Annotated in this window: 54 protein-coding genes (2 of these 54 cut by a window edge); 35 read left to right on the forward strand and 19 right to left on the reverse strand. The window is 59.4% G+C overall.

All coding sequences use genetic code 11. The features are described from left to right. The 3 genes from AC1Q8Q_RS03260 to AC1Q8Q_RS03270 form a co-directional block, all read left to right on the forward strand. A protein-coding gene (locus AC1Q8Q_RS03260; RefSeq protein WP_033044478.1) for an ABC-F family ATPase crosses the window boundary here: on the forward strand, nucleotides 1-1,208 show its 3' portion. The gene continues 379 nt to the left of window position 1, outside the view; only the last 1,208 of its 1,587 coding nucleotides appear in the window; its start codon lies off the left edge, out of view; the stop codon is at nucleotides 1,206-1,208. 253 nt (nucleotides 1,209-1,461) lie between these two features. Then, nucleotides 1,462-2,658, forward strand: coding sequence for an MFS transporter (locus tag AC1Q8Q_RS03265; RefSeq protein ID WP_168758212.1), 1,197 nt, complete (start codon nucleotides 1,462-1,464; stop codon nucleotides 2,656-2,658). Between the two features lie 154 nt (nucleotides 2,659-2,812). Continuing rightward, a complete protein-coding gene (locus AC1Q8Q_RS03270) occupies nucleotides 2,813-3,235 on the forward strand; it encodes a tail fiber domain-containing protein (RefSeq protein ID WP_168758213.1) in 423 nt (140 codons plus the stop codon). A 27-nt stretch (nucleotides 3,236-3,262) separates the two neighbouring features. Here AC1Q8Q_RS03270 and AC1Q8Q_RS03275 read toward each other — a convergent pair whose 3' ends face one another. Then, entirely contained in the window at nucleotides 3,263-4,300 is a 1,038-nt protein-coding gene (locus AC1Q8Q_RS03275; RefSeq protein WP_492614824.1) for an alpha/beta hydrolase family protein, read from the reverse strand. 183 nt (nucleotides 4,301-4,483) lie between these two features. Continuing rightward, nucleotides 4,484-5,095 (reverse strand): FMN-dependent NADH-azoreductase, encoded by a 612-nt coding sequence (locus AC1Q8Q_RS03280; RefSeq protein ID WP_020797141.1) that lies wholly within the window; start codon nucleotides 5,093-5,095, stop codon nucleotides 4,484-4,486. Nucleotides 5,096-5,227: 132 nt separating this feature from the next. Here AC1Q8Q_RS03280 and AC1Q8Q_RS03285 point away from each other — a divergent pair, with 132 nt between their 5' ends. Both AC1Q8Q_RS03285 and AC1Q8Q_RS03290 read left to right on the forward strand, forming a co-directional pair. Beyond that, nucleotides 5,228-6,136, forward strand: coding sequence for a LysR substrate-binding domain-containing protein (locus AC1Q8Q_RS03285; protein ID WP_033043493.1), 909 nt, complete (start codon nucleotides 5,228-5,230; stop codon nucleotides 6,134-6,136). After that, on the forward strand, nucleotides 6,133-6,492 hold the full coding sequence (locus tag AC1Q8Q_RS03290) for an MmcQ/YjbR family DNA-binding protein (protein WP_033043492.1): 360 nt from the start codon (nucleotides 6,133-6,135) through the stop codon (nucleotides 6,490-6,492). The genes AC1Q8Q_RS03285 and AC1Q8Q_RS03290 overlap by 4 nt, the downstream gene beginning before the upstream one ends. An 11-nt stretch (nucleotides 6,493-6,503) precedes the next feature. Here the strand turns inward: AC1Q8Q_RS03290 and AC1Q8Q_RS03295 are convergent, their stop codons facing one another. Next, nucleotides 6,504-6,914: a DUF1294 domain-containing protein gene (locus tag AC1Q8Q_RS03295; protein ID WP_020797144.1), complete on the reverse strand. Its 411-nt coding sequence runs from the start codon at nucleotides 6,912-6,914 to the stop codon at nucleotides 6,504-6,506. Beyond that, nucleotides 6,911-7,741 (reverse strand): undecaprenyl-diphosphate phosphatase, encoded by an 831-nt coding sequence (locus AC1Q8Q_RS03300; protein ID WP_492614825.1) that lies wholly within the window; start codon nucleotides 7,739-7,741, stop codon nucleotides 6,911-6,913. The genes AC1Q8Q_RS03295 and AC1Q8Q_RS03300 overlap by 4 nt, the downstream gene beginning before the upstream one ends. A 285-nt stretch (nucleotides 7,742-8,026) precedes the next feature. Here AC1Q8Q_RS03300 and pnuC point away from each other — a divergent pair, with 285 nt between their 5' ends. From pnuC to fapF, 8 genes are all read left to right on the forward strand, one after another. After that, nucleotides 8,027-8,590, forward strand: coding sequence for a nicotinamide riboside transporter PnuC (gene pnuC, locus AC1Q8Q_RS03305; protein ID WP_020797146.1), 564 nt, complete (start codon nucleotides 8,027-8,029; stop codon nucleotides 8,588-8,590). Then, entirely contained in the window at nucleotides 8,587-9,111 is a 525-nt protein-coding gene (locus AC1Q8Q_RS03310; protein WP_168759183.1) for an AAA family ATPase, read from the forward strand. Before pnuC ends, AC1Q8Q_RS03310 begins: the two co-directional genes overlap by 4 nt. Before the next feature lie 333 nt (nucleotides 9,112-9,444). Next, nucleotides 9,445-9,882 (forward strand): functional amyloid chaperone FapA, encoded by a 438-nt coding sequence (gene fapA / locus AC1Q8Q_RS03315; RefSeq protein WP_492614851.1) that lies wholly within the window; start codon nucleotides 9,445-9,447, stop codon nucleotides 9,880-9,882. Between the two features lies 1 nt (nucleotide 9,883). Then, entirely contained in the window at nucleotides 9,884-10,462 is a 579-nt protein-coding gene (fapB, locus tag AC1Q8Q_RS03320) for a fibril amyloid subunit FapB (protein WP_168758216.1), read from the forward strand. A gap of 51 nt (nucleotides 10,463-10,513) precedes the next feature. Continuing rightward, nucleotides 10,514-12,031, forward strand: coding sequence for an amyloid-like fimbrin subunit FapC (fapC, locus tag AC1Q8Q_RS03325; RefSeq protein WP_168758217.1), 1,518 nt, complete (start codon nucleotides 10,514-10,516; stop codon nucleotides 12,029-12,031). Nucleotides 12,032-12,092: 61 nt separating this feature from the next. Next, nucleotides 12,093-12,773 (forward strand): fibril amyloid maturation endopeptidase FapD, encoded by a 681-nt coding sequence (gene fapD / locus AC1Q8Q_RS03330; RefSeq protein WP_020797151.1) that lies wholly within the window; start codon nucleotides 12,093-12,095, stop codon nucleotides 12,771-12,773. Between the two features lie 33 nt (nucleotides 12,774-12,806). Further along, a complete protein-coding gene (fapE, locus tag AC1Q8Q_RS03335) occupies nucleotides 12,807-13,553 on the forward strand; it encodes a fibril amyloid subunit FapE (protein WP_020797152.1) in 747 nt (248 codons plus the stop codon). A gap of 46 nt (nucleotides 13,554-13,599) precedes the next feature. Continuing rightward, nucleotides 13,600-14,880, forward strand: a complete 1,281-nt coding sequence (gene fapF, locus AC1Q8Q_RS03340) for a fibril amyloid transporter FapF (RefSeq protein ID WP_033038538.1) — start codon at nucleotides 13,600-13,602, stop codon at nucleotides 14,878-14,880. Between the two features lie 160 nt (nucleotides 14,881-15,040). On the opposite strand, the gene AC1Q8Q_RS03345 is transcribed toward fapF, so the two are convergent. After that, nucleotides 15,041-16,366: a sigma-54 dependent transcriptional regulator gene (locus tag AC1Q8Q_RS03345; RefSeq protein WP_168758218.1), complete on the reverse strand. Its 1,326-nt coding sequence runs from the start codon at nucleotides 16,364-16,366 to the stop codon at nucleotides 15,041-15,043. 343 nt (nucleotides 16,367-16,709) lie between these two features. Between AC1Q8Q_RS03345 and AC1Q8Q_RS03350 the strand changes: the two genes are divergently transcribed. From AC1Q8Q_RS03350 to nhaB, 3 genes are all read left to right on the forward strand, one after another. Beyond that, nucleotides 16,710-16,976, forward strand: coding sequence for a hypothetical protein (locus AC1Q8Q_RS03350; protein WP_033041741.1), 267 nt, complete (start codon nucleotides 16,710-16,712; stop codon nucleotides 16,974-16,976). 283 nt (nucleotides 16,977-17,259) lie between these two features. After that, on the forward strand, nucleotides 17,260-18,549 hold the full coding sequence (locus AC1Q8Q_RS03355; RefSeq protein WP_492614826.1) for an NHL repeat-containing protein: 1,290 nt from the start codon (nucleotides 17,260-17,262) through the stop codon (nucleotides 18,547-18,549). Nucleotides 18,550-18,627: 78 nt separating this feature from the next. Beyond that, a complete protein-coding gene (nhaB, locus tag AC1Q8Q_RS03360) occupies nucleotides 18,628-20,130 on the forward strand; it encodes a sodium/proton antiporter NhaB (protein WP_489328181.1) in 1,503 nt (500 codons plus the stop codon). A 246-nt stretch (nucleotides 20,131-20,376) separates the two neighbouring features. Here nhaB and AC1Q8Q_RS03365 read toward each other — a convergent pair whose 3' ends face one another. The 3 genes from AC1Q8Q_RS03365 to gnd are packed head-to-tail and all read right to left on the reverse strand — an operon-like array spanning nucleotide 20,377 to nucleotide 23,698. Continuing rightward, complete coding sequence (locus AC1Q8Q_RS03365; protein WP_489328180.1) at nucleotides 20,377-21,201, reverse strand: HAD family hydrolase; 825 nt, start codon at nucleotides 21,199-21,201, stop codon at nucleotides 20,377-20,379. Next, complete coding sequence (gene zwf, locus AC1Q8Q_RS03370; protein WP_489328179.1) at nucleotides 21,198-22,721, reverse strand: glucose-6-phosphate dehydrogenase; 1,524 nt, start codon at nucleotides 22,719-22,721, stop codon at nucleotides 21,198-21,200. The genes AC1Q8Q_RS03365 and zwf overlap by 4 nt, the downstream gene beginning before the upstream one ends. Then, entirely contained in the window at nucleotides 22,718-23,698 is a 981-nt protein-coding gene (gnd, locus tag AC1Q8Q_RS03375) for a phosphogluconate dehydrogenase (NAD(+)-dependent, decarboxylating) (protein WP_492614827.1), read from the reverse strand. The genes zwf and gnd overlap by 4 nt, the downstream gene beginning before the upstream one ends. Before the next feature lie 273 nt (nucleotides 23,699-23,971). On the opposite strand from gnd, the gene AC1Q8Q_RS03380 reads away from it, so the two are divergent. From AC1Q8Q_RS03380 to AC1Q8Q_RS03395, 4 genes are all read left to right on the forward strand, one after another. Continuing rightward, on the forward strand, nucleotides 23,972-24,148 hold the full coding sequence (locus tag AC1Q8Q_RS03380) for a DUF6026 family protein (protein WP_020797161.1): 177 nt from the start codon (nucleotides 23,972-23,974) through the stop codon (nucleotides 24,146-24,148). A gap of 197 nt (nucleotides 24,149-24,345) precedes the next feature. Continuing rightward, a complete protein-coding gene (locus AC1Q8Q_RS03385; RefSeq protein WP_492614828.1) occupies nucleotides 24,346-26,091 on the forward strand; it encodes a phosphoethanolamine transferase CptA in 1,746 nt (581 codons plus the stop codon). Nucleotides 26,092-26,327: 236 nt separating this feature from the next. Next, nucleotides 26,328-28,568: a TonB-dependent siderophore receptor gene (locus AC1Q8Q_RS03390; RefSeq protein ID WP_492614829.1), complete on the forward strand. Its 2,241-nt coding sequence runs from the start codon at nucleotides 26,328-26,330 to the stop codon at nucleotides 28,566-28,568. Between the two features lie 109 nt (nucleotides 28,569-28,677). Next, a complete protein-coding gene (locus AC1Q8Q_RS03395) occupies nucleotides 28,678-28,893 on the forward strand; it encodes a hypothetical protein (RefSeq protein ID WP_020797165.1) in 216 nt (71 codons plus the stop codon). A gap of 132 nt (nucleotides 28,894-29,025) precedes the next feature. Here the strand turns inward: AC1Q8Q_RS03395 and AC1Q8Q_RS03400 are convergent, their stop codons facing one another. The 3 genes from AC1Q8Q_RS03400 to zapE all read right to left on the reverse strand — a co-directional run bounded on the left by AC1Q8Q_RS03400 (nucleotide 29,026) and on the right by zapE (nucleotide 31,374). Next, nucleotides 29,026-29,517 carry a GNAT family N-acetyltransferase gene (locus tag AC1Q8Q_RS03400; RefSeq protein ID WP_020797166.1) on the reverse strand — a complete coding sequence of 164 codons (492 nt, stop codon included), beginning with the start codon at nucleotides 29,515-29,517 and terminating at the stop codon, nucleotides 29,026-29,028. Nucleotides 29,518-29,655: 138 nt separating this feature from the next. Beyond that, nucleotides 29,656-30,237, reverse strand: coding sequence for a DinB family protein (locus AC1Q8Q_RS03405; RefSeq protein ID WP_020797167.1), 582 nt, complete (start codon nucleotides 30,235-30,237; stop codon nucleotides 29,656-29,658). Nucleotides 30,238-30,255: 18 nt separating this feature from the next. Further along, the gene (gene zapE / locus AC1Q8Q_RS03410) at nucleotides 30,256-31,374 is read right to left on the reverse strand and encodes a cell division protein ZapE (RefSeq protein ID WP_492614852.1); all 1,119 of its coding nucleotides are present in this window, start codon (nucleotides 31,372-31,374) and stop codon (nucleotides 30,256-30,258) included. A 168-nt stretch (nucleotides 31,375-31,542) separates the two neighbouring features. Between zapE and AC1Q8Q_RS03415 the strand changes: the two genes are divergently transcribed. Next, the gene (locus tag AC1Q8Q_RS03415) at nucleotides 31,543-32,595 is read left to right on the forward strand and encodes an aldo/keto reductase (RefSeq protein WP_168758225.1); all 1,053 of its coding nucleotides are present in this window, start codon (nucleotides 31,543-31,545) and stop codon (nucleotides 32,593-32,595) included. Nucleotides 32,596-32,619: 24 nt separating this feature from the next. Here AC1Q8Q_RS03415 and speB read toward each other — a convergent pair whose 3' ends face one another. Beyond that, nucleotides 32,620-33,579, reverse strand: coding sequence for an agmatinase (speB, locus tag AC1Q8Q_RS03420; protein ID WP_083349175.1), 960 nt, complete (start codon nucleotides 33,577-33,579; stop codon nucleotides 32,620-32,622). Nucleotides 33,580-33,592: 13 nt separating this feature from the next. After that, a complete protein-coding gene (locus AC1Q8Q_RS03425) occupies nucleotides 33,593-34,684 on the reverse strand; it encodes a polyamine ABC transporter substrate-binding protein (protein WP_432668196.1) in 1,092 nt (363 codons plus the stop codon). A gap of 101 nt (nucleotides 34,685-34,785) precedes the next feature. Between AC1Q8Q_RS03425 and AC1Q8Q_RS03430 the strand changes: the two genes are divergently transcribed. Further along, a complete protein-coding gene (locus tag AC1Q8Q_RS03430; RefSeq protein ID WP_432668197.1) occupies nucleotides 34,786-35,679 on the forward strand; it encodes a LysR family transcriptional regulator in 894 nt (297 codons plus the stop codon). 189 nt (nucleotides 35,680-35,868) lie between these two features. Then, complete coding sequence (locus AC1Q8Q_RS03435) at nucleotides 35,869-37,296, forward strand: nucleobase:cation symporter-2 family protein (protein ID WP_083349177.1); 1,428 nt, start codon at nucleotides 35,869-35,871, stop codon at nucleotides 37,294-37,296. On the opposite strand, the gene AC1Q8Q_RS03440 is transcribed toward AC1Q8Q_RS03435, so the two are convergent. Next, nucleotides 37,286-38,209, reverse strand: a complete 924-nt coding sequence (locus AC1Q8Q_RS03440) for a carbon-nitrogen hydrolase family protein (protein ID WP_432668198.1) — start codon at nucleotides 38,207-38,209, stop codon at nucleotides 37,286-37,288. The two genes, AC1Q8Q_RS03435 and AC1Q8Q_RS03440, sit on opposite strands and share 11 nt — an antisense overlap. An 84-nt stretch (nucleotides 38,210-38,293) precedes the next feature. Between AC1Q8Q_RS03440 and AC1Q8Q_RS03445 the strand changes: the two genes are divergently transcribed. After that, nucleotides 38,294-39,202, forward strand: a complete 909-nt coding sequence (locus AC1Q8Q_RS03445) for a LysR family transcriptional regulator (RefSeq protein WP_432668199.1) — start codon at nucleotides 38,294-38,296, stop codon at nucleotides 39,200-39,202. A gap of 120 nt (nucleotides 39,203-39,322) precedes the next feature. Here the strand turns inward: AC1Q8Q_RS03445 and AC1Q8Q_RS03450 are convergent, their stop codons facing one another. Then, a complete protein-coding gene (locus tag AC1Q8Q_RS03450; RefSeq protein WP_008061409.1) occupies nucleotides 39,323-39,574 on the reverse strand; it encodes a hypothetical protein in 252 nt (83 codons plus the stop codon). 164 nt (nucleotides 39,575-39,738) lie between these two features. Here AC1Q8Q_RS03450 and AC1Q8Q_RS03455 point away from each other — a divergent pair, with 164 nt between their 5' ends. Next, nucleotides 39,739-40,056: an ElaB/YgaM/YqjD family protein gene (locus tag AC1Q8Q_RS03455; protein ID WP_020797178.1), complete on the forward strand. Its 318-nt coding sequence runs from the start codon at nucleotides 39,739-39,741 to the stop codon at nucleotides 40,054-40,056. An 83-nt stretch (nucleotides 40,057-40,139) separates the two neighbouring features. Here AC1Q8Q_RS03455 and AC1Q8Q_RS03460 read toward each other — a convergent pair whose 3' ends face one another. Continuing rightward, nucleotides 40,140-41,180, reverse strand: coding sequence for an Ldh family oxidoreductase (locus tag AC1Q8Q_RS03460; RefSeq protein WP_020797179.1), 1,041 nt, complete (start codon nucleotides 41,178-41,180; stop codon nucleotides 40,140-40,142). 182 nt (nucleotides 41,181-41,362) lie between these two features. Here AC1Q8Q_RS03460 and AC1Q8Q_RS03465 point away from each other — a divergent pair, with 182 nt between their 5' ends. Both AC1Q8Q_RS03465 and AC1Q8Q_RS03470 read left to right on the forward strand, forming a co-directional pair. Continuing rightward, nucleotides 41,363-46,213: a dermonecrotic toxin domain-containing protein gene (locus AC1Q8Q_RS03465; protein WP_432668200.1), complete on the forward strand. Its 4,851-nt coding sequence runs from the start codon at nucleotides 41,363-41,365 to the stop codon at nucleotides 46,211-46,213. 96 nt (nucleotides 46,214-46,309) lie between these two features. Beyond that, nucleotides 46,310-47,311 (forward strand): FecR family protein, encoded by a 1,002-nt coding sequence (locus AC1Q8Q_RS03470; RefSeq protein ID WP_020797181.1) that lies wholly within the window; start codon nucleotides 46,310-46,312, stop codon nucleotides 47,309-47,311. A 54-nt stretch (nucleotides 47,312-47,365) separates the two neighbouring features. Here AC1Q8Q_RS03470 and pvdQ read toward each other — a convergent pair whose 3' ends face one another. Next, the gene (gene pvdQ, locus AC1Q8Q_RS03475; protein WP_432668201.1) at nucleotides 47,366-49,702 is read right to left on the reverse strand and encodes a bifunctional acylase PvdQ; all 2,337 of its coding nucleotides are present in this window, start codon (nucleotides 49,700-49,702) and stop codon (nucleotides 47,366-47,368) included. Between the two features lie 255 nt (nucleotides 49,703-49,957). Here pvdQ and AC1Q8Q_RS03480 point away from each other — a divergent pair, with 255 nt between their 5' ends. After that, complete coding sequence (locus tag AC1Q8Q_RS03480; RefSeq protein WP_020797183.1) at nucleotides 49,958-50,329, forward strand: hypothetical protein; 372 nt, start codon at nucleotides 49,958-49,960, stop codon at nucleotides 50,327-50,329. A gap of 23 nt (nucleotides 50,330-50,352) precedes the next feature. Here AC1Q8Q_RS03480 and AC1Q8Q_RS03485 read toward each other — a convergent pair whose 3' ends face one another. After that, nucleotides 50,353-50,541, reverse strand: a complete 189-nt coding sequence (locus tag AC1Q8Q_RS03485; protein ID WP_020797184.1) for a hypothetical protein — start codon at nucleotides 50,539-50,541, stop codon at nucleotides 50,353-50,355. 380 nt (nucleotides 50,542-50,921) lie between these two features. On the opposite strand from AC1Q8Q_RS03485, the gene AC1Q8Q_RS03490 reads away from it, so the two are divergent. From AC1Q8Q_RS03490 to AC1Q8Q_RS03520, 7 genes are all read left to right on the forward strand, one after another. After that, complete coding sequence (locus AC1Q8Q_RS03490) at nucleotides 50,922-51,368, forward strand: DUF411 domain-containing protein (RefSeq protein WP_020797185.1); 447 nt, start codon at nucleotides 50,922-50,924, stop codon at nucleotides 51,366-51,368. Then, complete coding sequence (locus tag AC1Q8Q_RS03495) at nucleotides 51,368-51,802, forward strand: YqaA family protein (RefSeq protein WP_033040427.1); 435 nt, start codon at nucleotides 51,368-51,370, stop codon at nucleotides 51,800-51,802. Before AC1Q8Q_RS03490 ends, AC1Q8Q_RS03495 begins: the two co-directional genes overlap by 1 nt. Nucleotides 51,803-51,885: 83 nt before the next feature. Continuing rightward, complete coding sequence (locus AC1Q8Q_RS03500) at nucleotides 51,886-52,908, forward strand: alpha/beta fold hydrolase (RefSeq protein WP_083349186.1); 1,023 nt, start codon at nucleotides 51,886-51,888, stop codon at nucleotides 52,906-52,908. A 13-nt stretch (nucleotides 52,909-52,921) separates the two neighbouring features. Beyond that, nucleotides 52,922-53,875 (forward strand): D-2-hydroxyacid dehydrogenase family protein, encoded by a 954-nt coding sequence (locus AC1Q8Q_RS03505; RefSeq protein ID WP_033040422.1) that lies wholly within the window; start codon nucleotides 52,922-52,924, stop codon nucleotides 53,873-53,875. 138 nt (nucleotides 53,876-54,013) lie between these two features. Continuing rightward, a complete protein-coding gene (locus tag AC1Q8Q_RS03510) occupies nucleotides 54,014-54,547 on the forward strand; it encodes a tetratricopeptide repeat protein (protein WP_020797189.1) in 534 nt (177 codons plus the stop codon). Between the two features lie 66 nt (nucleotides 54,548-54,613). Beyond that, entirely contained in the window at nucleotides 54,614-55,099 is a 486-nt protein-coding gene (locus AC1Q8Q_RS03515; protein ID WP_020797190.1) for a sigma-70 family RNA polymerase sigma factor, read from the forward strand. After that, on the forward strand, nucleotides 55,096-55,857 hold the full coding sequence (locus AC1Q8Q_RS03520; protein ID WP_020797191.1) for an anti-sigma factor family protein: 762 nt from the start codon (nucleotides 55,096-55,098) through the stop codon (nucleotides 55,855-55,857). The genes AC1Q8Q_RS03515 and AC1Q8Q_RS03520 overlap by 4 nt, the downstream gene beginning before the upstream one ends. A 104-nt stretch (nucleotides 55,858-55,961) precedes the next feature. Here AC1Q8Q_RS03520 and AC1Q8Q_RS03525 read toward each other — a convergent pair whose 3' ends face one another. Next, nucleotides 55,962-56,369, reverse strand: the 3' end of a protein-coding gene (locus AC1Q8Q_RS03525; RefSeq protein ID WP_083349188.1) for an ATP-binding protein. Its footprint extends 891 nt past the window's final position; only the last 408 of its 1,299 coding nucleotides appear in the window; its start codon lies beyond the right edge, outside the window — the gene reads right to left on this strand; the stop codon is at nucleotides 55,962-55,964.

The following is a 56,369-nucleotide window of genomic DNA, read 5'->3' on the forward strand; positions in this document are numbered from 1 at the left end:
ACGGCTACACCGCCGAATCCCGTGCTGGTGAACTGCTGCTGGGCCTGGGAATTCCGCTGGAACAGCATTTCGGCCCGATGTCCGAAGTGGCTCCAGGGTGGAAACTTCGGGTGTTGCTGGCCCAGGCCCTGTTCTCCGATCCGGAAGTGCTGTTGCTCGATGAACCGACCAACCACCTGGACATCAACACCATTCGCTGGCTGGAATCCATCCTCACGGTGCGAAACAGCACCATGATCATCATTTCCCACGACCGTCACTTCCTCAACAGCGTCTGCACCCACATGGCCGACCTGGACTACGGTGAGCTGCGCCTGTTCCCGGGTAACTACGACGAGTACATGACCGCGGCGACCCAGTCCCGCGAGCAGTTGCTGTCGGACAACGCCAAGAAAAAAGCCCAGATTGCCGAACTGCAAACCTTCGTCAGCCGCTTCTCGGCGAACGCCTCGAAAGCCAAGCAGGCCACTTCCCGTGCCAAGCAGATCGACAAGATCCAACTGGCCGAGGTCAAGCCCTCGAGCCGCGTGAGCCCGTTCATCCGGTTCGAGCAGACCAAGAAGCTGCACCGCCAGGCCGTGACCATCGAGCAGATGTCCAAGGGCTTCGATGGCAAGACCCTGTTCAAGAACTTCAGCTTCACCGTCGAAGCTGGCGAGCGCGTGGCGATCATCGGCCCGAACGGCATCGGCAAGACCACCCTGCTGCGTACCTTGATGGGCGAACTGACCCCGGATGCCGGCTCCGTGAAATGGACCGAAAGCGCAGAGCTGGGCTACTACGCCCAGGACCACGCCCACGACTTCGAAGACGATGTCAGCCTGTTCGACTGGATGGGCCAGTGGACCCAGGGCGAGCAGATCATTCGTGGCACCCTGGGCCGGATGCTGTTCTCCAACGACGAGATCCTCAAGTCGGTCAAGGTCATCTCCGGTGGTGAGCAAGGTCGCATGCTGTTTGGCAAGCTGATCCTGCAAAAGCCGAACGTGCTGGTGATGGACGAACCAACCAACCACTTGGACATGGAATCCATCGAGGCGCTGAACCTGGCACTGGAAAACTACCCGGGCACGCTGATCTTCGTCAGCCACGACCGTGAGTTCGTGTCCTCCCTGGCAACCCGCATCATCGAGTTGAGCCCTAACGGCGTGACCGACTTCAGCGGCACCTATGACGATTACCTGCGTAGCCAGGGCGTGGTGTTCTAAGAGCAGCCTGTAGGAGCGAGCATGCTCGCGATGGACGCTGGATCGTTGGATCGTTCCCACGCTCTGCGTGGGAATGCAGCCCGGGACGCTCCGCGTCCCAATCCAGAGCCGAACGCGGAGCGTCCGTTGAGACATTCCCACGTAGCGCGTGGGAACCATCCAATTTCAAGCCAAATTACTTAGCCTGCTTTCTTTAGTTCCACACCCAAGCCATCATGCAGTTCTCCTGCCGCCGCCCGCGAACGAGCCCTTCATGACTGCGCAAGAACAGCCACCGCAAAGCTCCATGGCGATCACCCTGCAGATCGTTTCCATCGTTTTCTATACCTTTGTCGCCTTCCTCTGCATTGGCCTGCCCATTGCGGTGTTGCCAGGATACGTCCATGAACAGCTCGGGTTCAGTGCCGTCGTCGCAGGGCTGACCATTGGCTCGCAATACCTGGCTACCCTGCTCAGCCGGCCCATGGCCGGGCGCATGTCGGACAATGTCGGTACCAAGCGCGCGATCGTTTATGGCCTGTTGGGAATTGTCCTGAGTGGCGGGCTGACTTTGTTGTCGGTGTTGCTGCAAAGCGCTCCTTTAATCAGCTTGCTGGTCCTGATCGCCGGACGCCTTTTGCTGGGCATCGCCCAAGGGCTGATCGGGGTCGGCACCATCAGTTGGTGCATGGGACAGGTGGGTGCCGAACACACCGCGCGCTCGATCTCCTGGAACGGTATTGCCTCCTACGGGGCGATTGCCATCGGGGCGCCGCTGGGGGTGGTGATGGTCGGTCAACTGGGGTTTGCCAGCCTGGGTATCGCCCTGTCGGTGCTGGCCCTGGCGGCGCTGCTGCTGATTCGCAACAAGCCGTCGGTGCCGGTCGTGCGCGGTGAGCGCCTACCCTTTTGGGCGGTGTTCGGGCGCATTGCACCGTTTGGCGCAAGCCTCAGCCTGGCTTCGATCGGCTACGGCACCCTCACCACCTTTATAACCCTTTATTACATCAATCGAGGCTGGAGCGGTGCGGCGTATTGCCTGACGGTATTCGGGGTATGTTTCATCCTGGCCCGGTTGCTGTTCATTTCCAGCATTAGCCGATTTGGCGGCTTCCCGTCGGCCATCGCCTGTATGACCATCGAGACCATCGGCCTGGCGCTGCTGTGGCTGGCGCCTTCGACTGGCTATGCCTTGATTGGTGCCGGCCTGACCGGGTTCGGCTTGTCGCTGGTGTATCCGGCACTGGGCGTCGAGGCAATCAAGCAGGTGCCTAACGCGAGTCGCGGCGCCGGCCTGAGCGCTTATGCGGTGTTTTTCGATCTGGCGCTGGCGATTGCCGGTCCGTTGATGGGGGCGGTGGCGTTGAACATGGGGTACGCGTGGATTTTCTTTTGCGCGGCGTTATTGTCCGTGATAGGACTTTGCCTCACTTTTTTGCTCTCACGGCGGGCAGCAAATACATTTACTTAAAAACCATGAGATAAACAGCCATAACATTTAAAGTACGATCAACATGCAATATGCCGAATCGATTAATGCTAAGTGCCATCGTTGTTTTAATTACTAATTCCGTGAGAATTTAATTAACTGCACTTACATCCATATCGAAACAGGAAGAAATAAAATGCGCATATTGTCACTTACCCTACTCGCCCCAGCACTGGCATTTTCCATGCACGCTACCGCAGAGGCTGAAGTCTCAAACCAGCAAATTTGCCATAATGGTAAATGCTGGGACCTTGGTGACATTGGTAGCGAATGCTGCCCATTCAGCGATGAAAAACTAAAGAAAAACGTCCAGCCCCTGGCTAACCCGACAGAGAGCCTGCTCAAACTCCGTGGTGTAACATTCAACTGGAAACAAAACGACCAGGCTGACGTCGGCTTGATCGCTCAAGATGTTCAAAAGGTTTACCCGCAGTTGGTACGCACTGAAGGTGATCACCTGCAAGTGGACTATCAGAAACTTGTTGCACCATTGATTGAATCCGTTCGCGAACTGAATGCCAGAGTTCAAACCCTGGAAACAGCCCTGGCTAACAAGTAACGAATTATAAAAGCGCCTGCTCGCCATTCATTGATCGGCGGTCTGCATTCCTGCTCGCGTCGCTCTGCCCAGTGTGCGAGAAAAAAAGCGCCCGGCCTCGGAGATCAGGTTGCGGTGAATATCGACGCGATCGACACCGTCGGCATCGGTGCACAAGGCTGGCGTGACAACGATCTGCTCGTCATTGCACGGAGCCATGAATACGAAGTGCCCGGCCCCGGCCAGCAGCTTGAAATCGGGGGCGACGGGCAGTTTGCGCGCCAGGGCGGCGGCGTTCTTGTCGGGGTACACCAGCTTGTCGCCATCGCCGCTGTAAAGCAGCACCGGAACATGCACATCGGCCAGGGTATGACGACCGAACTTCAGGCTCAGTGGCGCCATCAGCAGCAATGCATGGACGCGCGGGTCGGCTACCGGTTGCAAATCATCGCGGTCGACAATCAGTTCACCCTGGGTATTGCAGGCATCACGGTCGTCCGGGCGCTCCTGGCAGTAGCGGCGCAGACGATCCAGGTCCGGAGTCGCGCCCGACAGTATCAATGCCGTCTCGCCGCCTGCGGAATAGCCAATGACGCCAACCTGCTCGGCATTGACATAAGGCGCGAGCATGGGATCGCCCAGGGTCGCGGTGATGGCTTCGGAAATCTGGATCGGCCGTCCGTACAAATTGCTCAAGGTGCCGAGGCGGCTGTGGTCTTTGGAGTTATCGCCGGGATGAATAACAGCCACCACCACAAAACCCTTGCGTGCCAGCGACGTGGCCAGGTCATGCAGGGCCAATGGCGTGCCGGTGTTGCCATGGGACAGCATCAGCATTGGAAACCGGCCCATGGCGACTTTGGTGTCTTCGCCGGCTTCGACGGTGTAGCCCTCAAGCCGGCTGGAGTGTTCCTTCGCGCTCGAAGGGTAGAACGCAATGGCCCGCATCGGTTGCAGATCGAGCGGATCGAGAAAGCTCATTTCATGAAAACCGACGCTCCAGTGAGGATGCGGCGCAGGTGCGGCGTGCACTGAATTCAGGCTGACGAGCAGACAGATCAGTAAAGCTGCACAAAGACGCACCATGGGATGCCCCACCTTGCTACGGAACGGAGACGTTAAGCCTCGACTGCATGACTCGGGCCACAATTTTGCAAGCGCAATTAGCAATACTGAGAAACAAAAAACTCCGCATCTGCCACTTGCGTGAACAGAATACAGAGTTTTTTGGGGATTGCCTGCAGCGACAGCGGGGTCTTTATCCAAACCTTATGCGGCGGCGAACAGCTGCTCGCTGATTTGTGCCTGGGCATCACTCATCGCTTTACCGCGCACTTCGTCACCGTAAGCCAGGCCGTGGGCACGGACGAATTCGATGTCGGTAATGCCGATGAAACCAAACAGCACCTTCAAGTAGTCTTCGTGGGCAACACCGGTTGCCTGGCCGGCGTGCAGGCCACCGGAAGTCGAAACGACCACCACTTTCTTGCCACCGCACAGGCCTTCAGGGCCGGCTTCGGTGTAGCGGAATGTCTGGCCGGCGACGGCAATGCGGTCGATCCAGGCCTTCAATTGGGTCGGGATGGTGAAGTTATACATCGGCGCTGCAATCACCACGGCATCCGCGGCGAGGAACTCGGCCAGGGTAGACGCGCTCAGTTCGGCTTCGTGCTGTTGGGCCGCGTTGCGCAGTTCAGCCGTGGTACCCGCTGCAACCAGTGTGGTCGAGGAAAAATGGCTGATGGCGTCGGCTGCCAGATCGCGGTAGGTCACAACGGCGGACGGCTCGGCGGCTTGCCAGGCTTTGACGACTTCGCTGCTCAGCTGACGGGAAGCCGAGTTGTCACCAAGAATGCTCGAATCGATATGCAGCAGTTTCATGTGGGATCTCCAGGTGAGGATCGCCGTCAGGGGCGATCTGATGGAAACAATCCTACAGATCAAACCAATAACTGATTAGACTGCAACAATGCGATAGTTTGTCTCACTGGTAGAACGATCGAGAAAACGCCCATGCAAGACCTTAATGATCTCTATTACTTCGCCAAAGTCGTCGAGGCTGGCGGCTTCGCGGCCGCCGGACGTTTGCTGGGGATTCCCAAGTCGCGATTGTCCAGGCGCATCGCCGAGCTGGAAGAGCGCCTGGGTGCACGTTTACTGCAACGCACCACAAGGCAACTGAAACTCACTGCCGTAGGCGAACGTTATCTGCGCCACTGCCAGGCGATGCTACTGGAAGCGGAAATGGCTGACGAAGCCGTGGCCAGTATGTCCAGCGAACCCCGTGGGCGCTTGCGAGTCTCTTCCCCGGTCGGCCTGGCTCACGAAATGCTGCCGGGGGTAATCAGCAACTTCCTCGAGAAGTATCCGCAAGTGCAGCTGGAGGTGATGCTGGTCAATCGACGCGTCGACCTGGTGACCGAAGGCGTGGACGTTGCATTACGCGTGCGCGAACCGGGTGATGAAGACCCGCTGTTGGTGACTCGCCGCCTGCGCCAGGCGCAGATGCTGATGGTCGCCAGCCCCGCCTTTCTCGAGGGGCTTGAGATCAATCATCCCGACGACCTGAAAAACCTGCCGGTACTTGGCGCCCTCGAACCCGATCGCCTGGTGCACATTGGCCTGGTCGATCGCCAGGGCAAAAAACACGACCTGGCCCTTGAAGCGCGGCTGGGCATCGACGACTTCATCGTGCGCAAGACCTGCACACTGGCTGGCCAGGGCTTTACGACGCTGCCGATGATGTATTGCGAGCAGGAGCTGGCAAATGGCTCGCTGGTACAGTTACTGCCCGAGTGGTCGCTGCCCGGGGGTTGGTTGCAGGCGGTCTACCCTCATCGACGCGGCGTGATGCCGGCCGTGCGCGCCTGGCTCGACCATCTGATTGAAACATTCAATGCCTGTGGAGATCGCTTGATATGAAGGCAGGACGCATGAGCGAGGCTGACGTAGCGGCTTTTTGCCTGGCTTTGCCGGGTGCCCGTGAAGACTACAAATGGGGTGGCGTGCGGGTGTTTTCGATTGCCGGCAGCAAGATGTTCGCCTTGCAGAACCTGCGCGGCGAGTCCTTGGCTTTCAAGGTCGACAAGGACCTGTTTGTGGGGCATTGCGACCGTCCCGGCATTCACCCGGCGCCTTATCTGGCCCGGGCACAATGGATTATCATGACCACGCCCTACCCGCTCGGCGCCGAGGAATTGCAAGGCTTGCTGAAGCGTTCTCATCAACTGGTGGTGAGCAAGTTGGCCAAGCGCACGCAGGTCGGCCTCTTGCTCTAGCAGCGCCTCGATCAGAACAGTGAGAACAGCTGCGCCTCGAGGAACAGCTGGTCGATCCAGAACACCTGGTGCAGCAGCACGATGATCCAGAACACCAGTTGAAAGGACACCTTGCGCGTCTTGTGCCGAAACACTTGCTGCGCGAGCAAGGCGCCCGGCCAGCCGCCAGCGAATTCCAGCGCATGCAGGACGTTTTCCGGCGTACGCCAGTGATCAACGCGCGCTTTGCGCTTGTCGCTCCAGTACAGCAGGAACGCCAGCACGCTGACGATACCGTAGGCCGCCAGGGGAATCAGTGAACCCCCTTGCAGCCACCACGACATCGAACCGAACAGCGGCAGCGCGCACACCATCGCAAACACCAGCAGCTTCAGGCGCAGGTGGCGGATGTTTGCCCCGTTGCGCGCGCTGACACCATTCATGGCTTGGCCGCGGCCCAGTCAACCCAACCGAATTGCCAGGTGGCCAGGATGAGCAAGCCGAAAGCAATGCGGTACCAGGCGAACACCGCATAACTGTGGCTGGCGATGAACATGAGCAAGCCTCGCACCGCGATCATCGCGAAAATGAACGCCGTGATGAAGCCAATCGCAAACACCGGGAAATCCGCAGGCACGAACAGGTCGCGGTACTTGTACCCCGAGTACACCGCAGCCCCCACCATGGTCGGCATGGCCAGGAAGAAGGAAAACTCGGTAGCGGTCTTGCGCGACAGGCCGAACAACAAGCCGCCGATGATCGTCGAGCCTGAGCGCGAGGTGCCCGGAATCATCGCCAGGCACTGGGCCAGGCCGACTTTAAGGGCGTCTTTCCAGGTCATGTCATCGACGCTTTCTGCATGTACTTCGTGCTGGCGCTTTTCAGCCCACAACATGACGATGCCGCCCACGACCAATGCCGTGGCTACCGTGATCGGGTTGAACAGGTAGTGGTGAATCAAGTCGGCGAAAATCACCCCCAATACCACCGCCGGAAAGAAGGCAATCAGCAGGTTGGCGGTAAAGCGCCGGGCATTGGGCTGCGTCGGCAGGCCCACTACCACATCGAAAATCTTGCGACGAAACTGCCAGACTACCGCCAGGATGGCGCCGAGCTGGATAATGATGTTGAACGCCATGGCACGCTCACCACCGAAGTTGAGCAAGTCGGCGACAATAATCTGGTGCCCGGTACTGGAAATGGGCAAGAACTCCGTCAGCCCTTCTACAATGCCAAGAATCAAAGCCTGAAAGGCCGTCCAAAGATCCATCAATCCCCCAAAAGGCAATGCGTCGACGCATGCCCCGTTAATTTATTCAAAGCCGTTTACTGTAAATCAGCGTCGTTGAGTCCCGCGCGCACAAGCCTACGCAAAAATCTCCAGAGTTTCGTGAAAAATCAGTTTGATTTCAGGTTTTTGCGTGCGGGACGAAATCCTAGCAGACAAGTACGCCTAATGCTGTCGTGTTGCAGGCTCCGATAGAGACGCTGCATCAAGCCTCTTCGCGGTAATCCGGTTACAATTCGCCCCCTCTTCGATTTTCCAGGGAAACTTATGTCCGGGCTTGAACTGTTTGCCGCTACCCTCGGCGTCATCGCCGTCTGGTTGACGGTCAAGCAGAACCCTTGGTGCTGGCCGATCGGCCTGGTCATGGTGCTGATCTACAGCTGGATCTTTTTTGAGGTGAAGCTGTATTCGGACATGTTGCTGCAAGTGATATATGCCGCGCTGCAGATTTATGGCTGGTGGCAATGGACGCGCGCAGGCCAGGCGCATCTTGGACGCGAGGTCAGCCGGCTGGATGGGCAGGCGGTGGCTTCGGGGCTGGCCCTTGGCGCGCTCGGCAGCCTGTTGCTGGGCGCCGCCATGGCACACTGGACCGATGCCGCACAACCCTGGCTAGATGCCGCCCTCACGGCTTTCAGCCTGGTGGCGCAATGGTGGATGGCGCAAAAACGCCTGCAGTGCTGGCCGTTGTGGATCGTCCTGGACTGCGTCTTCGTCGGCTTGTTCCTCTATAAGGGGATGTACCTGACGGCTGCCCTGTATGGGTTGTTCGCCCTGTTGGCTATTCAAGGCTGGCGGACATGGCGCAGCGACCCGGTGCTATGCCCATGAAGGTGCTGGTGCTGGCAGGACCGGAATCGAGTGGCAAAAGCTGGCTTTCGAGCGAGATTCACGCCAATTTCGGCGGCATATTGGTCGGCGAGTATGTTCGGTATTTCATCGAGAATGAAGCCCGGCTAACCTGCTTCGAAGACATTACGCCCATAGCACTTGGCCAGCTTACTTGGGAAGATCAGGCACGGGCGAAACAGCCGTCACTGTTGATTCTCGATACGCACCTGTTAAGCAATGTACTTTGGAGTCGAACGTTGTTCGGCGCCTGCCCGTCGTGGATCGAACGGGCTTTGCAGAAACGCCATTACGACCTTCACCTGCTGCTGAGCCCTGATACGGTGGCCTGGCATGACGACGGACAGCGTTGCCAGCCGCAACTGGAAGAACGCCAGGCATTTTTCCAGGCCAGCCGCCAGTGGTTTGAGCTGCATCGCCAGCCTTACGAGGTACTGCAAGGTGACTGGCAACAACGCAAGGACATGGCGTTCGAGGCTGTGACACGCTTGCTACGCACCTGACAGGGCGGCCCCGCCCTGCCAGAAAATGTCCATTGCTGAAACACCTCATCTCGCGCAAATCATCGAGCTAGAGCGGTTCGAGCATTCTTTCAAGAAAATGTTAAGCCGCTGATACAACGCTCCCTAAACGCCCTTAGCAAGCAATGCCGCCAGCATGGACGGCACTTTCGCGCGGCTTTGTCTCAGTGACGTTACAAAGTGTTTTTCACCACCTCAACAGTTAAAGCCAAGCCACTGTTATTAAAGACAAATCAAAAACCGGCACACCTTCTGCTCTCTTCCCCTGCAACGCTGATAAGGGCCAGCGTTCCACTTACAGAAGGAATTGCCGCCGTGGGGAAACTTCAGAACAAAATTCATAGTCTCCTGCTGATCGGATGCGCACTGAGCTCAATGGCTTGTCTGTCTGTACAAGCGGACAACGGCATTATCATCATCAAGCGTGATGTCCAGGTGCGCAACGCGACGAGTGCGCCGCTCGTTCCCGACCCTAACCCCACGACCGTCAACGCCAACCCGTCCAAACAGGTCCTCGCTCAAACCAATGAGTTGAGTGACGGTGACTTTGCCGGCGTTGCCAGTGGTGCAGGCATCTCCCGCCTAGTGACGCAAAACACCAACAACCTGGGCGGCAATATCAGCACCCAGACCCAACTTTCCAACCTCCCCGCCGGGCGTTCGGGCAATTCCGGCAGCGGCATTGCCAACATGGTCAACTCCAACGTCCAACAGGGCCTGGGCGCCCTGAAAATCATAACGGGAGACCGTTAAGATGAATCGTACGCTGCTGATGTTCGCCATGTTTTGCAGTGCATCGACCTTCGCCCAATCCCCCGTCCCCGTCATCAATAACGCCGACATCGACGGTTCGGGCGCGCAGTATCAAGGCAACTTCGCGGTCAACCAGGCGGCCGGCGACCTGCAGCAACAGGCTAATGCCCGGGCCATCGCCGCGGGTCATAACGCCAGCGCGACCACAGAGATTCGCCAACGGTTACGCACCATTGTCGACCCCAACATGGATGCCCGATCCAGCATTCAAGGCGACTCCTTCAGCCATGGCAATGGCGCGTTGGGCGTCAACCAGAGCGCGGGCGCCAGCAACCAGCAAGCCAATGCGCTGCGGATCAGCACCAGCGCACAGCCGCAAAGTATCGATGACAGCGTCCTCATGCAACAGAACGTGACGCTGCTCTACAACTCCGATCCAACTGACTCCGCACCAGGCTATCGCCAGGTCACTACAAGTGACCAGGCTTTCACCGGTAGCCGTGGGCTCATTCAGTTGAATCAGAGCGCCGGGGTGGGAAACCGAATGGCCAACACCCTCAGCGTACGGGTCGTGGACTGACCCAAACAGGTAATAACAACACTTAACCTAAAATAAGTACGGAGAATCACCATGAAACCTTCGATGGCATTAAAGCCTCTGGTTTTCGCAATTGCTGCGGTCATGGCTGTTGCTGTACAAGCTGGGCAAAACGATCGGCGTGGTAACCATCATCACAACGGAGGCCACCACACCCCTCCTGCAAAAATGATCCCTATCAGTGCGACTGCCAATGCTCACGACAGACAGAGCAGCACCAACAATCGCATCTGGAATGAAGGGGTAGAAAACTCGGCCGAGATGAGCAGTTCGGCCCAAGGCGCAAGTGGCAACGTCGGCGTCAACGTGGCGGCAGGTAACGGCAACCAGCAAGACAACGCCGCCGCCATCGCCAACGCAGCCTCCGACAACGCCGCGATCGACAACAGCTTCGTGTTCGGCACGGCCACTGCCTCCGCCGACGTGCGGCAAACCAGCAACCGTAACGTCGTCCACAACTTCGGCGTAACCAACTCTGCCGTGATGAGTGGATCCGCCGATGGCAGCAGCGGTAACGTGGGTGTCAACATTGCTGGCGGCGACCTGAACCAGCAGAAAAACACCATGGCAATTGCCAACACCAATGCCCCACTGGGTAGCGCAAGAGCCACCGCCTCCGCCAACCAGGACGGTCCTGGCTTGATCGTGAACAACACCGCTGACCGGACCTATCGCGTGGATACCATTACGGTTACCAAAACCGCTAGCGGTAGCGCCTCTCGCGAGAAGTCCTTCGAAGCCAGTGGCAGTCAAAGCAACTCGTCGAGCTGGGCCGCTGCCGGTTCCAGGAGCTCTGAAGCCAGCGGTTCCTTCAGCCTGGATGCAAGCGGATCCAAAAGCAGTAATGCCAGCGGTTCCAACAGCAGCAGCGCGAGCGGTTCCTTCAGCCTGGACGCAAGCGGTTCCAACAGCAGCGCTGCGAGTGGTTCCAATAGCAGCAGTGCAAGCGGTTCATCGAGTGCTTCTTTGAATGCTTCCCTGGACGCTTCCCTGGACGCTGCGGCGGCGTCTTCCCACTCCACTACCGTCAACAATGGCTGGGGCGATCGCACCCGCAGCAGAGAGTCCGATGCATCGCTTACCGCTTCGCTTAGCGCTTCGCTTGACGTGTCGGTAGACAAATCATACGACAAATCGCGCGAATCCTCGTTCGACAGGTCTCGCGAATCCTCGTTCGACAAGTCTCTCGATGTCTCGTACGACAAATCCCGTGAATCCTCGTACGACAAATCGCGCGATTCCTCGTTCGAAAAATCGTTCGACACTTCGTTCGAGAAAGCCAACGCGTCGTCGTATGACAAATCGGGCAGCAAGTCGTCCGAATCCGAGTACGCAAAAGCGAAAAGCTGGAGCGAAAGCAGCTCTTATGATTTGAGCAACACCTACTCTTATCAAGTGCTGACTCCAACCGGCTGGGCCAACCCTGTAACCAACACTGCAACCCTGAGCGGTTCGGTGAACGGCGGCAGCGGCAACCTGGGCGTCAACGTGGCTGCTGGTGTGGGCAACCAACAAAGCAACTCGTTGGCCATCTCCAACCAATCGTTCTAATGCTGTCAGTCGAGGCCCCCTTCCGGGGGCCTTTTCAACCCAACCAGAAGGCGTCCCCACCATGCGTATTATCGCCTTGGCAATCTTGCTTTGCGTGTCCAGTGTGATCGAGGCTGCACAACTGCCGCTGTCTGTCCTGCCAGGCGGTGCGGTGGTGTACAAACCGATCCAGAGCATTCGCGAGCGCAAATTTGCCGACCTGGTGCAGCAGAAAACCGATTTCAGTTGCGGCGCCGCTGCGCTTGCGACCATCTTGCGCCAGGCCTACTGGCTTGACGTAGACGAAGAACAGATCATCGAAGGCATGCTGTCACATTCCGATCAGGATCTGGTCCGCGTCCAGGGTTTCTCCATGCTCGACATGAAGCGCTACGTGGAAAGTCTCGGGATGCGGGCGCGTGGCTATCGTGTATCACCTGAATCTTTGAAGGAGATCAGGATTCCGGTGGTGGTACTCATGGACATCCGTGGCTACAAACACTTTGTGGTCATGCAAAGAGTCCATAACGACTGGGTCTATATCGGCGATCCGGTACTCGGGCATAAACGCTACAAAGTCGATGACTTTATCAAAGGCTGGAACGGCATCATCTTTGCCGTCATCGGCCAAGGCTACGACAAAAATAATGCATTGCTCGACCCGCCCCTGCCACTGACTGCCAAGAACCGCGTCAATACCTTCAGCCCGGTGCAGGACGCGGAGTTGATGGATTTCGGCTTCATACAAAGCGACTTCTTCTAATAACAAGCGAGCATGATGCTCGGGGAGTATCCAATGAAGACTCCAATCTGGCTGGCCGTCGTTTGCCTGGCCGCCAGCCTGCCGATCCATGCAGAAATATTGAAACCCATTGAGTTGAACGACCAGGAACTGGCAAGCCTGCGCGGGCGTTATGTCTTGCCGGGACGGATCATCAGTTTCGGGATTGCCATGACCAGCACCTGGCAAAACGCCAACGGGGAAGTGATCGGGGCAACGTCCTCGATGCAAATTCAACAGTCGACCATCAAGCCACAATTCTATGTGTCGTTGATCGACGAAAAAGGCACTGGTTCAGCGCGTACCCAAAGCACCGGCACCGGCACGGTCACCGGCGGTGGCGGCCTCAACAGCACCGAAGGCGTCACTCAAGTCGTGCGGGCTGCCGGCGACAACAACAGTGCCTACAACAACGTCGATATCAACGTTACCAAGGCCAACCAGGCGCCAGCCACGCAACAGCAGGGCCAGGCACTTGCCGCGGGTTCGACCTTGGTCGGTTCCAATGGCGCGGGCACGCTGAGCGTTTCCTCGAGCGGTTCTGGGGTGCAACTTAACATCATGGCCAACAACAACCAGGGCAGTACCATGCAACGCCTGGCCCAGGGCGGGTTGATGCAGAACACGACGTTGCTCGGCAATAGCAACCAGGTCAGGAACCTCACATCGTTGAATGTCGTGCTGCGCGACAACATGGCGACAGCCGGCTCGTTGAACGGCAATCTGGACCAGCTCAAAGGTCTTCGCACTCAAGGATTCTGATCTACGCTCAGTCTCATCATCTGTAGTCAGAAGGGACGGCTAACCCATGCACCGATCGTTAACGTTCAGAGTTATCGTTTGTCTGAGTAGCCTGGCACCGGCCCCATTGCTATACGCAGCACCGGACCCCCAGGTAGAAGCACTAAAACAAGAACTCATGGAGTTGAAACAGCGTTACGAAGCACAACAGAACGCGCTGATGGTCCTCGAACAGCGCGTTCGACAAGTCGAAGAAGCTCCTGCGACACCTGCGCCCAAACGCCTGACCAAGTCCCCCGCGGAATCGCCCAATAGTGGCCAGAAGGTGGCTACCGGCGCGCCCGGAACCACGGGCAGCTCCTACGGGCAGTCGCTCAAGGATGACTCGGAACCGGCACAAAGCGTATCCAACCTGTACGACGAAGCCAGCGGGTTCTTCGGCGGCGGCAAGTTCAGCGTCGAAACCGGCCTGACCTACACGCACTACGATACCCGTGCGCTGACGCTCAACGGCTTCCTGGCACTGGACTCGATTTTTCTCGGCAACATCAACCTGGACCGCATCAAGGCCGACAACTGGACACTGGACCTGACCGCCCGCTACAACGTAGCGCAACGCTGGCAGTTCGACATTAACGTCCCCGTGATCTATCGCGAGTCTACGTACTCCTCCGGTGGTGCCGGCGGCGCCGCCAACGGGGTTTCAGACGAAACCGTTACCCGCGACCCGGCCATCGGCGATGTGAACGTTGGCGTGGCCTACAAATTCCTCGACGAGTCAGCCAACCTGCCCGACGCGGTGGCGACACTGCGCATCAAGGCGCCAACCGGGGAAGACCCTTACGGTATCAAGCTGATCGAGGTCCCGGGCAACGATAACCTCGCGGTACCCGAAGACTTGCCGACCGGCAATGGTGTCTGGTCGATCACCCCGGGGATCTCGCTGGTCAAGACCTTCGACCCGGCCGTGCTGTTCGGCAGCTTGGCCTACACCTACAACATGGAGGACTCTTTCAGCGACATCAGCCCTCAGGTCAATTCCAAGGTGCCCGGGGACGTGAAACTGGGCGATTCCTGGCAGATCGGCGCCGGCATTGCCTTCGCCTTGAACGAGAAGATGAGTATGTCGTTCTCCTTCACCGATCAGTTCGCACGCAAGAGCAAGATCAAGCCGGACGGCGGCGATTGGCAATCGATCTCCAACAGCGACTACAACTCGGCCAACTTCAACATCGGCATGACCTTGGCCGCCACCGACAACCTTACGATCGTTCCCAACCTGGCCATCGGCCTGACCGACGACTCGCCGGACTTTTCCTTCAGCCTGAAATTCCCGTACTACTTCTGACCCACGACAAAGCCCCGTTGCGACTTCAATCGCAACGGGGCTTTTTCTTTCTGTAGGAGCGAGCATGCTCGCGATGGTCCTCAACGATTACGCGGGAAGCCTGGCACCCCGTGGTGTCCTGTGGTCCATCGCGAGCATGCTCGCTCCTACGGTATCGTGTTCAGCGAATTTGATGCTTGTGCAACAACCGGTAGAAGGTCGGCCTGGATATCCCCAGCACCTTGGCGGCAATGCTCAGGTTGTCGCTGTGGCGGTTTAGTACATCACACAAGGCCTGGCGCTCTGCCCGGTGCTTGTAGTCTTCCAGCGTGCCCATCGGCGCGGCAACGGTGTGATGGCTGATCAGCCCGAGGTCTCGCGCTTCGATCTGCCGGCCCTCGGCCAGCACCAACCCGCGCCGCACCCGGTTGGCCAGCTCGCGCACATTGCCCGGCCAGTCATGTTTGCCCATGGCTATCAGTGCGTCTTCGCTGAAGCTGCGGGGACGGCGGCCAGTTTCATGGCTGTAGAAATGGGAAAAATGGTTGGCCAGCATCGACAGGTCGCCATTGCGCTCACGCAGGGGCGCGGTCGCGACTTGCAACACGTTCAGACGATAATACAAGTCTTCGCGAAAGCCTTTCTTTTCAATCGCCGCTTCAAGATCGACATGGGTTGCCGCCAGTACCCGCACATCCACCGGAATCGGCTGACTGCCGCCCACCCGCTCGATGTGTTTTTCCTGGAGGAACCGCAACAGGCTCGCCTGCAGTTCCAGGGGCAGATCACCGATCTCGTCGAGAAACAGCGTGCCGCCGTTGGCCGCTTCGATCCGCCCGATCTTACGTTGATGGGCACCCGTAAAGGCGCCCTTCTCGTGGCCAAACAGCTCGGACTGGATCAGGTGCTCGGGAATAGCCCCGCAATTGATAGCGACAAAGGGCTTGCTGTGGCGCAGGGATTGTCGATGCAGCGTACGCGCCACCAATTCTTTACCAGTACCGCTTTCGCCACGAATCAACACCGGCGATTCGGTGGGCGCCAGCTTGCTCAGTAACTTGCGCAATTCGCGTATGGGCTTGCTGTCGCCCAGCAGTTCGTGCTCAGGCTGATCGATATGAACCGTGCCCTGTCCGCGCAGCCGCGCCATGCCAAAGGCCCGACCCAATGTGACCTGGACCCTGGAGACATCGAACGGCAAGGTATGAAAATCGAAAAACCACTCGCAGACAAAGTCCCCGACATTCTGTAGCCGCAGGACATCCTGATTGAGTACGGCGATCCACTCGGTACCGCTTCGGCTGATCACCTCTTTGACGGTATCCGGATGCTCAAGGTGAAAGGGCTGTAATCGTAACAAGCCCACGTCACAACTTCGATCGGCGGCGTTGTCCAGCGAACAGCTATCAACGTCCCATCCCACGGAGCGTAATCCCGGCAGCAAACGATGGCAGTCGTCGCAGGGATCCACCACTAATAAACGACGTAACGCAGGCGCTTCGTTCATGTGATTTCCTTGACGCCAAATTTAAGGATTTTTTATTAAAAACAGTCATTTGGCGGACCTGGCTGTAACGTTAGCAAGAATTTGACGGGCGCTTGTACCGTTTGACTATAGGGCTTCTAGATAAAGAGTTATAAGAAGCGGGATTTTCCAGCCATCTGACGAAAGTTTTCTTTCATTACGCTTTCAACGCGAGGCTGTATCCTTGGGATGCGAAAGAAAGTTGAAATTTCTTTTGCTTGAGTGTGACCTGAACCCCGGTTACGGGCATCAGTACAAGTAACCAGCCGAACGGTAAGCCCAACCGACGGCAATTGACTTGACTGGGCCTATAGAGAGACGACCTATGAACGCCCCACTCCGTGTCAACGAAGCTCTTTTGATTGCCGACCGCGCATTTAAACCGTTCAAATGCGTGGCCTGGGCCCCACAAGACGGTAATGGCGAACTGACCCTCACCGTGATCGACCGCACCAATAACAATATTGGACGCAAGCAGATCCCGAGCAGCGCCTATACCGATCCAGCGCAGCTTGAGTGCTTGCTGCAACAGGCCCGCGCCGAGCTGAGCGAAGAAGGCTACACGTTGCAATCATGGTCGATGCCGCAATAACTGTATGGCGGATTACGTCAGGTAATCCGCATCCCTGGCTGGAATTATATGGCTGTTTTTTCACGCCAAGCGCACTCAAGACGCTTTCTTACTTGAACTTCGACGCGCCCTTAATTCTTTGCTGGCTTGCCATTGGTTCGAAAAGACACTGTTGTGGCACACAACGACCCTCCGTCTGTTTGTTCTGACAGTTGTGCATTTAATCATTCAGGGATTGAATATTCTCTAGAAAGTCGCCACCGCCCAACTTCTGGATAAGGACGACTCGCAAGGAGATGCGTGCATGTCAATCCAGTCTGTTTTGGCTTTCCCGGCAATTGTCCGTGATGCTGGAAAGCTAGACACTACCTTCGCTGCCAAAGGCACCGCCCAGGTGTATTTCTTCGGCAGCACTTCAAGCTTGGCCAACGACATCGCAATTGATTCACAGGGCCGGCTATTGGTGGCGGCTAAGGTCACCCTGCCTGGTGGCAGCCGCTTTGGCCTGGCACGTTTGCTCAGGGACGGTTCAGCGGACCTGGCTTTTGGCAAACAAGGCAGTGTCATCGGGCAATTCGAACCGGGTTTCGAGGCCATGGCGGGAAAGGTAAAGGTGCTGCCCAATGGGCACATCTTGATCGTCGGCCTGCAATACGAAAGCGAACACTGCACACTCCCCGCGCTGGCGCTGTTTGACTCGCTGGGTCAACCGGTCAAGCGTTTTGGCGACAATGGCCGTCGCGTCGTGCGGCTGCCAGGCAACTTCTCCCAGGGCATGCGCGACGTCTGGCTACCCCCGGGCGTACCAGGCGCCGAGGCCTGCGGCGTCGACGTGCAGGACGACGGTCGCATCCTGTTGGTGGCCAATCATCACTTCGAACTCGCCGATCATGCCGCCATGCTGATACGGCTGACCGCAGAGGGCGCGCTGGACAACAGCTTCAATGGCCGCGGCTTTGTGATGGTCAGGCACCTGCTGATGAATACCTGGCTCAGCAGTGTGACGGTACAAGACGACGGCCGCATCCTGGTCGGTGGCTCAATCAATTTCCCGGAAGAAGGCCTGGTGGCCCGCTATCATGCCGATGGCAGCCTGGACAGCAGTTTTGCCCTGGATGGCTTCATGAGTTTCATGGCATGCGGACACAGTGCCCAAGTCAGCCAACTCGTCCAGCAGGCCAACGGCGACGTTCAATGTTTTGGCAGCAGCCGCGAACCCATGCGCTGCCTGGCCCTGAAAATACACGCCAATGGACGCCCGGATCATCATTGCAATGGCGGCCAGGCGCAATTACTGGAAATCGGTCGCAGCGGTTGCCAATGGACTGCCGCGCAAATGCAGCCGGACGGCAGCGTGTTGACCGCGGGCGCCACCATTGGCGGCGTCGAGGCCGACTTTGTATTGGGCCGATACCTGCCGGGCGGGCAGCTCGATGGCGACTTTGGCGACGGCAGCGGATTTGTACGCACCCGACTGGGCCGCAGCCTTGACACAGCCACTTCAATCGCGGTGCAGAATGATGGCAACATCCTCGTCGGCGGCTATTCGCTGGACGGTACCTATCGGGCGATCGTCGCACGCTACTTGGGCTAACTCGATAGACTTTTCCTACGCTTGATCTTCTGTTCGGCTTACGGCAAGTTGCGCGCTTCTTAACTCAAGGAGTAGCCGATGTCCGGCTCGATGGCCCAGGCGTTCGCGCACAATTTTCTCGGCAACTCACCGCGCTGGTACAAGGCCTGCATTGTCGGTTTCCTGCTTCTCAACGCCGTGACGTTATGGACCGCAGGCCCGGTGGTGGCTGGATGGTTGCTGGTGCTGGAGTTCATTTTTACGCTGGCCATGGCCCTCAAATGTTATCCGCTGATGCCCGGCGGCCTACTGTTGGTCGAAGCGCTGTTGTTGAAAATGACCACGCCCCAGGCACTCTATGACGAGTTGCTGCACAACTTCCCGGTGATCCTGCTGCTGATGTTCATGGTCGCCGGTATCTACTTCATGAAAGACCTGCTGCTGTTCCTGTTCTCGCGCCTGCTGCTAGGGGTACGCAGCAAGGCCCTGCTGGCGCTGATGTTCTGCTTTTTGTCGGCGTTCCTGTCGGCGTTTCTCGATGCCCTGACCGTAACCGCGGTGATCATCAGTGCCGCCGTCGGGTTTTACTCGGTGTACCACCGCGTCGCCTCGGGCAGCGATCCGCGCCAGGACAGCGAGTACAGCGATGACCAGCACCTGCCCACCCTGCATCACGCCGACCTCGAGCAATTCCGCGCGTTTTTGCGCAGCCTGCTGATGCACGGCGCCGTGGGCACTGCGCTCGGTGGTGTGTGCACGCTGGTGGGCGAACCGCAGAACCTGCTGATTGGCCATGAAATGGGCTGGCACTTCGCCGAATTTTTCCTGCAGGTCGCGCCGGTGTCCTTGCCTGTGCTGGTCGCAGGCCTGATCACCTGTGTCCTGCTGGAAAAGCTGCGCTGGTTTGGCTATGGCACGTTGCTGCCGGACAACGTTCGTACCGTGCTGGCCAACTACGCTGCCCAGGATAATGCCGAGCGCACTTCCCGCCAGCGTGCTGCGTTGCTCGTGCAAGGTGCGGCGGCCTTGATCCTGATTGCCGGGCTGGCCTTTCATGTGGCGGAAGTGGGCCTGATCGGGTTGATGGTGATCGTGCTGATCACCGCATTCACCGGCATCACCGACGAGCACCGCCTGGGCAACGCATTCAAGGACGCCATGCCCTTCACCGCATTGCTGGTGGTGTTTTTCGCCGTGGTGGCGGTAATCCACGATCAACAGTTGTTCACGCCATTGATCCATTGGGTGCTGGCCCTGCCCGCCGACCAACAACCCGGCATGCTGTACATCGCCAACGGCTTGCTCTCGGCCATCAGCGACAATGTGTTCGTGGCCACCATCTACATCACCGAGGTAAAACAGGCCTTCCTCTCCGGGCACATGAGCCGCGAACATTTCGAGACGTTGGCGATTGCGATCAATACCGGAACCAACCTGCCCAGCGTGGCGACGCCCAATGGCCAGGCGGCGTTCCTGTTCCTGCTGACCTCGGCGATTGCACCGCTGATTCGCCTGTCGTATGGACGGATGGTATGGATGGCGTTGCCATATACCGTGGTGATGGGTGTGCTGGGTTGGTACGCCGTGAGTTTCTGGCTTTGAGGTGGCTGGCTGGCGAGGAACGATGACGCGGTGCAGCAGTTACACCGCGGCGTCTGCTTCGCCTGTAGGTGCCAGGCTTGCCGGCGAAGAACGATGACGCGGTACGACAGATAAACCGCGGCGTATCGTTCGCGGGCAAGCCTCGCTCCTACAAGCGAAGAACGATGACGCGATTCAACAGATGCACCGCAGCGACTGGATCGCCGGCAAGCCTGGCTCCTACAAAGCCAAGAACGGTGATGCGGTTTAACGATCGTTCAGGATGTAGCGCTCGATGGCTTGGGCCGCCCCGTCCTCGGTGTTGGCTCCAGTTACCACATCGGCCTGGCGTTTGACTTCGTCCTCCGCCTGGCCCATGGCGATCGACAACCCGGCCACATGAAACATCGCCGGGTCATTGCCGCCATCGCCCATGGCCGCTGTCTGCTCCAGCGGCAGACCGAGAAACTCGGCCAGCGTCGCCAACGCCTGCCCCTTGTTGGCCTGCATCGCAGTCACGTCCAGATACACCGGCTGTGAACGCGAGACTTGGGCCTGGCCTTCAACTTTCGCCAGCAACCGGGCCTCCAGCTCAACCAGCAACTGCGTGTTGCTGCTGGCGGCGACGATCTTGTCGATGCGGGCCAGGTACGGTTCGTAGCTTTCGACCACCACTGGCGGATATCCCAGCCCGTGTTGTTCGCGCGGCACCAAGGGGCCGGTCGCGTCTTTCACCAGCCAGTCGCCGCAACTGAACACCCAGACTTCGATCTCCGGTTGATCGGCGAACAGCGCCAGGGTCATCAATGCCGCCGCGGCCGGTAAATAATGCGCGACGAGCAAACTGCCATCGGGATGAACGACGGTGCCGCCGTTGAAGGCTGCCGTGGGCAGGTCAACGCCCAAGGCCTCGATCGTTTGCAACATGGCCCTGGGTGGACGCCCCGTGGCCAGGCTGAACGACACTCCGGCTTCACGCAACGAACGGACCGCGTCGATGGTGCGTTGGCTGAGGCTGTGATCGGGCAACAATAACGTGCCGTCCATGTCACTGAGCAGCAAGCGGATGGGTTGTTGCGACTCGTCACTCATCCGAGGCCATGCCAGACGCGACCATCGCGAGCCAGCAGTTCTTCGGCGGCTTGCGGTCCGTTTTCGCCTGCAGCGTAGCCCTGCACGCTGGCATCCTGCTGCCAGGCGTCCAGGAAAGGCTGCACCGCACGCCAGCCGTTCTCGATGTTATCGGCGCGCTGGAACAGGGTCTGATCGCCGGTGAGGCAATCGTAGATCAAGGTTTCGTAGCCGGTGGACGGCTGCATTTCGAAGAAATCCTTGTAGGCAAACCCCAGTTCGATGTTGTCCATCTTCAGGGTCTGGCCGGGGCGCTTGGCCAGCAGGTCGAACCACATGCCTTCGTTGGGTTGAATCTGGATGCGCAGGTAGGTGGGTGCCAGCTCATCGACTTCGGTATCGCGGAACTGCGCATAAGGCGCAGGTTTGAAGCAGATGACGATTTCGGTGTCGCGCACGCTCATGCGCTTGCCGGTACGCAGGTAGAAAGGCACGCCAACCCAGCGCCAGTTATCGATCATGACTTTGAGGGCGACATAGGTTTCGATGTTGCTGTCGGGCGCTACCTTGTCTTCCTGGCGATAACCGCGCAGTCGCTGACCATCGACTTCGCCAGCGGTGTACTGGCCACGCACCGAATTGGCCCGGGCCTCCTCCACCGACCAGGGACGAATCGCGCCGACCACCTTGGCTTTCTCACCGCGAACCGCATCGGCGCCGAACGCGGCCGGTGGCTCCATGGCCACCATCGCCAACAACTGGAACAGATGATTGGGCACCATGTCCCGCAGGGCGCCAGTGTTTTCGTAGAAACTGCCACGGGTTTCGACGCCGACGGTTTCGGCGGCGGTGATTTGCACGTGGTCGATGTAATGGTTGTTCCAGAACGCTTCGAACAGGCTGTTGGAGAACCGGCTGACCAGGATGTTCTGCACGGTCTCCTTGCCCAGGTAATGATCGATACGGTAGATCTGCTTTTCCGTCATGACCTTGAGCAGGCAGGCGTTCAGGGCCTCGGCGGTCTGCAGGTCGGAACCGAAAGGCTTTTCGATCACCACCCTGCGAAACACCTCGGGGCTTTCCTGCAGCAAGCCGGACGCGCCGAGACGGCGCACCACTTCACTGAAAAAGCGTGGCGCGGTGGCCAGGTAGAACACCGCGTTGCCAGTGCCGCTGGCGGCGATTTTTGCCGCCAGCGCTTGATAAGTGCCGTCGTCCAGGAAATCGCCCTGGACGTAGCTGATGCCTTTGGCGAGGTTGGCCCACACAACCGGGTCAAGGGCCTGATCGCCCTTGCCGATTTTGCCGGCAACCTCATTGCGAATGAAGTCCTCGAGCTTTTGCGCGAAGCCTTCATCGCTGATGGCGTTATGGTCAACGCCGACGATCCGCAAGCCATCCCCGAGTAAACCGTCGCGCTTGAGGTTGTACAGCGCCGGCATCAGCAGGCGCTTGACCAGATCACCGTGGGCGCCGAACAGGAACAGCGTGGTGGGTGGCGCGGGTTCAGTCTTGGATTTCCTGCGGATCCCATGGGTCATTTTTTCGCGGTCTCCACGTGGCCGCCGAAGCCGAAGCGCTGGGCCGAGAGAATCTTGTCGCCAAAAGTGCCCTGGCCACGGGAACGGTAACGGGCGAACAACGAGTTCGACAGCACCGGTACAGGTACGGCCTGCTCCATGGCGGCCTCGATGGTCCATTGGCCTTCACCGCTGTCAGCCACGGAACCCGAGAAGCCGTCGAGTTTCGGATCGCTGGCCAGCGCGTCGGCCGTCAAGTCCAGCAGCCAGGACGACACGACGCTGCCCCGACGCCAGACTTCGGCGATGTCGGCGACGTTCAGGTCAAAACGCTGGTCTTCCGGCAGCTTGGTGCTGGACTTGGTCTTGAGGATGTCGAAACCTTCGGCGAAGGCCTGCATCATGCCGTATTCGATGCCGTTGTGGATCATCTTGACGAAATGCCCGGCACCGGCGGGACCGGCGTGGATGTAACCGCGCTCGGCGCGATCGTCATCGGATTTGCGGTCCTTGGTGCGCGGGATATCGCCCATGCCTGGCGCGAGTCTGTCGAACAGCGGGTCAAGACGCTTAACGGTCTCGGTATCGCCGCCGATCATCATGCAATAGCCGCGCTCCAGGCCCCAGACACCGCCGGAGGTGCCGACGTCGATATAGTGCAGGCCTTTTTCCGAAAGGGTCTTGGCCCGGCGGATGTCGTCCTTATAGAAGGTGTTGCCACCGTCGATGATGGTATCGCCGGCTTCGAGCAAGGTGCTCAGGGTGTCGATGGTGTCTTCGGTCGGTGCGCCTGCCGGCAACATGACCCACACCGCTCGTGGTTTGGCCAGGCCAGCGACCAGGGCCGGCAAATCGGCGACGCCGGTGGCGCCTTCGCTGCTCAAGGTATCGACGAAGGCGGTATTGCGGTCGTACACAACGGTGGTATGTCCGTTGAGCATCAGGCGCCGCGCAATATTGCCGCCCATGCGGCCCAGTCCAATAATCCCGAGTTGCATGTGCTGATGCTCCCTACTACAAATAAAAGTGTGTCAAAGGTTATAGCCCAACGCGACTCATGAGGTTAGTCCAGAGCGTTGGCATGAAGTTTCCGGGCATTGTGCCCGATCCTGATGGATAACGTCGGGAATCGTGCCGAAGACACAACGACCATGAAAAATAAAAAAGTTCCCTTCGGGGGCAAAAGAAATCAAAATTGGCGCCGATAGTAGATGAGCCACCGATTTCGGCGGCCAACCTACAGTTGAGACACGCCATTTGCGAGGTGAGCAATGGGCACAGTACACACCGCACTGCCAGCACAAACCCTTTACGTCACTATCCGTCGCGATGAATTGCGCCAGTTGAAAGACGAGCGTGACCAGTTGAAACAGGAGCTGGCGCAATTGCGCTTGCTGATCCAGGGCCAACAGCCCTTGCCATTGCCCCAGCGGGCACCGCACGCCTGATCTCCTCGCCTTTGTCGGAAGTAGTACTGCACTGCTTCCGGCGCGCCGTATCCCCTTTTGCCTGCGATCACTCACGAAATTTTCACATTCGCCTGTTGATACTTCGGCGCTTTGTGCGCCGCCTGGACTGTGCGCGGCCGCCGTTTTCGGCGCTTGCGTGGCCTGGCGGTACGAGTGACTACTGGCTGGAGCGTTGAATGACTTGGTTTAAACGCAGCGATTCGTCTGCGGAAGGTTTCGATTGGGCAGGGTTTCTCTGGCTGTTCCTGTTCTTCTGGTATTTTTCCGGCATCACCCAACTGTTGATCCAGCTGACCGGCACCTCCGGTTTCACCGGGTTTCGCCAGGCGTTCGTGATGAGTGCCATCTGGTTGGCACCGATGCTGTTGTTCCCAAGGCAAACCCGAGTGATGGCCGCGGTCATCGGCGTGGTGCTGTGGGCGTGCTCGATGGCCAGCCTCGGTTACTTCTTCATTTATCAGCAGGAATTCTCCCAGAGCGTCATCTTCATCATGTTCGAGTCGAACGTGTCCGAAGCTGGCGAATACATGACCCAGTATTTTGCCTGGTGGATGGTTCCGGCCTTCCTCGCGCACACCGCGGTCGGCTATTTCCTGTGGACACGCCTGCGCCCGGTGTACCTGCCTCGCGCCAAGGCCCTGGCGGTGGCCGCCGCCATACTGGTCGGCGTGGTCGGTTATCCGCTGGTCAAACAAACCCTGCGTACCGGCAGCTTCGCCGAGGGCTTCGAGAAATTCGAAACACGCATCGAGCCGGCTGTGCCGTGGCAGATGGCCGTGGCCTATCACCGCTACCTCGATACCCTGGCCAACATGCAGCAGATGCTGCACAGCGCGAGCAAGGCCGCACCACTGCACAACTTCAAGGATTCGACGGCCAACCAGCCCGCCACCCTCGTGTTGGTGATCGGCGAATCCACCAACCGACAGCGCATGAGCCTGTACGGCTATCCTCGGCAAACCACCCCGGAACTGGACAAGCTCAAGGACCAACTGGCGGTCTTCGATAACGTCATCACGCCGCGCCCCTACACCATCGAGGCATTGCAACAGGTTCTGACTTTCGCCGACGAAGAAAACCCTGAGCTGTACCTGTCCACGCCTTCATTGGTCGCCATGATGAAACAGGCTGGCTACAAGACGTTCTGGATCACCAACCAGCAGACCATGACCAAGCGCAACACCATGCTCACGACCTTTTCCGAGCAGGCCGACGAACAGGTGTACCTGAACAACAATCGCAACCAGAATGCCGCCCAGTACGATGGCGATGTGATCGAGCCGTTCAACAAGGCCCTGGCCGACGCGGCACCGCGCAAGCTGATCGTGGTGCATTTGCTTGGCACGCACATGAGCTATCAGTACCGCTACCCTGCGACCTTCGACAAGTTCAAGGATCGCAACGGTGTTCCGGCCGGCGTAAGGGACGATCAACTGCCCACCTATAACAGCTACGACAACGCCGTGCTGTACAACGACTTCGTGGTGTCGAGCCTGATCAAGGACTTCGCCAAGTCTGACCCGAATGGCTTCCTGTTCTACCTCTCCGACCACGGCGAAGACGTGTTCGACTCCCCTGGCCATGGCACCCTCGGGCGCAACGAGAGCAAGCCGACGGCGCCGATGTATACCATCCCGTTCATGGCCTGGGCCTCGCCAAAGTGGCGCGAAACCCACGACTGGAACTTTGCCGGCGACCTGGGGCGCCCGTACAGCAGTTCGCACCTGATCCATACCTGGGCACACCTGGCGGGGTTGAGTTTCGATGAACTCGATCGCAGCAAGAGCGTGGTCAGCGACAGCTTCAAGGCGCGCCCATTGCTGATCGGCAACCCTTATGAGCGGCAACAGCGGCCCTTGATCGATTTCAGCCTGATCAAGCCAAAAGCTGCGCCAGTCTTGCCTGAAGTCGTGCAAAAGTAGTCCTTTCAACACCATTCAAACCTGTGGGAGCGAGCCTGCTCGCGATGACGTCGGCACAGTCAACATTGATGTTGATTGATCCATCGCCATCGCGAGCAGGCTCGCTCCCACAGTTGTTTCGTGTTGTAGGAAGCAACGTCATAATAATAATTATTCTCGTTTACCCCTAAATCCCTCCCCCCTCCTTCGTCTTTGCATAAACGGAATTTTCCCTCGACGACAAGGAGTCGGCCGCGATGTTCGCGCCTATCACCCGTTCCATTACTTTTACCCTTGGCCTGTGCGGCGCCGCACTGAGCCCGGATCTACTGGCTGAATCCGAGACCGAGCCCGCCCCGCTGGCGTCCATCCTCATGCTCGGTGCCACCAACGTCACCGCCCAGAACCTGGGCAGCACTACTGAAAACACCGAGTCGTACACCACCGGTGCCATGAGCACGGCCACCCGCCTGAACCTGTCGATCAAGGACACGCCGCAATCGGTTTCCGTGGTCACGCGCCAGCAAATGGACGATTTCAAACTCGGTAGCCTGTCCGAAGCCATGAGCCAGACCACAGGCGTGGTGGTCCAGCACAACGACTCGGACCGTGTCAGCTATTCCTCGCGTGGCTACACGATCAACAATTTCCAGGTCGATGGCATGCTGAATACCTTTAGCTACATGAAGTCCGATTCCGACACCATCATCTACGACCGCATCGAAGTGGTACGCGGTGCAACGGGCTTGACCACCGGCGCAGGCGACCCTTCGGCCACCATCAACATGGTGCGCAAGCGACCGACTTCGCAGTGGGAGGCCAAGACCGGCGTCAGTGGCGGCAGCTATGACGACTACTACAGCTACCTGGACGTCGGCGGTCCGCTGGCTTTCGACGGGCGACTGCGCGGTCGTGGAGTGGTGGCCTATCGCGACAGCGATTCGTACCGGGACAAATACCAGCAGCAACGGGAAGTCGGCTACGGGGTGCTCGAGGCCGACCTGACCGACGACACCCTGCTGGCGGTGGGTTACGACTATCAGGACAAGCACGTGCAAGGTACGTCCTGGGGCACGGTGCCGTACTGGAACGCTGACGGCAGCAAGGCCAACCTTGGGCGCTCGACCAACATGGCCACGTCCTGGAGTTCCTGGCCGCTCAAGGACAAGACTGCGTTCGCCAACCTCGATCACCAGCTCGGTGGCGGGTGGCAAATCAAGGCCGCCTACACCCACCGTGAAAGTGACACCGACGGCAAGATCTACTATGCCGGTGGCGGCTTTCCCGAGGCGGACCGCAGCGGCATGGTCGCCAACGTCAGTCACATGATCGGCACGCAAAAAATGAAAGCCTATGACTTCAACGTGTCCGGCCCCTACACACTGCTGGGACGCGACCACGAAATGATGGTCGGCTATGGCGAGGCCGAACGCAGCGAAGAAAGTCCTTTCACGCAAGACGGCCCACGGGCCGCGGATTACGAAAACGTCCCCGACTGGAAGTACATGGGCAACATCGGCAAGTTTCCCGACACCGTAACCGGCCTTTCCGGGGCCAAAGACAACACTCGGCAAAAGGCCGGCTACCTGGCCACGCGCCTGAGCCTCACCGATGAACTGCACGCGGTACTCGGCAGCCGCTACGGCAGCTGGAAGGCCTCAAGCACCACCAACGCCTATGACGCCAACCTGCAACTGACCAGAATCGACCACAGCAGCCAACAGCACAATGATATGTGGACGCCGTACGCCGGGTTGCTCTACGACCTCACCCCGCAGTACACCGCATACGTCAGCTACACCGATATTTTCAAACCACAGTCCAACCGCGACAGCAATCGCAAGTACCTTGAACCTGTGGTCGGCAGTAACTATGAACTGGGTCTCAAGGGCAGCCTGCTCGAAGAGCGATTGAACCTCGCCACCGCGTTGTTCTGGAGCAAGCAGGACAACGTCGCGGAACTTGACGATTCCGTTCCGCCGGACCCGGTCACCGGCGAAGAGTTCTTCAAGTCCGGCGGCAAGGGCAACAAAGTCCAGGGTTTTGAAGCCGAGGCGTCAGGCGAAGTCATGCAGGGCTGGAACATGACCGCCGGTTACACCTACACCCACTCGGTCAACGGTGAAAAGGAACGTAACAACACCAACCAACCGTTGAACATGCTGCGCTTCTCCACGGCTTATCACTTGCCCGGCGAGTGGCAGCCGTTGACCGTGGGTGCTGCAGTGAACTGGCAGAGCGACGTGTATCGCAACGCCAGTCGCCCGGTCGGGCGCGGCGCCGATGGCAGCCTGGTCACTGCGCGCACGGACATCCGCCAGCAGGCCTACACCGTGGTCAACCTGATGTCGCGCTACGCATTCGACCGGCACCTGTCAGCCTCGTTGAACGTCAACAACCTGTTCGACAAGAAGTACTACGATAACGTCGGGTTCTATAACGGTGTGTATTGGGGCGATCCGCGCACGGTGACCCTGAGCCTGGACTGGACACTCTAGAGGCGATGTTAATTCCCATTTAACGGAATCGGCGGATAATGAGCGTTCGACTTTGATTCATTGACTCATGGACGAAAAGCATCCGACATCTGTAAGTGGGAGGCACACCATGAAAAGATCCACGTTGATCCTCGCAGTCCTGATGACGTTAGGCTCCGCCAGCGCCTTTGCCGAAGGCGGCGCCGAACGCATGCGCTACTACTACGAGACCTTGCACTACAACCAGCAGGTGGCGCTGGGCAACATCACGCCAGGCCAGGCGAAGGAACTGCGAGTGCCGGACGATCAAACCGCGCAAATGACCGAGTCCTATAGGCCGAAATGATTGACCTCTGACTGTCTGTCTTTCTGTAGGAGCGAGCATGCTCGCGATGGTGGTCAACGATGACGCGGGGCACCAGATACCCCTCGTTGTCCTTGAGTCCATCGCGAGCATGCTCGCTCCTACACAGGGGGATTAAAGCGGCTTGATCCAGAACATCATGCGCCCGTGCGCCGGATCGAACTCTCCCGGGGCAAAGCCGAACCTGGTGTAGGACGCCTGCGCCGGCCCATTGCCTTCCAGCACCTCAAGGGTGATCTTGCAGCAGCCGCGCTGGCGAGCGATGTCCTCGACCTTGTGCAGCATCCGCTGGCTCAGACCCAAGCCGCGAAACTTCGGCACCACCGCCACGTCGTGCACGTTGACCAATGGCCGACAGGCAAAGGTCGAAAACCCTTCAAAGCAATTGATCAACCCGGCCGGTTCGCCGCCCACGAAGGCCAGCACGCTGAACGCATGGGGGCGCTTGGCCAATTCAGCCGGCAGATGCTCCAGCACTGTGGCAGGAAGAGAATGACCACCCCCCATTGGATCTTCGGCGTAACTGTTCAATACCAGGCAGATCGCCTCGGCATGTACCGGATTGGTATAGCTGGCTTGAAGCACAAGAATTTCTGCGGAATCCATTTCCATCCTCGATCACATGAAGTAGTACCGGTGCGTAATTGGCATCGGAGTGCGACCCTATCCTGAGCGTCATGTGTGTTGCAAGATCAAAAGGCCGCAGCCTTCGGCAGCGCCTGCAGAGGCTGCGATCTTTTGATTTCAATGCCCCCAGATCAACGCTTCGGTCCATCCCAGCTCGGCAAAATCCTCAGCCCGCAGGTGCGACTCGCCGGCACAGAAAAACTCGTCCAGCTGCGGCGGCTTCACCGAAGTCCCACTGAGCATCGCGTGCACCTGCCCGCGATGATGAATCTGATGCTCGAAAAGATGCGACAGCAGGCGCAGGCGGCTGTCGTATTGCGGTGTATCCCGGGCAATGGTCACGATCTTGCCGAGGTCGACGTCGCGCATTTGTTCGCAGTAGGCGATCAATCGCCGGTCGACCTGCGCCTGTTCGCGCTTGAGGTCGACGGCCTGGGTAAACGGCTCGTCGTCCTTGAAGAACACGTAGCAATCAGGATGAGGGTCGTCACCGCGCAACTCGCGCTCAAGGGCATCCACGTAAAACCAGTCGCAGGTCAGGATGTGGTTGAGGGTTGCGATGATACTGGGAAAGAAGCTGACCCGGGGGGCCGCCAACGCCTCCTGGCTCAACTGACACCAGGCCTTGGCCAACCGGTGATTGGCCCAGGCATTCTGATAGGCCATGGTCAACAAATGGTGTGACAGAGGTTGATTCATGTTCACGCCTCCTGGAATTCACGCCTCGGCAAAACGTTGCAGCTGCATTTCCTGCAGGCGACTGAGGGTGCGGCGGAACGGAAATTCCAGGTAGCCCTCAGTGTAAAGCGCGTCCATGGGCACCTGGGCTTCGAGGTACAGCGGCACTTTACGGTCGTAACACTCGTCCACCAGCGCGATGAAACGCCGTACGCCATCATCGTGCACCGACAACTGCGGCAATTCTCGGTCGCCTGCCACCACGCGCTCGACCCCGTCCTCAGTGCCCCGGGCAATGCGCCCGGCGCGTTTCTGCGCGCTGAGGTTGGGCACGTCACCTAGAAGAATAGCGCTGAAGGTGTCGCACAGGGTCATGAAATCCATCGCGGCAAAGGGCTGCTCGCAGAGGTCGGCATAACGGCACCAAAGCACGCTCTGGCTGGCCTGCACCACTTCCAGCGAACGGTAGCCGACCTTGATCGGCGCGCTGGAAACCGCTTGGCCCAGGGTCAGTACCTTGAATACGTCTGCCAGTGCACAGGGCTGTCCGGGCGCCGCCACCCAGTAACGTTGCAAGCCCTGCCCCGGATGCAGGCGATGGTCTTCGCCGCCGTCCACCGCGATCACTTGCATGTGCTGCTTGATCGCGGCGATGGCCGGCGTGAAGCGATCGCGGTTGAAACCATCGGCGTACAACTGGTCCGGTGGCAGGTTGGAGGTGCAGACCACCACCACGCCCTGTTCAAACATCACCTGGAACAGGCGCCCGAGGATGATCGCGTCGCCGATGTCATTGACGAACAATTCGTCAAAGCACAGTACCCGCACTTCTTCGCTGAGTTCGCGGGCCAAGGCCTTCAATGGGTCGGCGGTACCGGTCAGCTGGAATGAACGCTGGTGCACCCAACCCATGAAATGGTGGAAATGCTGACGCCGGGCCGGCACCCGCAGGTTCTGGTAGAACTGGTCCATCAACCAGGTCTTGCCACGCCCGACCGGACCCCAGAGGTACACGCCCATCATCGGCCTGCGGCCTTCATGAAGCGCTTCATGGCACTTTTGCAGAGCCCAGACGGCATGTTCCTGAGCTTCGTCCTGGACGAAACCCTTCTGTTCGATCGCGTGCTGCCAGGCACTGAGGGGAGAGTCGACATTCATGCGCGGCAGTATGCCACCCGTCGACAGCGTCATCTGTGAAATCTCACGCCGTTTGTGTGCTTTTCGCTAAAGGAAAATACGCCTTGACGGAAAATATGATTGGCATCATATTTAATAGATGACACATAACATATAAATTATTCGAACGGTCCCTCAGGAGTCTCCCCCATGCATTACAAAGTTTTCGGCCGTAAAACCGGCTTGCGGGTTTCCGAACTGGCGTTGGGTGCCGGCAACTTTGGCACCGGCTGGGGTCATGGTGCCGAGCGCGAAGAAGCCAAGCGGATCTTTGATGGTTACCTCGCCGCGGGCGGTAATTTCATCGACACCGCCAACGGCTACCAAGCGGGCCAGTCGGAAGCCATGCTCAGCGAATTCATTGCAGTCGAACGCAACCATCTGGTCATCGCCAGTAAATACACGCTGGGCACGACGCCGGACGCCGGCATTTCCCACACCGGTAATAACCGCAAGAATATGGTTCGCGCCGTTGAAGAGAGCTTGAAGCGGCTGAAAACCGATCACCTGGACCTGTTCTGGGCACACATGAGCGACGGCGTGACGCCGATGGAAGAGATCCTGCGCGGTTTCGACGACCTAGTGCGCGCCGGCAAGATCCATTACGCCGGGCTGTCGAACTTTCCGGCGTGGCGCATCGCCCGCGCCGACCTGTTGGCCGAAGTGCGCGGTTTTGCGCCGATTGCTGCGATCCAGGTCGAGTACAGCCTGGCCGAACGCAGCGCCGAACGCGAACAACTGCCCATGGCTGAAGCCCTGGGCCTGGCCGCGACCCTGTGGTCACCGCTGGGAGGAGGTTTTCTCACCGGCAAATACCGCACTGGCGATGGCGACAACCGCGCCAGCAAACTGGGGATGTTGGTTCACGCCGAGAAAAGCGCCCGCGAGACCGCCCTGCTCGATACCCTGCTGGCCGTCGCCACGGAGCTGGGCGCGAGCCCCACCCACGTGGCCATTGCCTGGTTGCGCGAACAAGCCAGGCGCTCGACCACCACGCTGATTCCGATCCTGGGCTCGCGCACCCGTGAACAACTGGATGCAACCCTGGGGGCGTTGAACGTAGAACTGGACGAAGAGCATCTGGCGCGGCTCGACGGGGTCAGTGATGTGCCCAAGGGCGTGCCGCACGAATCCATAGCCGGGTCGTTCGCGCGGTTCAGCGGGGGTGTAACCCTGGATCTACCGAAAATTCCGGTGGCCTGACACCGCCCCCTGTAGGAGCGTGTGTTACAGATCGAGCTTATGTTTCGCCGCATACAGGCACAGCATCTCCATCGCCAGCGTCGCCGCCGCCAATGAAGTGATGTCCGCATTGTCGTAGGCCGGCGCCACCTCCACCACATCCATGCCCACCAGGTTGATCCCGCGCAAGCCGCCGAGGATTTCCAGCGCCTGCACGGTACTCAAGCCGCCACACACCGGGGTGCCGGTGCCCGGTGCGAACGCCGGGTCGAGACAATCGATGTCGAACGTCAGGTACACCGGGTTGTCGCCGACCCTTGCACGAATGGCCTCGACGATCGCATCGACGCCACGCCGGTGCACCTGCCGCGCGTCCAGCACCGCAAAGCCCTGGTGATCATCGTTGGTGGTGCGTAAACCGATCTGCACCGAACGTGACGGATCGACCAGTCCTTCCTTGGCCGCATGCCAGAACATGGTGCCGTGGTCGATGCGCTTGCCCTCTTCGTCCGGCCAGGTATCGCTGTGAGCGTCGAAGTGAATCAGCGACAGCGCACCATGCTTGCGCGCATGGGCCTTGAGCAGCGGATAGGTGATGAAATGGTCGCCGCCGAAGGTCAGCATGGCACTGCCCGCATCGAGGATGTGCTCGGCATGGGCTTCGATACGTTCGGGAGTCGACTGCGGCGAACCGTAGTCGAAGTCGCAGTCACCGAAGTCGACCACCGCCAGATGATCGAATGGGTCGAAGGTCCACGGCCAGTGGCGCTCCCAGGCGATCCCGGTGGACGCGGCACGGATTCCCCGGGGTCCGAAGCGGGCGCCGGGGCGGTTGCTGGTCGCGGTGTCGAACGGCACGCCGCTGACCGCGACGTCGACGCCGCGCAAGTCGCGGCTGTAGCGTCGGCGCATGAAGCTGGTGATGCCGGCATAGGTGCTTTCGGCGGCGGTTCCATAAAGGCTGTCACGGGTGATGGCCTGGTCGTTCTGCAGGGGGACGTCCATTGAAGGATCCTTGTTATTGGCGGCTACGGAAAGTGGTCCACACGCGGGTACGCTGGCGCATGTCCTTGAGGCTCATGCTGCGGTCGGCGTACAGGCGCTGACGGATGTCGGCGGGTGGAAATATGTCCGGGTCGCTGCGCACCGCCTCGTCGACCAGCGGCGTCGCGGCCTGGTTGGCGGTGGCGAAGAACAGCGTGTTGGTGAGCGCGGCGACGGACTCGGGGCGCAACATGAATTCGATGAATTGGCGCGCGGCTTCGGGGTGTGGCGCATCCTTGGGGATCGCCAGGTTGTCCTGCCAAACCAGGGTGCCTTCCTTGGGAATCCGGTAGGCGATTTCATAGGGCTTGTTGGCCTTGCGCGCCTGATCGGCAGCCATGCTGGCATCACCGTTGTAAGCCAGGGCCAGGCAGACGCTGCCGTTGGCCAGGTCGTTGATCTGCCGGCCGCTTGCGACATACAGCACCGAAGGCTGTAGTTGATGCAGCAGCGCTTGCGCCGCGTCGAGATCTTTCTTGTCGGTGCTGTAGGGGTCCTTGCCCAGGTAATGCAATGCCAGGCCGATCACTTCCTGCGGCGAGTCGATGATCGCAATGCCGCAGTCCTTGAGCTTGCTGGCGTACTCGGGTTTGAACAGCAGGTCCAGGCTGTTGAGCGGCACGTTCGGCAGGCGATTGTGCAGCGCCTCGATATTCATCCCCAACCCCAGGGTGCCCCAAGTGTAAGGCACGCCGAATTGATTGCCGGGATCAACCGCAGCGAGTTTCTCCAGCAAGTCCGGATCAAGATTGGCGTAGCCCTTCAAGCCTTCGTGGGCGATGGCTTGCAACGCACCGGCCGCCAGGCCACGGGCCAGGACACTGGACGACGGCACCACCACGTCATAGCCACTGCCGCCGGTGAGTAATTTGGTTTCCAGTACTTCCGGCGCATCAAACGTGTCGTAGCGCACGTGAATACCGGTTTCCTGTTCAAAGCGCTGCAGGGTTTCGGGCGCGACGTAATCGGCCCAACTGTACAGATTGACGACTTTGTCCTCGGCCTGAGCCGCGGTGGCCATGGCAACGAACAGCGCGGGAACACACAGCTTGAATAGGCAATTCATGACCAACACCTGACCGGGGGAAGTGGATGCAGGATGCGTCGTCGATTACATTGGTAAAATATAAAGATTGTTAACCTGACATTATCCCGGAGTAATGTTTGATGCTCGGTCAACTGCATGACCTGGACCTTCAATTGCTGCGCCTGTTTGTCAGCGTGGTCGAGTGCGGTGGCTTCAGCGCAGCCCAGGGTGAACTGGGCCTGAGCCAGTCGAGCATCAGCCAGCAAATGGCCAGGCTGGAGACCCGTCTCGGCTATCGCTTGTGCAGCCGTGGCAAGGGTGGCTTTCGGATCACGCCCAAAGGCGAACAATTGCTTGGCGCGACGCGCAGCCTGTTCCAGTCCATCGAGGCGTTTCGTCACCAATCCAACGGCGTGGCCGGGCGCTTGATCGGCGAGGTACGCCTGGGCTTGTCCGAAGCGCTCGACCAATCGGTATTGCAGCGGGTGGCCGAAGCGATCCGGCGCTTTCGCGAGCGTGACGAATCGGTGCGCATCGAGTTGATGAGCGCCATGCCCGGCGACATGGAGCGCTTGCTGTTGCAGCAGCGGCTGGACCTGGCCATCGGATATTTCTCGCAGATCCAGAGCGCGTTTGACTACCGCGAGCTGTTTACCGAAACCCAGCACCTGTATTGCGCCGTTGGCCATCCCTTGTTCACCGACGAGGCGCCGGATGACCAGGCGCTCCAGGCGTGCGACCGGGTCGATCACCCCTACCGCTTCCTGCGCAGCGACGAGCCCTTTCAAGGCAAGGTCTGCTCGGCGCGCTCCGAGCAGGTCGAAGGCACCCTCGCCTTTATCCTGTCTGGCAAGCATGTGGGATATCTGCCCAGTCATTTCGCCCGCAGTTGGGAGGACAAGGGTTTGCTGCGGCCAGTACGTCGCGACGACTTGAGTTTCGAGGTGGCGTTTCACCTTGCTCGCCATCGCGCGCAGGTACCGGGGGATGCGCAGAAGGCGTTTGAAGAGGACCTGCTCGCGGCGTTTGCCTGAACACTCTGTGCCTTGGGTATGTATCCGTGGCGAGGGGATAAATCCCCTCGCCACAGATAAATCCACCCACCACAGATGAATGCCCTCACTACGGGATTGGGACAATCCCGAGTTTCTGTTTCAAAGTCTTTCTGGCATCCTGCGCCTCCATTTTCTGACCCGGCCCCGCCTCCCGGCACATAAACCACCATGACTTCCCCTGAAAAAACCCCGCGCCACAGTGACCTGCTCTACGGCCTCGACGACCGCCCGCACCTCACCGCCACGGTGTTCGCCGCGCTGCAGCACGTGCTCGCCAGCTTCGTCGGGATCATTACCCCGACACTGATCATGGGCAGTGCCCTGGGCTTGCAGAGCGAAATCCCCTACCTGATCAGCATGGCGCTGTTCGTCTCGGGCCTGGGCACTTTCGTCCAGGCGCGGCGCTTCGGTCCGGTGGGCTCGGGCCTGTTGTGCCTGCAAGGCACCAGTTTCTCGTTCATCAGCGTCATCCTCAGTGCCGGTTTCATGGTCAAGGCCCGAGGCGGCGGCACCGATGAAATCCTTTCGACGATCTTCGGCGTGTGCTTCTTCGCCGCCTTCATCGAAGTGGTGTTGAGCCAGTTCATCGGCAAGCTGCGGATGCTGATCACCCCGGTCGTGACCGGCACCATCATCACCCTGATGGGCCTGTCGTTGATCAAGGTCGCCATGACCGACATCGCTGGCGGCTTCGGCGCCCCCGACCTCGGCGCGGCCAGTCACCTGGGCCTGGCAGCCCTGGTGCTCGGCACCATCGTGATATTGAACCGGGTGGATGTACCGTTCCTGCGCCTGGGCGCGATTGTCATCGGCCTGACCCTCGGCTACGCAGTCGCGTGGATGCTGGGCCACGTCGATTTCGCCAGCTTGCCGGCCGTGCCGCTGATGAGCGTGCCGGTACCGTTCAAGTATGGCTTTGCCTTCGACTGGGTGGCGTTTGTCCCGGTGGCGGTAATTTTCCTGGTGTCGCCGCTGGAAGCGGCCGGTGACCTGACCGCCAACTCGATGATTTCCCGTCAACCGGTCAAAGGCCCGGTCTACATTCGCCGAATCAAATCCGGGCTGCTCGCCGACGGCCTCAACTCAGCCATGGCCGCGGTGTTCAACAGCATGCCGATGGTGACCTTCGCGCAGAACAACGGGGTGATCCAGCTGACCGGCGTGGCCAGCCGCTACGTGGCGTTTTTCATTGCCGGCCTGTTGGTGCTGCTGGGGCTGTTCCCGATGATCGGCGCCGTGCTGCAGCTGATGCCCAAGCCGGTGCTCGGCGGTGCTGAGCTGGTGATGTTCGGCACCGTCGCCGTGGCCGGGATCAAGATCCTCGCCGAAGCCGGTTTGCATCGACGCAACATGCTGATCGTGGCGATTTCCATCGGCATGGGCCTGGGTGTGGCGGCCGTGCCGGAAGTGTTGCGCGAGCTACCCAAGGCGCTGCATAACATCTTCGAATCGCCGATTACCGTCGGCGCGTTGTGCGCTATCGTGCTGAACATCTTCCTGCCCGAGGAATTCATCGAGCTGGAAGAAGACGATTTTGATCCGGAAGCCTCGATCCTCCAGGTCATGGAAAACCCGGAGGTGCCGGTCAAGTGTTGAACCTGACGCCGGGTTTGGCGCGCTCATCCACGGTCAACTCGAACACGTCAGGGCGGGCATAATGGCCGACGACGTCGTAGTCATAACGCGCGCGGATCAGGTCGTCGGTGTCGATTTGGGCGGTGAGTAATCCGCGCCCTCCCCTCAGCGGCCCGGCAAGTATGTCCCCCATCGGCCCGACGATCACGCTGCCGCCGGCAATCAACGGACGGTCCGCCGGCCAGTGGGGGATCTCCACGCCCAGGGCCTGCGGTGAGTCCTGGACCTGACAGGCGCTGATCACGAAGCAACGCCCTTCATGGGCGATGTGGCGCATACTCACCTGCCACATCTCCCGCTCGTCCACCGTGGGTGCGCACCACACCTCCACGCCTTTGGCGTACATCGCGGTGCGCAACAGCGGCATCATGTTTTCCCAGCACACCACCGCGCCGATCCGCCCTACCTGGCTGTCGATCACCGGTAAGGTCGAGCCATCACCCTTGCCCCAGATCAGCCGTTCGGTGCCCGTGGGCATCAGCTTTCGGTGTTTGGCGACCAGTCCAGCCTGCGGATCGAAATACAGCGCGGTGCAGTACAAGGTGCTGCCAGCGCGCTCGATCACACCAATGACCAGATTGGCCCCGGTGCGCGCCGACAGCCCCGCCAGCGCTTCGGTTTCCGCGCCAGGCACATCGATGGCGTTGGCGAAATATCGGGCAAATGCTTCCCGGCCTTCCGGCAGTCGGTAACCCAGTTGCGTGCCGAACCCCTCGCCCTTCGGGTAACCACCCAGCAACGCTTCGGGCATGACCACCAACGCCGCACCGGCTTCAAGGATGGCATTTTCGTACGAGAGAATCTGCTCCAGGGTCTCAGCCTTGCCGCCGGGTAGAGCGCCGATTTGCAGTGCTGCAACGATTGACTTGGGCATTGCGGTAACTCCGTTGGCATCAAGTGTTGCTCATTCTCGGATGGCATCGGATCATCAATAAAGCCCAACTCACTGCTAAATGATATGAACCAAATGAATATCGCCACCGTCGACCTTAACTTACTCAAAGTTTTCGAAGCCTTACACGAAGAGTCCAGCGCCAGCCGCGCGGCGTTGCGCCTGGGCGTCACGCAGTCGGCGGTGAGCGCGGCATTGCGCCGGCTGCGCGAGCTATATGGCGATCAGTTGTTTGTGCGCACCGGCCGCGGCCTGGCGCCGACGCTCAAGGCTAATCAGTTGAAACCGGTGGTCAGCGACGCGCTGAACAAATGCCGGCAAAGCCTGGCGATGGTCGACCCGGCGGCCCATCACTACGAAGGGCGCTCGGTCACAGTGGGCATGTCGGATGATTTCGAAATCGCCTACGGTCGCCGTTTGATCGAGGAAATCGCCCGTTGCGCGCCGAAACTGAGGCTGATCTTCCGCCAGACCCACAGTCAGATCGTCGCCCACGCCTTGATGGAACGCAGCATCGATCTGGCAATCACGGCCGGTGGGTTTGCCGAGCGGTTGCTCAGTCGCCAGGTATTGGGTGAAGGCGATTACCTGTGCCTGGTCGACCCGATGAGTCTCGCCGCGGGACAGCAAACCATCGAGCTTGAAGAGTTCGTCACCCGTGAACATATCCTGGTGTCATCGGGTGGCTTTATCGGGATCACTGACGAAGGATTGGCCGCACTGGGCCTTAGCCGCCGGGTGTGCGCTTCGACCACGCATTTCGCCGCGTTGCCATATCTGCTCAAGGGCAGCCAGGCGGTGGCGACCATTCCGGCCCATGCCGCCCGAAGCATCGCCACGCTCAGCGGCCTGGCACTACTGCCCTGCCCCCTGGCGTTGCCGCGCTACCCGATCGAAATGGGTTGGCGCACCAGCACCCAGCTCGATCCCGTAGTCGTGAAGGTGCGTGAAGCGATTGCCGCCAGCTTCCTGTAGGAGCGAGCACGCTCGCGAAAAACGTCCGGACAGCGTGGTCTCCCAGAAAGCCCTCGTTATCGTTGACGTCCATCGCGAGCTTGCTCGCTCCTACAGTAGATCGGGTACAGCCGCGAGAGATTATTTGGCCGCCATCAGCCGATTGACTTCACTTCGCACCATGTTCGAGAACTCCGGTGGCGACATGCCATCCAGCTCGGCGCGCACCCACTCGGCCCATTTGCCCTTGCGCTTGGCGCGCTCACCGAACAGACGTGCGGCTTCGCCCTTGGCCTTGCCCAGGTTGTTTTGCCAGAGTTCGAACAGACGGGATTTCTCGTCTTCCAGCGCTGCGCGCTCGGCAAGGGGTTTGTCGGCCAGATTGAAACTCATGGGAAATTACCTGCTGCGTAAATAGGCTACATCTTACACTGTAGGAAGAAATGTCCTGCGCTGGATTTTTCAACAGGATGGCGTCCGCACGCAATGTCACTGCAACTTTTTCTATCGCGGCGGACTCCATTGTTCACTGTCCATTACCTGCAAGGAGTCACCCAATGGCCCGCAAAACCGCCGCACAAGCTGCCGAAGACCAGATCAAGGACCAGGCTTTCAGCGAACTTCAGTCGCTGATCGAAGAGTCGGAAAAACTGCTCAAGAGCAGTGCGTCACTGGTCGGTGAAGAAGCAGACACGCTTCGTGGACAAATCTCCCAGAAACTCCAACAGGCACGGGACTCCGTTACCAGCGTCCGCGCTCGGACCCTGCCGGCGGTCGAAGCCACGCAAACCTACATAGGTGGGCACCCATGGCAGACCGTGGCCATTTCCGCCGGGTTTGGGTTGGTTGTGGGCTTGTTGTTGGGGCGACGGTAAGCACTACCGGCAAACAACCTCAAAATGAAATGCATTCCTTGTGGGAGCGGCTTGTTCGCTCCCACAAGTCCACATTTCAATATCTAGTCGCCAGCCAATTCCCGCAAATTCGCCAGCGTATCCGCATCGAGCTGGATGCCGCCCGCACTGGACTTGGCGCGCTGATGATGACGCCGATCACCCGGTAACCGCTTGAGCCCCACACCGTGCATCTGCCGCACCAACTCCTGGCTGCGCTCGGCAAAGCTCTGCCCGGCCGCCTTGGCCGGATCGATAACGATCAACAGTTGGCCGGTCCACGGAGTCTTGGCCCCCGGGTGGTTCTTCCAGTCGAACTCGAACGAGAAGTTGCCGCCGGTCAACGCCGCCGCCAAGAGCTCCACCATCATCGACAGCGCCGAACCTTTATGGCCACCAAACGGCAGCAACGCGCCTCCCTCCAGAATTGCCTGCGGGTCCTGGGTCGGCTGGCCAAGGCTGTCGACGCCCATGCCCTGCGGCAAACGTTCGCCCTTGCGCGCGGCGATCTGCACATCGCCATGGGCAATGGCGCTGGTAGCCAGGTCGAAGACAATTGGCTCACCGTCTGCCCGTGGGGCGGCGAAGGCAATCGGGTTGGTGCCGAACAGTGGGCGATCGGCGCCGTGTGGCACCACGCAGGTCATGCTGTTGACCACGCTCAACGCCACCAGCCCTTCATAGGCGAACGGCTCGACGTCCGGCCACAACGCCGCGAAGTGATGGGAGTTACGAATCGCCAACACCGCAATGCCGGCACTGCGAGCCTTTTCCACCAGCAAGGCGCGTGCGGCGGCGAGCGCCGGTTGGGCGAAACCATTGCCGGCATCCACCCGGACAAAACCCGAGGCCACGTCCTCGACCACAGGCACGGCCTGGCCATTGACCCAGCCGCTCTTGAGCGTGGACACATAACCGGGCATGCGGAACACGCCATGACTGTGGGCACCATCGCGCTCGGCACCGGCGCAGTTGAGGGCCAGTGTCCTGGCAACCTCGTTGGAGGTGCCGTGCCGAACGAAAATGCGTTCGAGCAACAGGACGAGAGAATCGAAATCCAGGGTTGAGTTGGCCGAACTGACTGCCATTTCAGGCGAAGCGGTCATCTGAAGCTCCAGTTTTATTGTTAGAGGCGGCGACATGTCGATTAAGCGCTTTCTTACCGGCGTCCTGTCAAGTCTCTCGCGCAAGCAATATGTACCGCACCCAACCTGATCCCGCTCCCTATTGTCGCCCCTCGATTCAACGACCTGCGCCGAACAGTGTCGCAGTCCAACGAGGAAGCATCATGACAATACCTGCATTGCCGTATTTTTTTGACGAGGCTGAGCGCGCGTCCAGTGCCAGGCAACCCGGCGAGCGGGAAAATGCGCTGGGCTTTACCCTGGACGATCTGAGTTGGCTGAAGACGGTTTACCTGCCGACCCAGGCAGCCCGCAAAAGCCATGTAAAACCGATGCAGGTCTTCAATCTGCTGTTGTCTTTGACCGACAAGGCCGACATCCCGTTGGCCGGCAGCTTTGCCATGAGCCGACCCGGCAATGGCGAGGTCACGCTCTACACACCGTGGAAAGGCTTGATCAAATTCGCGGACATGATCGACCTCAAAAGCAAACTTGAAGAGTGGTTGGCGCAGGCCACTGGACAACGTGAACTGTTGCGTTTCCTCTCCATCGAACAACGCATGGCCGCCGTCGCAGCACGCGATATTTCCACCCGCGAAATCGACGGTGCCGTGTTTGAAGATCAGGAACTCACGCTCAAGCAACAGCAGGAACACAACCTGAAGGCGATGATCGACGAATTGGTCAAGATGCCCACCTTGCAATCAATGCTGGACGACACCCTAAAGCACTCGCTGTACAAGTCGTTCCCCAAACTCGACCAGCGCCTGACGCAGCTGAAAAGCTTTGTCAGTACGGGTTCTGTGTTTGATGACGGCGAAACGACTCATACGGTTGCCTCGATGCCATTGAGCAACGCGCTGCTGGTTTTTTACCTGACGAACCAGTGGCCAAGGGGCGACTCCAGGGTGTTTGCCCACCCCGAGCACGTCATCAGCAGCGATGCCGACAACCAGGCCTGGGAAAGCGCAATAAAAGAAATCGCGCAGAGTCTCACCCCGCACCTGCACAGCCTGCTTGCGACGTTCTGGAACACGCCCATGGCCAATGGCTTGTCGCGACAGGCGTTTTTCGCCGAGAGCTTGCGTGACACTTTTCACGCGAGACTGTTACACCAGCGTCAGCAGGGCACTTTGACCACAGAGCAATACCAGCGACTGATGAATGTCAGCCTCGCCCCCGCCTCGATTGACCCTCTTCGCATAGAAAAAGTACGGGTCACCGCCCCCTTCAAACATTTTGCGGAGCTTGCCTCGACCTTGATGATTGGCGGCGCCAACTCGTTGGGTTTCCTGTACAGCCCGTCCCGAGGCATCGAGGCCTCAAGCGACCTGCCCGCGGTGAAAAAAATCGTCCTGCAGATGCTCGAAAGCGAGGGGCATGAAGACACGTTGCTCAATTTCATGTCATTGGACGAACGCAGCACCTTTCTGGGTCTGCAACCGAACGAACGGCTGATCATCGGTGAGCCCATCGTCGGCTCGGTGTTTACTCGCTTGATGCATGACATCGTGGATAAACAACGGCAAAACCTCAGCCATGCGTTGAGCCGTTACCGTGAAAGCGAAGGCATGCTGGACCCTCACGCCTTGCTCGACAACGCCCTGGACGTCCGGGGATTGATCGATCACCACTTGCTGCTGGCTGAAGCCCAGGGACGCTGGAGCACACGGCCGGACCGCGGCATTAACGCGCGACCGGCCACCGTGCGCGCCGAGTCGGCCAAACAGGAGCTGTCGCTGCTGAATTCGGTCGAACAGGCGCTCGATCAACTTCTTGAAAAACACCCGGCCATTCCCACGGCGACCCGCACGTTCACCGATGCGCGAAGCCTGGTCAACCTGTCGCTGGCGAGTTTGCAATCGAGTTTTACCCATACCCTGTCAACGGCCCTGCGCAGTGAACTGAAGCTGCGCACCGTCTCGCGCACTCTGGGTGCGTCAGAACAGGCGATCATCAAAACCGTGCTCGATACGCCCATACACTGGCAGCGAGCAGCATTGAACGGGTTTTTACCGGAAGTCTTTGCCCTGGCGTTGAACGCTGGCGCCACTGCGACCCCGCTGAAACTGGCCGGTTGTTTTGTCTTGACTGAACGGGGTGGCCTGGATCCGGTGCACTCGGGCAAAGCCATTCTGTGGACGCCAGCACTGGGATTTGAAGCCTTCAAGACACTGACGCCGCTAAAGGACGAGCTCGAACGGCGCCTGGAAAACGAAAATCATCGTTTTATGCTCCTGGAAAACCTCGGCCGCAGCGAGCGGTCGCCGGGCAAAGTCTACACGCTGGCGCCGCTGCAACGGATTCATGGGCATTTCCTCGACCATGTGCAAAAGCCCTTTGTTGATCTGGACCAAGCCTTCGTCACCCGTGCACTGACCACCCCACTCTCCCCCGCGCCGCTGGCCAACCTGTTGAATCTGGTAGCCCTGCGTGAGCCGATGACCGGCCTCGGTCGCGCGACTGACATCGCCCAGTCCCTGACCACCCAGCAAAAACTGCCGGCCTGGCTGGCCAAGGCGTCGATCAATGAGCTGATCCTGCATGGCGAACTGCTTGAGCAATACCTGAAAAACGTAAAGGACGACCAGGATTACCTCACCGGCATCCGCTCATTGCAGCGCACTGCCCACCATGAACTGGAAAAACAACTCAAGGCAGACAACTTCAACATCGACCCCGACAAGGTCCAGGTCGAGATCAGCGCGAGTGCCAGGACTGCGTCCAGCAGCCAGACCCTGACCGATTTTGCGTTGGCTCACCTCAAGGACCTGGACACCGTCCACCTCAAACTGACGTCCCTGGACACCACGGCCATTGCGCAAGGCTTCGACGAACGCTACATCAAAGACCTGATACGCAATCTGAAACCGGGTGAGCATCAGCGGAAAATACTCAGCGCAGCCCTCGCCGATACAGAGGCAAACAGGGTTCGCCGGCAGCGTTTCTACACGCAACTGCCCTGGCAACTGATGCACCACGCCCATGAAGAAAAACTGCAGGAGCGCTTGAGCGAAACCGGTTTTGACCTTGTCCGCCAAGTCATGGACATGCCGGACACCATCGCCCGAGCCGCCGTCGAAGGTGCCCACGCCATCATTCGGCCGTTGGAGTTCCTCGGTGTCAGTAGCGGCCAAACCGTAAAGGTGCCAGGCATCTACCTGATCGGTTCATCGGCAGACAGCACAGCGCCGCAGGTGCTGTTGGCCCCTCACAGTCCTCGGCACGGGATGAAGGAATACGCAAGCGAAGCCCAGTTGTTGGCCGAACTGAAGACACGCGGCCCACTGCTCGATTGGATACTCATGAACCTGGAGAACCCCGAGCGGATCTTGCTGGAGACGCGGATGGCAACGTCCAGCAACCGGGCGACAAGAGCCGCGCCGGTGGCCTCGGGCAATACCAGAGCCGAAGTCACGCTGGCATCCAACCCCATCAAGGGGCACCTGTTCGGTCAATTGTTCCATGACAATGCCGCGTTGTTGGGCCGATTGCTCGGTTGTCAGTCCGATGACAGAAAGCAGGGTGAATGGGCAACCATCAAGCACGTTCTGGGTGAAGACCTGCATGAGGCCTACTCGTTTTTCATGAGCAAGCTGGCCTACCCTGTCACGGTGTACTACAGCTACCGTGACATCAAGCAATCCGCTGAAGACCTGCAAACGCATAAATGGTCGGCGGCCATCAAGGCGTTCATCAGCGGCATTGCTCAACTCGCGTCGTTGCGCCAATCGCTGGACATTCCCGCAGCGCCGACTTCCAGGTCGATCGTTGCGCTGCAAGAAAAACCTGAAGCCGCCTGTAAATGGCAGGACATCAAGGTCACCGCCCCCGAACGCACTGGCCTGAAGCGCCATGAACGTCTGCACGTCGACCTGGCTACGCTCAAGCCCGACTCAACACCCGGGCTCTACGCGCACCCGACGACCCGGCAACTTTACGCGCCGGTGGAAGGCAAGGTATTCGCGGTGGCCAAACGCGGCACCCGCTGGCGCATCGCCGACACACAGGCGCTCGGCCCTTATCTACGGCAAAACGAAGCGAAACAATGGGTGCTCGACCGGGCTGTACCCACACCGCAATTTGGCCTCATCCGCCGACTGGATGCGCTGGCAGCGGCCTGGGACGGCATGAACATCGACGCCCATGGAATGGCGCAAATACGACGCCTTTTCCCGCTCAAGGCCCGGCAAATCGACGAAGCGCTGGACCTGGCAACGAGCTATGCCTGGAACAGTGTTCAAAACCTGCAGTTGCTGAAGAACGCCAACGACACGACCACCCCCGTGCACCAACTCATCAAGCGTTTCCTCGACGTGCCAGAAGTACTGCCCGCACATGTGGAAAAGCTGGAAAAAGTCGTGGGCGACATGTTCGCCGCCTTGTTGGACCCTTCCCTCAGAAAGGCCAAGTCCGATCGTTTTGTCGTCGGCAGGGTAATCGAAGGCGCCGAGAATACATTCGGTTTTGTCGTCCCGAAGGACATAAAAAAGAAAATCTATCTGGGAGAAAAGTTCTTTGACACCGGTTACGAGCACTACCGCCAACACCTTACCGACAAGACCTTCCCGATCAGTACGCATGCACGGGCGACGACTCTCCTGCATGAACTTTCACACATCGTTTGTCAGTCCGAGGACATTTCCTACATGGACCCTGGTAGACCTTTTGCCGATCTGATCGGCACTGCCAGCGGGACCGCCAGCCAGCTTAAACATGCGCTGACCAGTGTTCAGGACACCGCGTTGTCGATCAAGACACCCTACACACAACTGTTCATGACCCAGGATCCCGACACCGGCGAATGGGAAGACCCGGGAAGTACTACTTTGGAAGATACCGGTCGGGTAAAAGCGCATATTCTGGCGTTGACGGGCGCGCAAAACCTGAGCGGTGCCCGTGAGATCTTCAAAAAAAACTCACTGACTCGCCTGGCGGTACAACTTGGCAATGCTGACAGCGTGGCCTGGTTAATCAGTCAACTCGGGCGGGAGCTTCACACCCACACGCCTTGATTCAGAAAATAAACCGTCGTTTGATGGGTAAATGCCATGACGGCTGTTTTCGCAAGCTGCCCTCAAGGTTAGAATGCGGGAAATCAGGATGAGTCAATGACCGACACCCCTCTCTCGCAAGCCCAGTTTGACGCCATCACCGAAGCCGCCGCGCATTGGTGCATGCGCCTGCATGAACCTGACTGCACCGTTGAAGAGCGGCAGGCATTCGAGCAGTGGCTGGATGTTCATCCACTTCATCTGGTCGAGTACGAGGCCATGCTGGAAATCTGGGAAGTTGCAGGCGATCTTCCGCGACCAGACTCCAGCATTGCGCCAATGGTGCGCCGCACCCGGACGTCCTGGCGCACTGTCGGCATGGCGGCGGCGGTTTGTGCATTGGCGTTGCCTTTGGCGGCGTACAGCGGATGGAACCTGGGGTGGCTGCCCAATTCGTATCAACACTTCGAGGCGACCGACAGTGTGCGTCAGGTCACCTTGAACGACGGCAGCCAGGTCGAACTGAACCTGGGCAGCGAGTTGACCTACAGCAATTACAAGGATCGACGCCAGGTCACCCTGGGAAAAGGCGAAGCGTTCTTCAGCGTCAGCCACGACACGTCGCACCCATTCGTCGTCAAGGCGTCCGAAGGCCGAATCCGGGTCACCGGGACAAAATTCAACGTCTGGATGTATGAAGACCAGGTGAAGGTAAACCTGGTCGAAGGCTCGGTACTGGTCAGCAGCAACGATGACCTGTCGGGGGATGGCTTGAGGCTCGGCCCTTCGATGCAAGCGAGCTATCGCCACGGCGACCACGTTCCGCGGATCAGCCAGACCTACGACAACGACAACTCGCTGGCCTGGCGCAACGGCAAACTGGTGCTCGACGACCTGGCGCTCAGCGATGCCCTGCCATTGATCAACCGCTACCTTGAAAACCCCTTGATGGTCGCCGACAACAGCACCGGCGCGATCCGCATCGGCGGCATCTACAACATCAAGGAGCTTGATACCCTGGTGACGTCCCTGCCCAAGGTGCTGCCGGTCTACCTGACCCGCAACAAGGACGGCAACCCGGTCCTCAACTCCATTCCGCAGCAAGCCCCGAAAAGCTGAAGGCCGCAGACCTCGCGGCTGCGGCCTTCACGCTTCGATCAATCCGTCTTCAGCTTACTGGGTGACCACCCTGGCGTCCTGTTCACGGATGGTCTGGGCCTGATAGTCCGGGTCCGCCAGGATCTGTTGCTCGGTGAACGGCAACACACTGAGCTGCTTCTTCGAAAAAGCCAGCGTCTGGTCCCGCGAGTATTTCGAGGCTGGATCGCTCGACAGCGAAAATGCCAGCAGCCCCTTGGCCTGCGGGCCCTTTTCATCGAACGTCACCACTTGCAGGTAGCTGGTGCCGCTGACCACTTCGCGTTTGCCGTCGGTCCTGGGCACGCTCTGGATGGCGTTGTAGACGCCCAACGTACCCGGCCCGCCATGGATCGGCGTTTGCTCCCCACCGCTGCTGAACACTTGGACATCGCCCCAGCGGGCATCTTTCCTGAGCCCTGACGCCTGGACCTGCTCTACCGATGCCAGCATCGCTTGGCGCAACGCCTGCGCCACCTGTGGACGATCAACCGCCACGCCTCTCGGCGTGTGTTGCGGGTCCAGCGGATCGAACGCCACGCGCCAGGCATCGGGCACCTGATCCAGCGCCTCCATGACATTCTGGAAATGCACGAAGCCCATGCCGCTGTCGAGGTTGGCCTTGCGATCCCAGGCCTTGAGGCTGGCACACAGCGGCGCCAGCGCCTGCGCATCGGCCCCCAGGTCGGCCGCGCAGAATTGCAACAGGTCCGGCATCACTTGCGCCGCCTGATACACCTGGTCATCCAGCACCATCTGTTGCAGATCCGCCGCCGCGATCGGCCCGGACTGGGCCAGTGAACCCAAGCGATCCAGGGCGAACCGCGCGCGCAGCCCCAAGGGTTGGCCGTCCTGGCTGATCAATGGCGAGAACCCGGTGAGCGGCTGCGCCGGGTTGGCCAGCCAGGCCGAATCATTGGAATGCTGCACGAAGTCCTTGCGGAGCAATTGCGGCAATTGGCTTGCGGCATAAATGCCTTTTTGTGCGGCGTGCGGGTCGATGTCCCAGGCGCAGGCGCTGTTTGAACCGTCGAGGATGATCATCTGCAAGCCGATTCGTGGATCACTGCACTGCGCGAGTTTTTCGTTGCTCACGTTCGGCACCACCGACAGGTTCATGTACAGCGTCTGGCCCTGATCGTCCGCCGCCAGGGTGTTGACCCACGGGATGCCCTGGATTTCATGGACCGAAGCCTGGAACTCCTTGAGGCTGCCGGCACGGTTCATGGCGTACCACTGCTGCAACACCCGGTCATTGTCCAGGTTGGCATCGCGCAAGCTATAGGCGAATTGATTATCCCAATCCAGCTTGCCCGGCCATTGCACAATCGGGCCAAATTGCGAGCTGTACACCACGTGGGACACCGCTTTGACCGTGCCATCCGGCTGTTTGAGGTCAACCGTCAGCGTCTGTTTGTGCATTGGCAGGGATTGGCCATCGAGCAGGTAACGGGTCGGATCCTTGGGATCGAGCTGCAGTCGATACAGCGTGAAGTGTTTGGACGAATCCACCGTGTGGGTCCAGGCCAGGTGCTGGTTGAAGCCGATATTGATCAACGGCAATCCAGGCAATGCGGCGCCCATGACGTCCAGTTTGCCAGGGATGGTCAGGTGCATCTGGTAGAAACGCATCCCGCCGACCCACGGAAAATGCGGGTTGGCCAGCAACATGCCGCGTCCGTTGAAGGAACGCTCGCTGCCCACCGCCACCGCGTTGCTGCCGCGATCGAGGGCAAAGCGCTGCAAGCGTAAAGCGGCCACCTGGAATGAAGCCTGCTCATGGCCAGTTGCGGCGACCGCGGCCGGCGGCGTCGTACCCGCCAGGGCTTCGGCGAACTGCCCGACGCCGCCCTCGACCAGCAAGCGCCGGGTCAGCTTGACCAGATCCATCGCGGTGATGTCCCGCACCCAATCGCCCTGGCACTGCGGCGGCAGGCCCCGCGCCCGACGCTCGTCCAGGGAACGGTTGTAACCGGCCACATAACCTTCCATCAGCTGCCGCACTTCGAGGGGTTGCGCCTGCCAGAAAGCATTGACCGCCTGCGGGGTGTTCAACCAGGTGAAAAACAGATCGCTGACGCGGTTTTCACGCCCTTCGACGGTGGACGGGTCCGGACCGAAGAACCGTGAACGTTGACCGTTCACCGTGGCGATCTCGTTGGCCAGCAAACACAGGTTATCCTGAGCGTAGGCATAGCCGATGCCGTAACCGAGCCCCCGCTCGTTTTCGGCTCGAATATGCGGCACACCGAAACTGGTGCGGCGGATATCGGCACTCGCCTGCCCAGGCAGGTTGTGTGCGTTCGCCGCAAGGCTCAGCCCGAGAAATACACCCGCCAGGCTTATCCTGGCTAACTGGCTGGAAATAATCACACTCGCTCCTGATCGAAAAACGATGGTCACAGTTCTGCGTACAGACTGCGCATCCTGTTAGGGACGAAGCAAACGACGAAAATTTAGGAGACTGGATGGCGGTCGCGGACCGCATTTCAACGCCACCTTACACAGTGGTCACATCATGACGACGAAATTTCTACATTTAAGTCTTCATGATTTGGGTCGCTCATGCGTCTGTAAGGCAAGAGCGCCCAATTTTTCCCGATCAGGCTCTGAAAAGGAGTTTTTGCAATGTACAACTCGCAACTGCCAACGGACGGTAGCAAAGCGCCAAAGGGCACTTCCATTGGGGTCGGTGTTTTCGACCAGCGTACCGAGCGCCACGGCAACGAGCGCATCCGCATCCTGCTCAAGAGCTTTGGCCTGCGAACCAGTCTGATTCGCCTGAAAGTCATCGACGCCTTGCTGTCGGCCGCCGAGAACGACCGCAGCCTGGGCGTGCGCGGCGTGCACACGCAGTTGCTGGAACTGGATATTCCCTTATCGTTCCTGAGTGTGCGCGAAGTGTTGAAACGCCTGTGCAGCGAAGGCGTGATTGTCCTCAATGCGGACAAGAGCTACAGCCTCCACCCACGCGCCGTCGCCCTGCTGCACCACGACTGATCGAGCCAGGCCCGGCGCGTCGCTCAGGGCTTGACCTTGCGGCGCATCATGCCGTTGACGACCACCACGACCACCGCCACGCCAATGGCGATGTACTGGAACAGTTTTTCACTGATGACACCGGTGTTCTGCAAATACGAAAGGCCAAACATGATTCCCAGTACCACGAGGGAGATCAGAATCGAGTATTTCAAACGTTGCGATTGAGTCATTGGTAATTCCTGAAGCTGAAAATATGTATCCGCTGTGTATCCATCAAACGGGGGCTTATGTTACAGCCGATGAAGATTTTTAGCTTTATCGCGGCGAAGGCGGCCTGACAGCCGCCCCATGTGTGATCGTACCCATGCTCTGCGTGGGAGTTCCTCCAGGGACGCTCGGCGTTCCGCTGACGACGCATGACGTGAGCCGTGTGCAACGGGTGCGGCCGCCAACCTGACAAACTTGTCATCTTCCCCTCATCCGCCTGACAACTTTGATCTACGATAATAAGGCCAAGCAACTCGGTAGCACTTCGAAACACACTCGCAGCGCCTACCCGCAAAAAACCCTCAAAATATGATTTTCGCCCGCAACCCGAGACCCTTCCCTCATGCGAACTCATTTACGTCTGGCTGCCTTGGGCGCCCTGTTGATTTCCTCCCTGGCCCAAGCCGCCGACCTGATCCCGATCGAGGTCCATCGTGATGCCAATTGCGGTTGCTGCAAGAAATGGATCAGCCATCTCGAAGCCAATGGCTTCAAGGTAGAAGACCACGTCGAAAGCAACATGAGCGAGTTCAAGCAACAACACGGCGTACCACCGCGCCTGGCCTCGTGCCACACCGGCTTGATCAACGGCAAATTCGTAGAAGGCCATGTGCCAGCCGATCAAGTACTGGCCCTGAGCAAACGCGATGACCTGTTGGGTGTTGCCGCCCCTGGCATGCCCATGGGCTCGCCGGGCATGGAAATGGACGGCATGAGCGATGCCTATCAGGTGATCGGCCTGAAAAAGGACGGTACGGATGTGGTGGTGGCGGACTACCCCGCCCATTGATTTTCACTGCCTGCTTCGGCTTGTTCCTGGCGGCATTCGGTGCCGCGACTTTACTGCCGCTGCAGTCCGAAGCAGTGCTGGTCGGGCTGATACTCAGCGATCGGTACTGGCTGTGGTTGCTGCTGGCTGTCGCCACGCTGGGCAACGTCCTCGGTTCAGTGGTGAACTGGTGGCTGGGGCGCGCCATCGAGCGCTTTCGGGACCGGCGCTGGTTCCCGGTCAGCGCCAGGCACCTGGAAAACGCCCGTCGTCACTATCAACGTTACGGCCACTGGTCGTTACTGCTCAGTTGGCTGCCGGTGATCGGAGACCCACTGACCCTGGTGGCCGGCGTCATGCGCGAGCCGCTGGGGCGTTTCCTGTTGATCGTGACCCTGGCCAAGGGCGCCCGTTATGGCGCAGTGGCGTTGGCCACCCTGGGGTGGATGAGTTGAACCAAGTGCCGCGGCGATTGCCTGTTTAATGTCGCCCTAATCGTGCCGATCCAGCATCGGCGGATTTTCAACGGAGTTCATCCATGCCCCTTACCCGCTCATGCTGGCTGCCCGGCCTGCTGCTGACCGCCGCCATGCCCGCCATCGCTGCCGAGGGCCCGGTCTACGGACCGGAGCTGCAAGGCTTCGAATACCCCTACACCCTCAAGCATTTTGCGTTCGAGTCCCAGGGCAAATCCCTGCAAATGGGCTACATGGACGTGGCAGCCCATGGCAAGGCCAACGGCCGCAGCGTGGTGCTGATGCACGGCAAGAACTTCTGCGGCGCCACCTGGGAAACCTCGATCAAGGCCCTGAGCGACGCCGGCTACCGGGTCATTGCCCCGGATCAGATCGGTTTCTGCACGTCCAGCAAACCGGACAATTATCAGTACACCTTCCAGCAACTGGCGAGCAACACCCAGCAACTGCTCAAGGCCCTCGGCATCCAGAAAGCCAGCTTGCTCGGACATTCCACCGGCGGCATGCTCGCCACCCGCTATGCGCTGCAATATCCCGAACAGGTTGACCAGCTTGCGATGGTGAACCCGATCGGCCTGGAAGACTGGAAAGCCCTCGGCGTGCCTTATCGCACGGTCGATCAATGGTATGAGCGCGAACTGAAGGTGACAGCCGAAGGCATCCACGACTACCAGCGCAACACCTATTATGATGGCCGCTGGAAGCCCGAATTCGACCGCTGGGTAGACATGTACGCCGGCATGGCCAAGGGCCCTGGAAAAAACCAGGTCGCCTGGAACTCGGCTTTGATCTACGACATGATTTTCACCCAACCGGTCTACTACGAGTTCAAGGACCTGAAGGTGCCGACCTTGCTGCTGATCGGCACCGCCGACACCACGGCGATCAACAAGGACATCGCGCCCCCCGAGGTCAAGGCGAAAATCGGTCATTACGACTTGCTCGGCAAGCAGGTGGCGAAACTGATTCCCCAATCGACCCTGGTCGAATTCCCCGGCATGGGGCACGCGCCGCAGATGGAAGAGCCGGCGCAATTTCACAAGGCCTTGCTTGGCTGGCTGGACAAAACCAACCCCGTTCCTTGATGAGGTAAGGCTGATGGCGGTACAGATTGCAGTGATCGATGATTGGCAGGATGTGGCCCGCGACGTGGTGGACTGGTCGGCGCTGGAGACCATCGGCCAGGTCGCGTTCATCCACGACTACCCCGCTGACAACCCGACCCTGGCCGCGCGCCTGGGCGAGTTTGAAGTGATCTGCGTGATGCGCGAGCGCACGCGCTTCGACGAAGACCTGCTGCGCCGCTTACCCAATCTCAAGCTGCTGGTGACCGGTGGCATGCGCAATGCCGCCCTCGACCTCAAGGCCGCTGCTGCGCTCGGCATTCAGGTCTGTGGCACCGACAGCTATAAACATGCCGCGCCGGAGCTGACCTGGGCACTGATCATGGCCGCAACCCGCAACCTGGTGGTCGAAGCCAACGCCTTGCGCGCCGGAAAGTGGCAGCAAGGCCTCGGTGGCGACCTGCATGGCAAGACCCTGGCGATCCTGGGCCTGGGCAGCATTGGCCAACGGGTCGCCCGCTTCGGCCAGGCGTTCGGCATGCGGGTCATCGCCTGGAGTGAAAACCTCAACGCCGAACGCGCCGCCGAGTTCGACGTAACCTACGTCAGCAAGCAGCAATTGTTCGAGCAGGCCGACGTGTTGTCGGTGCACCTGGTGCTCAGTGAGCGCAGCCGTGGCATGGTGGACGCGCAGGCGTTGGCATGGATGAAGCCCACGGCGCTGCTGGTCAACACCGCGCGCGGGCCGATTGTCGATGAAGCGGCGCTGATCAAGGCCCTGCAGAAACAACGCCTGGGTGGCGCGGCGCTGGACGTGTTCGAGCAAGAGCCCCTGCCCGCGCATCATCCGTTCAGAACCCTGGACAACGTGCTGGCAACGCCCCACGTCGGGTACGTCAGCCAGCAAAATTACCATCTATTCTTTGCGCAGATGATCGAGGACATCCAGGCTTGGGCGGCGGGAAAGCCGATGCGTCTACTGAGTTGACAGCGCCCGGTAACCTGGGGCTTTTGTTGCAAAAAATCGCCAAAAAAAACGAATAAATGTTCAGGCCGAGGTGTTTATGTTTCGCATGAAGGGTCATCAGCCCTTCTCAACGTTTTCGGCCCGTTCGGAGCATTGCCCATGAATCGCCGTCTCTCGATTGTTACTGCATCGCTGGTGCTTGCCGTCGCGCTGTCCAGTTCCCTGGCATGGGCCAACGGCGAGGAAGATACCCCTGCCAAACCGCAGTGCCCTCGAGGGCAGGTGTTCGACAGCAAGGCACAAAGGTGCGTCAAGCAGACCAGCATGCTCTTGCCGGATGCCGACCGTACCGACTACGCCTATCAGCTGGCCAAGGACGGGCGTTACGAAGAAGCCTTGGCCCTGCTCGATACGCTCAAGCAACCCAACACTGCCAAGGCCTTGAACTATCGGGGCTACGCCACGCGTAAACTGGGACGTACCGATGAAGGCATCGGTTATTACCTGCAGTCAGTCAAGCTTGATCCGCAATATGCGCTGGTTCGCGAGTACCTTGGCGAAGCCTATGTGATCAAGGGCCGGCTGGACCTCGCCCGGGAACAGTTGCAGCAGATCAAATCGATCTGCGGCAACACCACCTGCGAGCAATACCAGGACCTCGCCGAAGCCATCAACGCGTCATCGAAAACCTGACAACCCGATTGGAGGGAGGTCGCTATCGCCAGCGATCAGGACATTAGGGCAGAACTGGGACAGCACTTGGCGCGTCTGTGGCGTTACGGCTTGCTGTTGTCCCGACAACGGCATGTCGCCGAGGACCTGGTGCAGGCCACCTGCGTGCGGGCGCTCGAACGCGGCGGGCAATTTGAATCGGGCACGCGCATGGACCGTTGGCTGATGAGCATTCTGCATTCGATCTGGGTCAATGAAGTGCGAGCCCGCCGAGTGCACCAGGGCCAGGGCGTGGTGGATGCCGATCAAGCCCTGTCGTTCGATGGCGAACAAGCGGCACATACCCATGTTCGCGCCGCGCAGGTGATCCGGCGCGTAGAGGCGTTGCCCGAGGCCCAGCGCGAAACGGTGTTTCTGGCCTACGTCGAAGGCTTGTCCTACCGCGAGGTGGCCGATGTCCTGCAAGTCCCCATCGGCACCGTGATGAGCCGACTGGCCGCCGCCCGGCTGAAACTCGCCGAGTATCCGCCCCTGCACACGGTGCCGAACCCTTCCACCGGAGAACGTCGATGAACGCGAAACTGTCGGATGAGCAACTGGTGGCCTACCTGGACAACCAGCTCGATGCCGAACAACGCAGCCGCATCGATGCCGCCCTCGCCGAAGACCCGATGCTCGGCCTGCGCCTGCAATGGCTGGACCGCAGCAGCATGCCGTTCAAGTCAGCTTACGACGAAGTGACTCGACAAGCCCCGGTCGAGCGCCTCCAAGCCATGCTCGATACCCTGCCCGTCCCGACACGCCCTGCACTGAGTCGGCGCTGGTTCCTCGCGGCCGCCGCCGGATTGCTGGCGGGCGGTGTGCTGGCGGATCGTTTGTTCCTCGGTTGGCAAACCAGCCAGCAGACCCACAACTGGCGCGGGCTGGTCGCCGACTACATGGTGCTCTACGTACCGGAAACCCTCGACCATTTGCCCAGTGACGAAGCGACACAACTGGCGCAGCTACGCACCATCGACGCACGATTGGGCCTTAATCTGCTGCCGGCAAAACTGGCGTTGCCACGCGCCCAATTCAAGCGCGCGCAAATCCTTGAATACGACGGCGTGGCTATCGCCCAGATCACCTACCTCGACCCGGTCCATGGGCCGATGGCGCTGTGCGTCACGCGCTCCAACAGTGGCAGCCGGCATTTTGCCAAAGAGCGACGGCACGGGATGAACATCGTGTATTGGTCGGATATGGAGCACGCGTGGATGCTGATCGGGCGTAATTCGCCGGTGGATCTTGAGGAGATGGCCACGCAATTACGCACTCGGATCCGCGCCTGAGCCTTGTAGGAGCTGCCGCAGGCTGCGATCTTTTGATCTTGATATTGGAAGAAGCAAGATCAAAAGATCGCAGCCTGCGGCAGCTCCTACCGGGTGATGATGGATCAGGGCGCTGTCGGCAACCACAGCCGAAACCGTGCCCCACCCAACGGCGACGCTTGCACCGTCAACGTTCCACCCTGGGCTTCCAATGCCCGACGGCTGATTGCCAGCCCCAGGCCAAACCCGCCGGTGGCCCGATCCCGGCTGCGATCGAGTCGATAGAACGGTTCGAATATCCGCTCGCGCTCGTCATCCGGGATACCGATCCCGTCGTCGTCCACCCAGATCTCACAGCCTTTGGGGCACACCTGTACGCCTACCTGAATGCGCCTTTCACAGTAGCGCATGGCGTTGCGCAACAGGTTTTGCAGGGCGCGGGCGGTCAGGCGTGGGTCGAGGCTAAAGCGTTCGAGCTGGCCGTGCAGCAACACGTCGATGACGATATCCGGCGATTGTTCTTCGTCGACGCT

The organism is Pseudomonas sp. GW823-FHT06B06, assembly GCF_058795195.1.

Coding starts and splice junctions, on each gene's coding strand:
- AC1Q8Q_RS03310 (WP_168759183.1), top strand. CDS start 8,587: ATGAAGGTGCTGGTGCTGGCAGGACCGGAATCGAGTGGCAAAAGCTGG.
- AC1Q8Q_RS03490 (WP_020797185.1), top strand. CDS start 50,922: ATGCGAACTCATTTACGTCTGGCTGCCTTGGGCGCCCTGTTGATTTCC.
- AC1Q8Q_RS03365 (WP_489328180.1), bottom strand. CDS start 21,201: ATGAGTGACGAGTCGCAACAACCCATCCGCTTGCTGCTCAGTGACATG.
- AC1Q8Q_RS03295 (WP_020797144.1), bottom strand. CDS start 6,914: ATGAATGGTGTCAGCGCGCGCAACGGGGCAAACATCCGCCACCTGCGC.
- nhaB (WP_489328181.1), top strand. CDS start 18,628: ATGTCCGGCTCGATGGCCCAGGCGTTCGCGCACAATTTTCTCGGCAAC.
- AC1Q8Q_RS03290 (WP_033043492.1), top strand. CDS start 6,133: ATGAAGGCAGGACGCATGAGCGAGGCTGACGTAGCGGCTTTTTGCCTG.
- fapC (WP_168758217.1), top strand. CDS start 10,514: ATGAAACCTTCGATGGCATTAAAGCCTCTGGTTTTCGCAATTGCTGCG.
- AC1Q8Q_RS03500 (WP_083349186.1), top strand. CDS start 51,886: ATGCCCCTTACCCGCTCATGCTGGCTGCCCGGCCTGCTGCTGACCGCC.
- AC1Q8Q_RS03465 (WP_432668200.1), top strand. CDS start 41,363: ATGACAATACCTGCATTGCCGTATTTTTTTGACGAGGCTGAGCGCGCG.
- AC1Q8Q_RS03280 (WP_020797141.1), bottom strand. CDS start 5,095: ATGAAACTGCTGCATATCGATTCGAGCATTCTTGGTGACAACTCGGCT.
- AC1Q8Q_RS03395 (WP_020797165.1), top strand. CDS start 28,678: ATGAAAAGATCCACGTTGATCCTCGCAGTCCTGATGACGTTAGGCTCC.
- AC1Q8Q_RS03270 (WP_168758213.1), top strand. CDS start 2,813: ATGCGCATATTGTCACTTACCCTACTCGCCCCAGCACTGGCATTTTCC.
- AC1Q8Q_RS03445 (WP_432668199.1), top strand. CDS start 38,294: ATGAACCAAATGAATATCGCCACCGTCGACCTTAACTTACTCAAAGTT.
- AC1Q8Q_RS03285 (WP_033043493.1), top strand. CDS start 5,228: ATGCAAGACCTTAATGATCTCTATTACTTCGCCAAAGTCGTCGAGGCT.
- AC1Q8Q_RS03435 (WP_083349177.1), top strand. CDS start 35,869: ATGACTTCCCCTGAAAAAACCCCGCGCCACAGTGACCTGCTCTACGGC.
- pnuC (WP_020797146.1), top strand. CDS start 8,027: ATGTCCGGGCTTGAACTGTTTGCCGCTACCCTCGGCGTCATCGCCGTC.
- fapF (WP_033038538.1), top strand. CDS start 13,600: ATGCACCGATCGTTAACGTTCAGAGTTATCGTTTGTCTGAGTAGCCTG.
- AC1Q8Q_RS03425 (WP_432668196.1), bottom strand. CDS start 34,684: ATGAATTGCCTATTCAAGCTGTGTGTTCCCGCGCTGTTCGTTGCCATG.
- AC1Q8Q_RS03415 (WP_168758225.1), top strand. CDS start 31,543: ATGCATTACAAAGTTTTCGGCCGTAAAACCGGCTTGCGGGTTTCCGAA.
- AC1Q8Q_RS03405 (WP_020797167.1), bottom strand. CDS start 30,237: ATGAATCAACCTCTGTCACACCATTTGTTGACCATGGCCTATCAGAAT.
- AC1Q8Q_RS03385 (WP_492614828.1), top strand. CDS start 24,346: ATGACTTGGTTTAAACGCAGCGATTCGTCTGCGGAAGGTTTCGATTGG.
- AC1Q8Q_RS03520 (WP_020797191.1), top strand. CDS start 55,096: ATGAACGCGAAACTGTCGGATGAGCAACTGGTGGCCTACCTGGACAAC.
- AC1Q8Q_RS03430 (WP_432668197.1), top strand. CDS start 34,786: ATGCTCGGTCAACTGCATGACCTGGACCTTCAATTGCTGCGCCTGTTT.
- AC1Q8Q_RS03470 (WP_020797181.1), top strand. CDS start 46,310: ATGACCGACACCCCTCTCTCGCAAGCCCAGTTTGACGCCATCACCGAA.
- AC1Q8Q_RS03345 (WP_168758218.1), bottom strand. CDS start 16,366: ATGAACGAAGCGCCTGCGTTACGTCGTTTATTAGTGGTGGATCCCTGC.
- AC1Q8Q_RS03355 (WP_492614826.1), top strand. CDS start 17,260: ATGTCAATCCAGTCTGTTTTGGCTTTCCCGGCAATTGTCCGTGATGCT.
- AC1Q8Q_RS03480 (WP_020797183.1), top strand. CDS start 49,958: ATGTACAACTCGCAACTGCCAACGGACGGTAGCAAAGCGCCAAAGGGC.
- AC1Q8Q_RS03380 (WP_020797161.1), top strand. CDS start 23,972: ATGGGCACAGTACACACCGCACTGCCAGCACAAACCCTTTACGTCACT.
- fapD (WP_020797151.1), top strand. CDS start 12,093: ATGCGTATTATCGCCTTGGCAATCTTGCTTTGCGTGTCCAGTGTGATC.
- AC1Q8Q_RS03390 (WP_492614829.1), top strand. CDS start 26,328: ATGTTCGCGCCTATCACCCGTTCCATTACTTTTACCCTTGGCCTGTGC.
- zapE (WP_492614852.1), bottom strand. CDS start 31,374: ATGAATGTCGACTCTCCCCTCAGTGCCTGGCAGCACGCGATCGAACAG.
- zwf (WP_489328179.1), bottom strand. CDS start 22,721: ATGACCCATGGGATCCGCAGGAAATCCAAGACTGAACCCGCGCCACCC.
- fapB (WP_168758216.1), top strand. CDS start 9,884: ATGAATCGTACGCTGCTGATGTTCGCCATGTTTTGCAGTGCATCGACC.
- AC1Q8Q_RS03265 (WP_168758212.1), top strand. CDS start 1,462: ATGACTGCGCAAGAACAGCCACCGCAAAGCTCCATGGCGATCACCCTG.
- AC1Q8Q_RS03350 (WP_033041741.1), top strand. CDS start 16,710: ATGAACGCCCCACTCCGTGTCAACGAAGCTCTTTTGATTGCCGACCGC.
- AC1Q8Q_RS03505 (WP_033040422.1), top strand. CDS start 52,922: ATGGCGGTACAGATTGCAGTGATCGATGATTGGCAGGATGTGGCCCGC.
- AC1Q8Q_RS03485 (WP_020797184.1), bottom strand. CDS start 50,541: ATGACTCAATCGCAACGTTTGAAATACTCGATTCTGATCTCCCTCGTG.
- AC1Q8Q_RS03440 (WP_432668198.1), bottom strand. CDS start 38,209: ATGCCCAAGTCAATCGTTGCAGCACTGCAAATCGGCGCTCTACCCGGC.
- AC1Q8Q_RS03510 (WP_020797189.1), top strand. CDS start 54,014: ATGAATCGCCGTCTCTCGATTGTTACTGCATCGCTGGTGCTTGCCGTC.
- speB (WP_083349175.1), bottom strand. CDS start 33,579: ATGGACGTCCCCCTGCAGAACGACCAGGCCATCACCCGTGACAGCCTT.
- fapE (WP_020797152.1), top strand. CDS start 12,807: ATGAAGACTCCAATCTGGCTGGCCGTCGTTTGCCTGGCCGCCAGCCTG.
- AC1Q8Q_RS03450 (WP_008061409.1), bottom strand. CDS start 39,574: ATGAGTTTCAATCTGGCCGACAAACCCCTTGCCGAGCGCGCAGCGCTG.
- AC1Q8Q_RS03275 (WP_492614824.1), bottom strand. CDS start 4,300: ATGGTGCGTCTTTGTGCAGCTTTACTGATCTGTCTGCTCGTCAGCCTG.
- gnd (WP_492614827.1), bottom strand. CDS start 23,698: ATGCAACTCGGGATTATTGGACTGGGCCGCATGGGCGGCAATATTGCG.
- AC1Q8Q_RS03460 (WP_020797179.1), bottom strand. CDS start 41,180: ATGACCGCTTCGCCTGAAATGGCAGTCAGTTCGGCCAACTCAACCCTG.
- AC1Q8Q_RS03300 (WP_492614825.1), bottom strand. CDS start 7,741: ATGGATCTTTGGACGGCCTTTCAGGCTTTGATTCTTGGCATTGTAGAA.
- AC1Q8Q_RS03455 (WP_020797178.1), top strand. CDS start 39,739: ATGGCCCGCAAAACCGCCGCACAAGCTGCCGAAGACCAGATCAAGGAC.
- AC1Q8Q_RS03400 (WP_020797166.1), bottom strand. CDS start 29,517: ATGGATTCCGCAGAAATTCTTGTGCTTCAAGCCAGCTATACCAATCCG.